The sequence below is a fragment of the Kitasatospora sp. NPDC005856 genome (assembly GCF_040629945.1).
In the GTDB taxonomy this organism is placed as follows: Bacteria; Actinomycetota; Actinomycetes; order Streptomycetales; family Streptomycetaceae; genus Kitasatospora.
Map to the genome: position 1 here is coordinate 1 of NZ_JBEXWT010000067.1, position 51,623 is coordinate 51,623.

Annotated in this window: 39 protein-coding genes; 31 read left to right on the plus strand and 8 right to left on the minus strand. The window is 72.6% G+C overall.

The features are described 5' to 3' along the window. Positions 1-118: 118 nt before the first annotated feature. From ABZ449_RS30640 to ABZ449_RS30655, 4 genes are all read right to left on the minus strand, one after another. Complete coding sequence (locus ABZ449_RS30640) at positions 119-2,548, minus strand: DUF3488 and transglutaminase-like domain-containing protein (protein ID WP_360352681.1); 2,430 nt, start codon at positions 2,546-2,548, stop codon at positions 119-121. Then, positions 2,545-3,867 (minus strand): DUF58 domain-containing protein, encoded by a 1,323-nt coding sequence (locus ABZ449_RS30645; protein ID WP_360352683.1) that lies wholly within the window; start codon positions 3,865-3,867, stop codon positions 2,545-2,547. The genes ABZ449_RS30640 and ABZ449_RS30645 overlap by 4 nt, the downstream gene beginning before the upstream one ends. A 1-nt stretch (position 3,868) precedes the next feature. Next, the gene (locus ABZ449_RS30650) at positions 3,869-4,783 is read right to left on the minus strand and encodes a MoxR family ATPase (protein WP_360352739.1); all 915 of its coding nucleotides are present in this window, start codon (positions 4,781-4,783) and stop codon (positions 3,869-3,871) included. 423 nt (positions 4,784-5,206) lie between these two features. After that, positions 5,207-5,749 (minus strand): carbonic anhydrase, encoded by a 543-nt coding sequence (locus tag ABZ449_RS30655; RefSeq protein ID WP_360352684.1) that lies wholly within the window; start codon positions 5,747-5,749, stop codon positions 5,207-5,209. 549 nt (positions 5,750-6,298) lie between these two features. Here ABZ449_RS30655 and rsmH point away from each other — a divergent pair. The 16 genes from rsmH (at position 6,299) to ABZ449_RS30735 (ending at position 24,906) form a co-directional block, all read left to right on the plus strand. Then, positions 6,299-7,273 (plus strand): 16S rRNA (cytosine(1402)-N(4))-methyltransferase RsmH, encoded by a 975-nt coding sequence (gene rsmH / locus ABZ449_RS30660; protein WP_360352685.1) that lies wholly within the window; start codon positions 6,299-6,301, stop codon positions 7,271-7,273. A 157-nt stretch (positions 7,274-7,430) separates the two neighbouring features. Next, on the plus strand, positions 7,431-7,922 hold the full coding sequence (locus tag ABZ449_RS30665; protein ID WP_360352687.1) for a hypothetical protein: 492 nt from the start codon (positions 7,431-7,433) through the stop codon (positions 7,920-7,922). Between the two features lie 58 nt (positions 7,923-7,980). Beyond that, positions 7,981-10,218, plus strand: a complete 2,238-nt coding sequence (locus ABZ449_RS30670; RefSeq protein ID WP_360352689.1) for a penicillin-binding transpeptidase domain-containing protein — start codon at positions 7,981-7,983, stop codon at positions 10,216-10,218. A gap of 94 nt (positions 10,219-10,312) precedes the next feature. Further along, complete coding sequence (locus tag ABZ449_RS30675) at positions 10,313-11,878, plus strand: UDP-N-acetylmuramoyl-L-alanyl-D-glutamate--2,6-diaminopimelate ligase (protein WP_360352690.1); 1,566 nt, start codon at positions 10,313-10,315, stop codon at positions 11,876-11,878. Continuing rightward, positions 11,875-13,278 (plus strand): UDP-N-acetylmuramoyl-tripeptide--D-alanyl-D-alanine ligase, encoded by a 1,404-nt coding sequence (gene murF, locus ABZ449_RS30680; RefSeq protein WP_360352692.1) that lies wholly within the window; start codon positions 11,875-11,877, stop codon positions 13,276-13,278. Before ABZ449_RS30675 ends, murF begins: the two co-directional genes overlap by 4 nt. Next, positions 13,278-14,339, plus strand: a complete 1,062-nt coding sequence (gene mraY, locus ABZ449_RS30685) for a phospho-N-acetylmuramoyl-pentapeptide-transferase (protein ID WP_359827635.1) — start codon at positions 13,278-13,280, stop codon at positions 14,337-14,339. The genes murF and mraY overlap by 1 nt, the downstream gene beginning before the upstream one ends. Next, a complete protein-coding gene (gene murD / locus ABZ449_RS30690; RefSeq protein ID WP_360352694.1) occupies positions 14,336-15,799 on the plus strand; it encodes a UDP-N-acetylmuramoyl-L-alanine--D-glutamate ligase in 1,464 nt (487 codons plus the stop codon). Before mraY ends, murD begins: the two co-directional genes overlap by 4 nt. Positions 15,800-15,900: 101 nt before the next feature. Then, the gene (ftsW, locus tag ABZ449_RS30695) at positions 15,901-17,214 is read left to right on the plus strand and encodes a putative lipid II flippase FtsW (protein WP_360352741.1); all 1,314 of its coding nucleotides are present in this window, start codon (positions 15,901-15,903) and stop codon (positions 17,212-17,214) included. Between the two features lie 6 nt (positions 17,215-17,220). Further along, entirely contained in the window at positions 17,221-18,327 is a 1,107-nt protein-coding gene (gene murG, locus ABZ449_RS30700) for an undecaprenyldiphospho-muramoylpentapeptide beta-N-acetylglucosaminyltransferase (protein WP_359912813.1), read from the plus strand. Beyond that, on the plus strand, positions 18,320-19,096 hold the full coding sequence (locus ABZ449_RS30705) for an FtsQ-type POTRA domain-containing protein (RefSeq protein ID WP_360352696.1): 777 nt from the start codon (positions 18,320-18,322) through the stop codon (positions 19,094-19,096). Before murG ends, ABZ449_RS30705 begins: the two co-directional genes overlap by 8 nt. 363 nt (positions 19,097-19,459) lie before the next feature. Beyond that, entirely contained in the window at positions 19,460-20,692 is a 1,233-nt protein-coding gene (ftsZ, locus tag ABZ449_RS30710) for a cell division protein FtsZ (RefSeq protein WP_360352698.1), read from the plus strand. Next, positions 20,689-21,420: a peptidoglycan editing factor PgeF gene (gene pgeF, locus ABZ449_RS30715; RefSeq protein ID WP_360352699.1), complete on the plus strand. Its 732-nt coding sequence runs from the start codon at positions 20,689-20,691 to the stop codon at positions 21,418-21,420. The genes ftsZ and pgeF overlap by 4 nt, the downstream gene beginning before the upstream one ends. Continuing rightward, a complete protein-coding gene (locus ABZ449_RS30720) occupies positions 21,420-22,208 on the plus strand; it encodes a YggS family pyridoxal phosphate-dependent enzyme (protein ID WP_360352701.1) in 789 nt (262 codons plus the stop codon). Before pgeF ends, ABZ449_RS30720 begins: the two co-directional genes overlap by 1 nt. A 296-nt stretch (positions 22,209-22,504) precedes the next feature. Next, positions 22,505-23,122 (plus strand): cell division protein SepF, encoded by a 618-nt coding sequence (gene sepF / locus ABZ449_RS30725; RefSeq protein ID WP_224276937.1) that lies wholly within the window; start codon positions 22,505-22,507, stop codon positions 23,120-23,122. A 99-nt stretch (positions 23,123-23,221) separates the two neighbouring features. Next, positions 23,222-23,503 (plus strand): YggT family protein, encoded by a 282-nt coding sequence (locus ABZ449_RS30730; RefSeq protein WP_030060143.1) that lies wholly within the window; start codon positions 23,222-23,224, stop codon positions 23,501-23,503. 59 nt (positions 23,504-23,562) lie between these two features. Beyond that, positions 23,563-24,906 carry a DivIVA domain-containing protein gene (locus tag ABZ449_RS30735; RefSeq protein WP_360352702.1) on the plus strand — a complete coding sequence of 448 codons (1,344 nt, stop codon included), beginning with the start codon at positions 23,563-23,565 and terminating at the stop codon, positions 24,904-24,906. Positions 24,907-25,128: 222 nt separating this feature from the next. Here the strand turns inward: ABZ449_RS30735 and ileS are convergent, their stop codons facing one another. Beyond that, complete coding sequence (ileS, locus tag ABZ449_RS30740; protein WP_360352704.1) at positions 25,129-28,257, minus strand: isoleucine--tRNA ligase; 3,129 nt, start codon at positions 28,255-28,257, stop codon at positions 25,129-25,131. Positions 28,258-28,931: 674 nt separating this feature from the next. On the opposite strand from ileS, the gene ABZ449_RS30745 reads away from it, so the two are divergent. The 4 genes from ABZ449_RS30745 to ABZ449_RS30760 all read left to right on the plus strand — a co-directional run bounded on the left by ABZ449_RS30745 (position 28,932) and on the right by ABZ449_RS30760 (position 31,668). Next, complete coding sequence (locus tag ABZ449_RS30745) at positions 28,932-29,396, plus strand: TraR/DksA family transcriptional regulator (protein WP_360352706.1); 465 nt, start codon at positions 28,932-28,934, stop codon at positions 29,394-29,396. Positions 29,397-29,636: 240 nt separating this feature from the next. Beyond that, entirely contained in the window at positions 29,637-30,212 is a 576-nt protein-coding gene (gene lspA / locus ABZ449_RS30750; RefSeq protein WP_360352708.1) for a signal peptidase II, read from the plus strand. A gap of 52 nt (positions 30,213-30,264) precedes the next feature. Continuing rightward, positions 30,265-31,203, plus strand: a complete 939-nt coding sequence (locus ABZ449_RS30755; protein WP_360352710.1) for an RluA family pseudouridine synthase — start codon at positions 30,265-30,267, stop codon at positions 31,201-31,203. Beyond that, positions 31,204-31,668 (plus strand): GNAT family N-acetyltransferase, encoded by a 465-nt coding sequence (locus tag ABZ449_RS30760; RefSeq protein WP_360352712.1) that lies wholly within the window; start codon positions 31,204-31,206, stop codon positions 31,666-31,668. 82 nt (positions 31,669-31,750) lie between these two features. Here ABZ449_RS30760 and ABZ449_RS30765 read toward each other — a convergent pair whose 3' ends face one another. Further along, positions 31,751-32,770 carry a mechanosensitive ion channel domain-containing protein gene (locus ABZ449_RS30765; protein WP_360352714.1) on the minus strand — a complete coding sequence of 340 codons (1,020 nt, stop codon included), beginning with the start codon at positions 32,768-32,770 and terminating at the stop codon, positions 31,751-31,753. Positions 32,771-32,867: 97 nt separating this feature from the next. Between ABZ449_RS30765 and ABZ449_RS30770 the strand changes: the two genes are divergently transcribed. The 7 genes from ABZ449_RS30770 to ABZ449_RS30800 all read left to right on the plus strand — a co-directional run bounded on the left by ABZ449_RS30770 (position 32,868) and on the right by ABZ449_RS30800 (position 42,292). Continuing rightward, positions 32,868-35,642: an alpha/beta fold hydrolase gene (locus tag ABZ449_RS30770; protein WP_360352716.1), complete on the plus strand. Its 2,775-nt coding sequence runs from the start codon at positions 32,868-32,870 to the stop codon at positions 35,640-35,642. Between the two features lie 47 nt (positions 35,643-35,689). Then, entirely contained in the window at positions 35,690-36,529 is an 840-nt protein-coding gene (locus ABZ449_RS30775; RefSeq protein WP_360352743.1) for an ABC transporter permease, read from the plus strand. Positions 36,530-36,679: 150 nt separating this feature from the next. After that, entirely contained in the window at positions 36,680-37,258 is a 579-nt protein-coding gene (locus tag ABZ449_RS30780) for a dienelactone hydrolase family protein (protein ID WP_360352717.1), read from the plus strand. Between the two features lie 534 nt (positions 37,259-37,792). After that, positions 37,793-39,520, plus strand: coding sequence for a carbamoyltransferase C-terminal domain-containing protein (locus ABZ449_RS30785; protein WP_360352719.1), 1,728 nt, complete (start codon positions 37,793-37,795; stop codon positions 39,518-39,520). Positions 39,521-39,649: 129 nt separating this feature from the next. After that, on the plus strand, positions 39,650-40,372 hold the full coding sequence (locus ABZ449_RS30790) for an HAD family phosphatase (RefSeq protein WP_360352721.1): 723 nt from the start codon (positions 39,650-39,652) through the stop codon (positions 40,370-40,372). Further along, positions 40,365-41,543 carry an MFS transporter gene (locus tag ABZ449_RS30795; RefSeq protein WP_360352723.1) on the plus strand — a complete coding sequence of 393 codons (1,179 nt, stop codon included), beginning with the start codon at positions 40,365-40,367 and terminating at the stop codon, positions 41,541-41,543. Before ABZ449_RS30790 ends, ABZ449_RS30795 begins: the two co-directional genes overlap by 8 nt. A gap of 71 nt (positions 41,544-41,614) precedes the next feature. After that, entirely contained in the window at positions 41,615-42,292 is a 678-nt protein-coding gene (locus ABZ449_RS30800) for a hypothetical protein (protein WP_360352725.1), read from the plus strand. Here ABZ449_RS30800 and ABZ449_RS30805 read toward each other — a convergent pair. Beyond that, the gene (locus ABZ449_RS30805) at positions 42,262-43,590 is read right to left on the minus strand and encodes a DUF2252 domain-containing protein (RefSeq protein WP_360352727.1); all 1,329 of its coding nucleotides are present in this window, start codon (positions 43,588-43,590) and stop codon (positions 42,262-42,264) included. The two genes, ABZ449_RS30800 and ABZ449_RS30805, sit on opposite strands and share 31 nt — an antisense overlap. Before the next feature lie 194 nt (positions 43,591-43,784). Between ABZ449_RS30805 and dnaE the strand changes: the two genes are divergently transcribed. Further along, positions 43,785-47,318, plus strand: coding sequence for a DNA polymerase III subunit alpha (gene dnaE / locus ABZ449_RS30810; RefSeq protein ID WP_360352729.1), 3,534 nt, complete (start codon positions 43,785-43,787; stop codon positions 47,316-47,318). 162 nt (positions 47,319-47,480) lie between these two features. Here dnaE and ABZ449_RS30815 read toward each other — a convergent pair whose 3' ends face one another. Beyond that, positions 47,481-48,368, minus strand: coding sequence for a LysR family transcriptional regulator (locus ABZ449_RS30815; RefSeq protein WP_360352731.1), 888 nt, complete (start codon positions 48,366-48,368; stop codon positions 47,481-47,483). A 63-nt stretch (positions 48,369-48,431) separates the two neighbouring features. On the opposite strand from ABZ449_RS30815, the gene ABZ449_RS30820 reads away from it, so the two are divergent. From ABZ449_RS30820 to ABZ449_RS30830, 3 genes are all read left to right on the plus strand, one after another. Continuing rightward, positions 48,432-49,361, plus strand: a complete 930-nt coding sequence (locus tag ABZ449_RS30820; protein WP_360352733.1) for a dihydrodipicolinate synthase family protein — start codon at positions 48,432-48,434, stop codon at positions 49,359-49,361. Positions 49,362-49,475: 114 nt separating this feature from the next. Then, positions 49,476-50,522 (plus strand): aspartate-semialdehyde dehydrogenase, encoded by a 1,047-nt coding sequence (locus ABZ449_RS30825; protein WP_360352735.1) that lies wholly within the window; start codon positions 49,476-49,478, stop codon positions 50,520-50,522. Positions 50,523-50,870: 348 nt separating this feature from the next. Next, a partial coding sequence (locus tag ABZ449_RS30830; RefSeq protein WP_360352737.1) for an NYN domain-containing protein occupies positions 50,871-51,623 on the plus strand: 753 nt, incomplete at its 3' end.

Below are 51,623 nucleotides of genomic sequence, written 5' to 3' on the forward strand. Positions count from 1 at the left end.
CGCCGCGCGCCTCCCGCCCCCCCCCCCCCCCAACCCCCCCCCCGGGGGGGGGCCCGCCCCCCGCCCCCCCGCCCCGGCTTCGTGTCCGGATCAGGAGGCCGGCGTCACGGTCGCGCCGTCACGACCCCGGCGTGGAGCGCTTGCGCCGGGTGAAGACCCGCCGCACCGGCGCGCGGACCGTCTCGACCGCCCGGCCGACCCGGGTGCCGACCGCCGTCCGGGCCGCCCGCGCCGCGTCGGAGATCCGCCACCACAGCTGGGCCGAGGACGGCGGCAGCAGCAGCGCCCTGGTCCGCCCGGCCCGGCCGGCGCTCGCCCGCAGCCCGCGCCGGACGGTGCGCACGTCGGAGGCCAGCGGCTCCGTGCTGGGCCGTCCGGGCGGGGCGTAGAGCACCCGTTCGGTGGCCAGCGCCAGCCGGCCGGTGGCCGCCGCCGAGTCCGCGTCCAGTTGCGCCTTCTCGGTGATCCGGCGGGCCGCCGAGCGCGGGGTGCGTGACTCGTCCGGGGGAATTCCGAGGTCCCAGGCGGAGTCGACCAGCTCGTCCCAGGCGGCCAGCACCTGGGCGTCGGTCAGCTCCGCCGGCCCGCTCCCGCCGGGCCCGCGCCGGCCGCCGCCGCCCAGCCGGCGGCGGCGCACGGCGGCGCGCCAGAGCATCGGGGCGAGCAGCAGTGCGAGCAGCACGAGCACCCCGGCCAGGGTGCCGAGCACCTGGCCGGAGAGCAGCCAGGACTCCTCGGCGGCCTTGGCGGCGGTCTTCCCCTTGGTGTCGCACTCGCCCAGCTGGCGCTGCTTGGGGGTGCAGTCCGAGCCGGAGGTCGGCACCGGGGCGGCCGGGGCGGTCTGCGGGGCGGCGGTCGCCTGCTGGGTCGGCGCGGTGGACGGGACGCTGGACGCCTCGGTGTAGCGGGCCGCGACGCCACGGCTCGGGGTCGGCTCGAAGCGCAGCCAGCCGTAGCCCGCGAAGTACAGCTCGGGCCAGGCGTGGTACATCCGGCCGGTCACCGAGTAGACGTTGCCGCCCTTGTTGTCGCCGGGGGTGAAGCCCACCGCCACCCGGGCCGGGATCTTCAGCGTCCGGGCCATCGCCGCCATGGTGGAGGCGAAGTGCACGCAGAAGCCCCGGCGGTCGCGCAGGAAGACGGAGATGGCGTTGCTGCCGGTGCCGCCGTTGACCGAGGTGTCGTACGTGAAGTCCGGCCCGGTGAACCAGTTGACCAGCGCCGTCGCCCGGTCGAAGTCGTTCTGCGCGCCCGCGGTGACGGCCTTGGCCTTCTCGGTGACCACCGGCGGCAGGTCGCCCGGGACGGCGGTGTAGTGCTCCCTGACGTCCTGCGGCGCGGTGCCGGCGAGGCGCAGCTCGGAGGCGGTGGGCCGCAGGTCCAGGGCGCTGACGTGGTAGCGCAGGCCGCGGATCGCCTTGTCGTTGGTCGGCAGGACGGTGCGGGTCAGCGGGTCGAGCTTCCAGTCGCCGGGGTCGGGGACCCGGACGGAGGCGGCCGGGTAGGGCATCGGCAGCCAGCTCCCCTCCAGCCGGTCGCTGACCTCGAAGTCGCCCTCGATCCGGGGGAGCTGGGCGTTGCGCAGGCCCTCGGGGGTGGGCAGCGTGGCCGGGAGGTCGTTGACCGTGGTGCTGCCGAGCTTCCAGTTGGTGCCGTCGAACTGGTCGAGCGAGCCGGTCCGCAGGTAGATCTGGTCGGCCAGCGGGCTGTCCATGGTGTACCTGAGCAGCTCCGCGTCGGTCGGCTTGGTGACCGCGGCCTCCAGGCTGACCAGGGGGTCGAGGCTGGTCGACAGGCTTCCGCCGACGCCCTTGCCCTTCGACCCGCCGGAGCCGGAGTCCAGCAGCCCGGAGCTCCAGTGCGGCAGGACCGCCGGCAGCAGCAGCGCCACCGCCAGGGCCAGCACGCCGACCTGCCGGCCGCCCGGGTTGACCCGGCCGGACTCCACCGAGCCCCGCGCGCCGCCGTAGAAGACCCGGCCCCAGCGGGAGACCCGGTCCTGGCCCTCGGCGAACAGCAGCAGCAGGTAGCCGGCCGCGGCGACGGCGAACCAGACCCAGCTGCCGTGCTCCCCGGCCAGGCCGTTGCCGACCGAGTACAGGGCCAGCAGCGGCAGCCCGGCCAGCGCCGAGCGCCGGTAGGTCACCGCGACGGTGTCCACCGCGACGGCGATCAGGCCGACCGCCGAGACCAGGATCAGCCGCAGTCCGGCGGTGGGCGGAGCCGGGATGGCGTACTGCTGTATGTCGTCCAGGCCGGCGGCGAGGACCTGGTCCAGGACCCGCATCGTGGACGGCCCGGGCAGCACCCCGCCGGCGCCCGCGAAGCCGAGCAGCAGCAGCAGGAGCAGCACCAGCAGCTGCCCGACCGGCACCGTCCAGCGGTACAGCGGGGAACGGCGCAGCCCGGCGCCGACCGCGGCGATCACGGCGATCACCAGGACGGCGTGGGTGAACCAGCTGCGGGTGGTGAGCAGCGGCATCATGCACAGCGAGGCGAGGGTGGTGGCCAGCGCCGAGAACACGGTCAGTTTGGCCCGGGTGGTCACGCGCCGGCCTCTTCTCGGTAGGGGGCGGTGGTCCTGCTGCCGTCGGCGGCCCGCCACAGGTCCGGTACGGAGTCCCCGGCACGCACCGGGATCACCGTCCAGCCGGATTCGCGCAGCCGCTGGACCCGGGCCCGGAAGTCGTCGCCGCCGGTGTCCGGGGCGAGCATCCGCAGGCCGGCCCAGGTGCCGGTGTCCAGCAGGAAGGCGATCGCCCCGCCGGCGCGGCCGCGCAGCCGGCCCAGCCGGGTGGCCTGGGCGTCGTCCAGGTCGCCGAGGACGGCGACCAGCAGGCCCTCGCCGCCGGCCCGCAGCGGATCCTCGGCGCGGGAGAGGGTGCCGCCGTCGGACAGGTCGGCGACGGCGAGGGCGTCCAGGATCAGCCCGGAGGTGTCGGCACCGCTGTGGCTGCCGCCCGCCCCCGGCCCGGGCACCGACTGCCCGGTGTCGGTGAGCAGCCGGGTCTGGTAGCCGCGCTCCAGCAGGTGCACGGCGACGGAGGCGGCGCAGGCGACCCCCCACTCGAAGGAGGAGGCGGGGCCGCTGCCCCGGTGGGCGATCTCCCGGGTGTCCAGCAGGACGGTCGCCCGGGCCTGCTGCGGCTGCTCCTCGCGGCGCACCATCAGCTCGCCGTAGCGGGCGGTGGAGCGCCAGTGCACCCGGCGCAGGTCGTCGCCGGGCCGGTACTCGCGCAGGATCACGTCGTCGTCGCCGGCCAGCGCGAGGGTGCGGCTGTGGCTCTCGCCCTGGCCGATCCACTCGCCGCTGAGCCGTACCGCGGGCAGCGCCTGGACCTGGGGGACGACGGTGAGGACGTCGGAGGCGGTGAAGCCGCGGGTCACCTCGCACATCCCGAACGGGTCGGTCAGCCGCAGCTGGAGCGGCCCGAGCGGGTAGCGGCCGCGCAGGTCGGAGCGGACCCGGTAGGAGACCTCGCGGTGGCCGCGCGGCTCGACCCGGTCCAGTACGAAGCGCGGGCGCGGCCCGAGCACGTACGGGACCTTGTCCTCCAGCAGCAGCACGCCGGTGGGCACCCGGGAGACGTTGTCGACCCGCAGGTGGACCCGGGCCTCCTGGCCGGCGACCGCCCGGCGCGGGCTGAGCCGGCGTCCGCTGGCCACCCGGTAGCGGGTGTTGGCGACCACCACCACGGCGACCAGCGGCAGCGCGGCGAGCAGGACGCCGACGCGCAGCAGGGCGTCCTGGTCGAGCAGGTAGGAACAGACCACCGCGGTGACCCCGGCGGCGAGGAAGGACCGCCCCCGGGTGGTGAGACCGCGGAACCCGGCCCGCAGCCCCGAAGCGGAGTCGGACTGGGTCACCTCAGCCCCTCCGGACGGCCGGGCCGCCCTGCGGGCGCGGCAGCGGCAGCCGGGCGACCAGGTCGGCCACGATCTGCTCGGAGGTGCGGCGGCTGAGCTGGGTCTCGGCGGTCGGCATCAGGCGGTGCGCCAGGACCGGGACGGCGAGGCGCTGGATGTCGTCCGGGGTGACGTAGTCGCGTCCGTCCAGCGCGGCGGCGGCGCGGGCGGCCCGGACCAGGTGCAGGGTGGCGCGCGGCGAGGCGCCCAGGCGCAGCTCCGGGCTGGTGCGGGTGGCGCCGACCAGGTCGACGGCGTAGCGGCGGACCGGGTCGGCGATGTGCACGCTGCGGACCAGGTCGATCAGCTTGAGGATGTCGGAGGCGTGCGCGACCGGCTGGAGGTCCTCCAGCGGGCTGGCGCCGGCGTGCACGTCCAGCATCGCGAGCTCGGCCTCGGGGCTGGGGTAGCCGATCGAGATCCGGGCCATGAAGCGGTCGCGCTGGGCCTCCGGCAGCGGGTACGTGCCCTCCATCTCGACCGGGTTCTGGGTGGCCACGACCATGAACGGCGAGGGCAGCTCGTAGCTGGTGCCGTCGATGGTGACCTGGCGCTCCTCCATGGACTCCAGCAGCGCGGACTGGGTCTTGGGCGAGGCGCGGTTGATCTCGTCGCCGACCACGACCTGGGCGAAGATCGCGCCCGGGCGGAACTCGAAGTCGTGCCGCTGCTGGTCGTAGATGTTGGTGCCGGTGACGTCCGAGGGCAGCAGGTCCGGCGTGAACTGGATGCGGCGCACGGTGCAGTCGAGCGAGCGGGCGAGCGCCTTGGCCAGCATGGTCTTGCCGACGCCGGGCACGTCCTCCAGCAGCAGGTGGCCCTCGGCGAGCAGGACGGTCAGGGCGATCCGGACGGCCTCCGGCTTGCCCTCGATCACGCTCTCGACGTTGGCGCGGACGCGGTCGACGACCGCGGCGAGCTCGGGGAGCCCGACCGGCTGGTACCCGTTCGCCCTCTGCTGCTCGCCCCCCGCAGGACTGCCGAGTCCGGCCTGATCGTTGTAGCTCGTCACCCGTTTACGCTCCCTGGCACCCTGTGCCCGCCCCGTCCCGAGGCCGGGCCCCACCCCATGCTTGACGCGGCCGTCCCGGGGGCGGTTCCGAACGAGGATCCGGCGCCGGGAAGGCGGCCTGCGGCCTGGCCGCCCCAGGTGGTTCGGGGTCCGACCGGCAGGCGCATTCTCCCCTGCGGGATGGCCAGAAGTCACCATTCGGCGGCGCCCGGATGGACCGGACGGCGGTGACCTGCCCGCTCGCCTCCGGGCGGCTGTGACCCGCCCGGGGACGAGCGGGCGGAGAACTCAGTCGATCTCGCGCAGCAGGCCGGTGTGGACGTCGAAGACGAAGCCGCGGACGTCGTCGGTGTGCAGCAGGAAGGGAGAGGTGCGGACGCGCTGCATGGACTGGCGGACGTCGCCGTCCAGGTCGACGAAGGCCTCCACCGCCCACTGCGGGCGCTGGCCGACCTCCAGCTCCAGCTCGCGGCGGAAGTCCTCGGTGAGCCCGAGCAGGCCGCAGCCGGTGTGGTGGATCAGCGCGATCGAGCGGGTGCCGAGGGCGCGCTGGCTGATGGTCAGGGACCGGATGGTGTCGTCGGTGACGACGCCTCCGGCGTTGCGGATGACGTGCGCGTCGCCGAGTTCGAGGCCGAGCGCGGCGAACAGGTCGAGGCGGGCGTCCATGCAGGCGACCACGGCGATCTTCTGCACCGGACGGGCGTCCATCCCGCCGTCCTGGAAGGTCACGGCGTAGGTGCGGTTGGCCGTCACGAAGCGGTCGATGACGGTGGGTCTGACGGGGTCGGCAGCGGCGTTCGGCGAGGGCCGGTCGGGTGTCACTGTCATGGTGGCGACGTTAGTGCGGATCGGGCCCGCGCGGTGGGGCGATGAGCTACAGAACCGGGCGCTGTGATCGAGTGCATAGCCACAACGGGAGGGTTTGTCCGGGCTGGTACCGGGCTGGTGCCGAGGTGACCCGCACGCGGGGCGGACAGGGGGCGCGCGCCCGCCGCCGAAGGCCCCCGTTCCCCGCCGCCACCGGTCCACCCCCACGGCCGCGACCTGCGGTGATCCGTACCGCCGCCCGGGTGGTGCGCCGGAGCGGACCATTGACTGGCAAGGCCCGCGCGATAGAGTTTGCGGCGCAGTGGAGCACACCCGCCGGGGCCCGTCAACGGGGCCCTCCCGGCCGGTGCGGCCCGGTCGACGCGGCCCGTGGCCTCCTCCCGCTCCGTGCCCACCTGGCGCACCTTCCCCGGCGCCGGGCGGTCACGACCTTCCCCTCGAGCGGGCGGGGACCACGGGCCGCTTCGTCGTGCCGGGGCGCGGTGGGCGAGAATGGTCGCAGCTCCCGGACGTCGGGCTGCTCCGCACCGAGGAAGGGCGCCACCGCGCATGACCACCAACGAACCGGGCCCGAAGCACGTTCCGGTGATGCTCCAGCGGTGCATGGACGCGCTGGCCCCGGCGATCTCGCGCCCCGGTGCCGTCGTGGTGGACGCCACCCTCGGCCTCGGCGGGCACAGCGAGGCGCTGCTGACCCAGTTCCCGGACGTGCGGCTGATCGCGGTGGACCGCGACCCGGTGGCGCTGAAGCTGTCCGGCGAGCGGCTGGCGCCGTTCGGCGACCGGGCCACCCTGGTGCACGCCGTCTACGACGAGATCCCCGAGGTGCTGGAGCGCCTGGGCATCGACGAGGTGGACGGCGTCCTCTTCGACCTCGGCGTCTCCTCGATGCAGCTGGACGAGGCGGAGCGCGGCTTCGCGTACGCGCAGGACGCGCCGCTGGACATGCGGATGGACCAGACCCGGGGGATCAGCGCGGCGGAGGTGCTGAACACCTACAGCCACGGTGACCTGGCACGGATCCTCAAGGTGTACGGCGAGGAGCGGTTCGCCGGGAAGATCGCCTCGGTGATCCTGCGGGAGCGGGAGAAGGAACCGTTCACCAACAGCGCGCGTCTGGTCGAGTTGGTGCGCAACGCCATCCCGGCGGCGACCCGTCGGACCGGCGGGAACCCGGCCAAGCGGACGTTCCAGGCGCTGCGGATCGAGGTCAACGGCGAGCTGGAGGTCCTGGACCGGGCGATCCCCGGCGCGCTGGACGCCCTCGCGATGGGCGGCCGGATCGTGGTGATGTCCTACCAGTCGCTGGAGGACCGGCTGGTCAAGCAGTACTTCGCCGCCGGCGCCACCAGCACCGCCCCGCCGGGGCTGCCGTTCATCCCGGAGGAGCACCAGCCCTGGCTCAAACTGATCACCCGCGGTGCCGAGCTGGCCACCGAGGAGGAGATCGAGGAGAACCGGCGCGCCGCGCCCGTGCGGCTGCGGGTGGCGGAGAGGATCAGGGACCGAAGCAAGCGGGGCTGACGAACCGGCCCCGGCGGGGTCCGAAGGGCGGAGGAGAGCGGTGGGGCCGGTGGCCGGTGAGGTCCGGGCGGGGCGGGGAGGACTCCCCGGGCAGGGCAGGGCGCGGATCACGGTCCGGCCGGGCAGACGCCCGGTACGGCGGCGCACGCCGTTCGCGGTGCTCATCGTGGTGCTGCTGGCGGCCGGGCTGCTCGGCCTGCTCGCGCTGAACACCGCGCTCAACGAGGGCTCCTTCGAGCTGTCCCGGCTGCAGAAGCAGACCACCGTGGCGACCGACGAGCAGCAGAGCCTCCAGCACGAGATCGACAAGAGCTCGGCCCCGGACGCGCTGGCCAGGCGCGCGGCCGAACTCGGCATGGTCCCGGCCGGCGGCATGGCCTTCCTGGACGTCCCGAACGGCGGCAAGGTGGTCGGCACCCCCGGGCCGGCGCAGGACAGCCCGCCGGTCAAGCGCTCCACGGCCGAGCCGTGGCCGACCAAGGCCCAGCCCGGCGCCGGGCCGTCGCCGGCCGCCCCGCAGCCGGGCGGTGCCCCGTCGCCGGCCGCCCCGCCGCCGACCCCGGCGGCGTCCGCCGGTGACTCGGTGATCCAGCTCAACCCGGTCTCGCCCGCCGCGGGCACGAAGCCGGGCGGGGGTGCCGGTCGGTGAACGAGCGGAACGAGCGGATCGTCAGAAGGCGCGTGAGCGAGCGGAGCGAGGCGGGCGCATGAGTACCCCACGTCAGCCCACCAGCGGCTCCGGCGGCAACGGCCGCCGCCCGGTGCCCCGGAGCGGCGCGCCGCGCGCGCAGTCCGGCTCCGGCCGCAGTCAGCCCGCGAAGGGTCAGCCGGCCAAGGCCCAGCCCGCGCGCAGCCAGCCGCAGAAGGGCCAGCCCACGAAGGGTCAGCCCGCCAAGGCCCAGCCCGCGCGCAGCCAGTCGGCCAAGGCCCAGCCCGCCAAGTCGGCCTCCGTCGGCCGTACCCCCCGGGCGCCGCAGCAGCGCCGCCCCGAGGGGCGCCCGCCGGCCCGCAGCCAGGCGGCGGTGCGACCGAAGAGCCGTCCGTCGCTGCGCCCCAGGGCGCTCAAGCTGGCCGAGCCGAAGCGCCGGCTGCGGGCGATCACCATCGTGCTGTCGCTGGTGTTCTCCGTCTTCGCGGGGCGCCTGGTGCAGCTCCAGCTGGTGGACGCCGACGCGCTGGCCGCGGACGCCAACACCAACCGTTACCTGAACATCCCGATCACCGCCGAACGCGGCTCGATAACGTCCTCCGACGGCGTCGCGCTGGCGGCCACCGTCGACGCGTACGACATCACCGCCGACCCGGCGATGTTCACCCCGGAGGCGACCGGCATCCCGGACGCGCCCGAGCAGGCGGCCGCGCTGCTGTCGCCGATCCTCGGCGTGCCCAAGGAGAAGATCGCCGCCGACCTCCACACCCCCAAGAGCCGTTACAAGCGGCTCGCGGCCCAGCAGACCCCGGCCGCCAAGAAGCAGATCAGCGACCTCAAGTCGGGCCTGGAGAAGCAGGCCGGCTCGCGGGCCTGCCAGGCCCAGAAGAAGCTGCTCGGCAAGCCCGCCGACCAGGGCGGCCGCACCCGGGTGGACAACGAGTGCGCCAACCCGCTGGCCGGGGTGTTCAACCGGGAGACCCAGAAGCGGATCTACCCGGCGGACGGGCTCGCGGCGAACCTGGTCGGCTTCGTCAACGCCGAGGGCGAGGGCGCCGGCGGCCTGGAGCTGCAGTACCAGAAGCTGCTGGCCGGCAAGGACGGCCACAGCAGCTACGCCCAGTCGGGCGGGCGGCTGGTGCCCACCGCCGGTGGTTCGATGGAGCCGGCCGTGCCGGGCAGCGACGTGAAGCTGACCGTCAACCGGGACATCCAGTGGGCCGCCCAGCGGGCGATCACCGACCAGGTGGCCAACTCCGGCGCGGAGAAGGGCTACGTGGTGGTCCAGGACGTGAAGACCGGACAGGTCCTCGCGATGGCCACCGCGCCCGGCTTCAACCCGAACGACCTGAGCCTGTCCAAGCCGGAGCAGCTGGGCAACCCCGCCCTGGTCGACGCGTACGAGCCGGGCAGCACCGCCAAGCTGATGAGCCTGGCCGCCGTCCTGGACAGCGGCAAGGCCACCTGGGACACCAAGGTCACCGTGCCCAACCGGCTGGTCCGGGCCGGGCAGCAGTTCAAGGACGACGTCAACCACGACCCGTGGTACCTGACCCTGGCCGGGGTGCTCGCCAAGTCCTCCAACATCGGCACCATCGAGGCGATCGAGACCCTCGGCGACGGCGACCAGCTGAAGGCCAACCAGGTGCTGGACGGCTACATGCGCAAGTTCGGCGTGGCCCGGCCGACCGGCCTGGGCTTCCCCGGGGAGGCCCAGGGGATGCTCAAGAAGCCGGAGGATCTGGTCGCCTCGGAGAAGTACAACATCTCCTTCGGGCAGGGCCCGCTGCAGATGAACGCGCTCCAGGCCACCTCGGTCTACTCGACCATCGCCAACGGCGGGGTGCGGGTCGCGCCCAGCATCGTCCAGGGCGTCACCGACGCGAACGGCACGTACAAGCCGAGTGCGCCGGGGGAGCAGACCCAGGTGGTCAGCCCGGAGACGGCCAGGACCCTCACCTCGATGCTGGAGTCGGTCGTCGACGACGAGCAGGGCACCGGCGGCAAGGCGGCCATCCCCGGCTACCGGGTCGCCGGCAAGACCGGCACCGCCGACCGGGGCGCCGCCGACGGCAAGGGGTACGACGGCTTCACCGCCTCCTTCATCGGCTTCGCCCCCGCCGACGCCCCCCGGTACACCGTCTCCTGCACCCTCCAGGGCCCGGTCAACGGCCACTTCGGCGGCCAGCTGTGCGGACCGGTGTTCAAGCAGGTGATGGAGTTCACCCTGAAGACCATGCAGGTCCCGCCGAGCGGCAGCCCGGCGCCCAACCTGGCCGTCGAGTGGAAGCCGTGAGCGAGCGATGAGCGACGAGCGGGCCGGGCTGGAGGACGGCGCGGCGAAGGGCCGGTTTGGCCCTGGACACCCTCGGGCGGATAGCCTTCCCGCCGTGCCGAAACCCGATCAAACCACCGTGAGTCCACCCCGCCCGACCGGGACCACCGCCCTGCCGCTCGCCGAGCTGGCCGCCGAACTGGGCCTGCCGCCCGTCGAGGGCGGCGCCGTCAGCGGTGTCACCCACGACTCCCGCGCGGTCCGCCCGGGCGACGTGTACGTGGCCTTCCCGGGCGCCAACCACCACGGCGCGGCCTTCGCGGCCAAGGCCGCGGCGTCCGGCGCGGTGGCGGTGCTCACCGACCCGGCCGGCGCCGAGCTCGCGGCCCCCACCGGCCTGCCGCTGCTGGTCGTCGACCGGCCGCGGGCCGTCATGGGCGAGCTGGCCGCGATCGTCTACGGCCGCCCGTCCCGGCGGCTGCTGATGATCGGGCTGACCGGCACCAACGGCAAGACCACCACCTCGTACCTGGTCGAGGGCGGCCTGCGCGGCGCCGGGCGCAGCCCGGGCGTGATCGGCACCGTCGAGATGCGGGTCGGCGAGGAGCGGATCAAGAGCGAGCGCACCACCCCCGAGGCCACCGACCTGCACGCGATCCTCGGCGTGATGGCCGAGCGCGGCGCCGACGCGGTGACCATGGAGGTCTCCAGCCACGCCCTGGTCTTCGGCCGCACCGACGGCGTCGCGTACGACGTGGCGCTGTTCAACAACCTGACCCCCGAGCACCTCGACTTCCACCCGGACATGGAGGACTACTTCCAGGCGAAGGCCCGGCTCTTCCAGCCCGGCAAGTCCCGCCACGGCGTGGTCAACGTGGACGACGAGTACGGCCGCCGGCTCGCCGCCGAGGCCAAGATCCCGGTGACCACCTTCTCGGCCACCGGCGCCGCCGGGGCGGACTGGCGGGCCGTGGACGTCCACCTCGGGCCGGTCGGCTCCACCTTCCGGGTCGTCGGCCCGGACGGCGCAGAGGCCGAGGCCGCCGTCCCGCTGCCCGGCCCGTTCAACGTCGCCAACGCGCTCGCCGCGATCACCCTGCTGGTCGCCGCCGGGCTGCCGCTGGAGCGCGCCGTGGCCGGCGTCGCCGCCGTCCCGGGCGTGCCCGGCCGGTTGGAGCGGGTGGACGCCGGACAGCCGTTCGTCGCCGTCGTGGACTACGCGCACAAGCCGGACGCCCTCCAGGCCGTCCTCGCCTCGCTGCGCGAGGTCACCGAGGGCCGGCTGCACGTCGTGGTCGGCTGCGGCGGCGACCGCGACCCGCACAAGCGCGGCCCGATGGGCGCCATCGCCGCCCGCCTGGCCGACACCGCCCTGCTGACCAGCGACAACCCGCGCAGCGAGGACCCGCTGGCGATCCTCGCCACCATGCTGACCGGCGCCGCCGCGGTGCCCGAGGCCGAGCGCGGGGCCGTCCTGGTCGTCCCCGACCGGGCCGAGGCGATCGAGCTCGCCGTCGCCCGTGCCCGGGCGGGGGACACCGTGCTGGTGGCCGGCAAGGGCCACGAGCTCGGCCAGTACGTACGAGACGAGATCCGCCCCTTCGACGACCGGGAGGTGCTGCGCGAATCCATCGCGCAGACCACGGCCGCACGGGGCGACCGAGGAGTAGAGCAGCAGTGATCGCACTGACCCTCGCCGAGGTGGCCGCCGCCGTCGGAGGCACGCTGGACGGCGCCGACCCGGACGCCCTGGTCACCGGCCCGGTCGAGGTCGACTCGCGGAAGGTGAGCCCCGGCGGCCTGTTCGCGGCCTTCGTCGGCGAGCACGTGGACGGCCACGACTACGCGGCCAAGGCGGTCGAGGACGGCGCCGTCGCGGTGCTGGCCTCCCGCCCGGTCGGCGTGCCCGCCGTCCTGGTCGACAGTGTGGTGGAGGCGCTCGGCCGGCTGGCCCGCACGGTGGTCGCCCGCGCCGAGGGCACCGCCGTGGTCGCGCTGACCGGCTCGGCCGGCAAGACCAGCACCAAGGACCTGATCGCCCAGCTGCTCCAGCGCCACGGCGAGACCGTCTACCCGCCCGGCTCGCTCAACAACGAGATCGGCCACCCGATGACCGCGCTGCGGGTCGAGGCCGGTACCCGGCACCTGGTCATGGAGATGGGCGCCCGGCACAAGGGCGACATCGAGTACCTGACCTCGATCACCCCGCCCCGGATCGGCCTGGTCCTCAACGTCGGCACCGCCCACGTCGGCGAGTTCGGCTCCCAGGAGGCGATCGCCGAGGCCAAGGGCGAACTGGTCGAGTCGCTGCCCGCCGACGGCGCCGCGATCCTCAACGCCGACGACCGGCTGGTGCGCGCGATGGCCTCCCGCACCAGGGCCAAGGTGGTCCTGTTCGGGGAATCCCCGGACGCCCACGTGCGGGCCACCGACGTTCGCCTGGACGCCACCGGCCGGCCATCGTTCACGCTCACCACCCCGGCCGGTTCCGCGCCCGTGCAGCTGCGCCTGTACGGTGAGCACCACGTCTCGAACGCCCTCGCCGCCGCCGCGGTGGCGGTGGAGCTCGGGATGTCCGTCGACGACACCGCGGCAGCCCTGGGCGAAGCGGGTGCGCTGTCCCGCTGGCGCATGGAGGTCGTCGACCGGGCCGATGGTGTCACCGTCGTGAACGACGCCTACAACGCGAACCCCGACTCGATGCGGGCCGCGCTGCGGGCGCTCGTCTCGATGGGGGGCCGGGGCCCGGAGCGCCGCCGCACCTGGGCGGTGCTCGGCGAGATGCGGGAGCTCGGCGAGGAGAGCCTGGCCGAGCACGACGCCATCGGGCGGCTCGCCGTCCGGCTCGACGTCACCAAGCTGGTGGCGGTGGGCGGACGCGAGGCGGCCTGCATGGAACTCGGCGCGAGGAACGAAGGTTCGTGGGGTGAGGAGTCGGTGCTGGTGTCCGACGCGGACGCGGCGGTCGAGCTGCTGCGCAGTCAGCTTCGGCCGGGGGATGTGGTCCTGGTGAAGGCTTCCCGTTCGGTGGGGCTGGAGAAGGTGGCTGAGGCCCTCCTGGCGGACGGTGTGGCCGAATAATGAAGCAGATCCTTTTCTCCGGGATGATCGGTCTCATCCTGTCGCTGCTCGGCACCCCGGCCCTGATCAAGGTGCTCGCGAAGCACGGCTACGGCCAGTACATCCGTGACGACGGCCCCAAGGCGCACCACAGCAAGAAGGGCACGCCCACCATGGGCGGCATCGCCTTCATCCTGGCGACCCTGATCGCGTACTTCGCCACGAAGGCGATAACGGGCGAGAGCCCGACCGCCTCCGGGCTGCTGGTGCTCTTCCTGACCGCGGGCCTGGGTCTGGTCGGCTTCCTGGACGACTACATCAAGGTGGTCAAGCGCCGCTCGCTGGGCCTGCGGGCCAAGGCGAAGCTGGCGGGCCAGTCGATCGTCGGCCTCGGGTTCGCCGTCCTGGCGATGCAGTTCCCGGACGACCGCGGGCTCAACCCGGCGTCCCAGAGCCTGTCCTTCGTCCGGGACTTCAAGTGGGCGATCGGCCCCGTCCTGTTCGTCATCTTCGCGTACTTCATGATCGCGGCGATGTCGAACGGCGTGAACCTGACGGACGGTCTGGACGGTCTCGCCACCGGTGCCTCGGTGATGGTCTTCGGCGCCTACACCTTCATCGGCATCTGGGAGCACACCCAGAGCTGCGCCTACGCCATCACCGCGACCGCCAACTGCTACGACATCCGCGACCCCCTGGACCTCGCCGTCGTGGCCTCCGCCCTGATGGGCTCCTGCTTCGGCTTCCTGTGGTGGAACACCTCGCCCGCCAAGATCTTCATGGGTGACACCGGCTCGCTCGCCCTCGGCGGCGCCCTGGCCGGCCTGGCGATCTGCTCCCGCACCGAGCTGCTGCTCGCCCTGCTCGGCGGCCTCTACGTGATCATCACCCTCTCGGTGATCATCCAGGTCGGCTCCTTCCGGATGACCGGCAAGCGCGTCTTCAAGATGGCGCCACTGCAGCACCACTTCGAACTCAAGGGCTGGACCGAGGTCCTGATCGTGGTCAGGTTCTGGATCATCCAGGGCCTGTGCGTCGCCGTCGGGCTCGGCCTGTTCTACGCGGGATGGGTGACCGGATGACCGACTCCGACCTGACCGGCCCGGCCGCGGCCACCCCGGACTTCGGCGGCCTGCCGGTCGCCGTCGCCGGGCTCGGCGTCTCGGGCATCAGCGCCGCGCGCGTCCTGCACGGCCTCGGCGCCCGGGTCACCGTGGTGGACGGCGGCAGCGGGCCCGGTCTGGTCGCCCGGGCCGCCGAACTGGAGGCGCTGGGCGTCACCGTGCGGCTCGGCGACGGCGCGAGCCTGCCCGAGGGCACCGAGCTGATCGTCACCTCGCCCGGCTGGGCGCCGGACAGCCCGCTGTTCGCCGCCGCCGAGGCGGCCGGGGTGCCGGTCTGGGGCGACGTCGAGCTGGCCTGGCGGCTGCGCAAGCCGCTGCCCGGCACCGGTGAGCCCGCCCCCTGGCTGGCCGTCACCGGCACCAACGGCAAGACCACCACCGTCCAGATGCTCGCCTCGATCCTCGCCGCCGCCGGCAAGCGCACCGCCGCGGTCGGCAACGTCGGGGTCTCGGTGCTGGACGCGGTGCTCGCCGAGGAGCCGTACGACGTGCTCGCCGTCGAGCTCTCCAGCTACCAGCTGCACTGGGCGCCCTCGCTGCGCCCGTACTCGGCGGCGGTGCTCAACCTGGCACCCGACCACCTCGACTGGCACGGCTCGATGGAGGCGTACGCCGCCGACAAGGGCCGGATCTACGAGGGCAACGTCGTCGCCTGCGTCTACAACCTGGCCGACCCGGCCACCGAGGCGCTGGTCCGCGAGGCCGACGTCGAGGAGGGCTGCCGGGCGATCGGCTTCGGCCTCGGCGCGCCCGGTCCGTCGAACTTCGGCGTGGTGGACGGGCTGCTGGTGGACCGGGCCTTCGTCGAGGACCGGGCCAAGAACGCGGCCGAGCTGGGCGCCGTGGCGGACGTCAACCCGCCGGCCCCGCACAACATCGCCAACGCGCTCGCCGCGGCGGCGCTGGCCCGGGCGTACGGCGTCGAGCCGAAGGCCGTCCGGGAGGGCCTGCGGGCCTTCCGCCCGGACGCCCACCGGATCGCCGAGGTCGGCGTGGTCCGCGAGGTCACGTACATCGACGACTCCAAGGCCACCAACACCCACGCGGCGGCCGCCTCGCTGGCCGCCTACCGGCCGATCGTCTGGATCGCCGGGGGCCTGGCCAAGGGCGCGACCTTCGACGACCTGGTGCAGGGCGCGGCCGAGCGGCTGCGCGCGGTGGTGCTGATCGGCGAGGACCGCGCGCTGATCCGGGAGGCACTGGAGCGACACGCTCCGGATGTGCCGGTGATCGAGGCGGCCGGGGGCCAGACTGGCGCGGTGGCGATGGCCGAGGTCGTTCGAACGGCCGCGTCGCTCGCCCGATCGGGTGACACGGTGCTGCTGGCACCGGCCTGCGCCTCGATGGACATGTTCACCAACTACGGCGAGCGCGGCGACCTCTTCGCGGCGTCCGTCCGGGAGCTGGCGGGCGAGTAGGCGGTCCGGCGCGGGCGTCGGACGGAGAGAGTGAGCGGGGAGCGGTGGCGGGGCAGGGCAGAGCGGATTCCGGTGTTGTGCAGCAGGACGCCGCCGAGCCGATGAGAGTGATCTCCGCCACCACGACCAAGTACAAGTCGGCCGGTCCACTGGCCCGGGTCCAGGCCTTCCGGGCCCGGGTCCGGTACTGGCTGGACCGGCCGCTCACCCCGTACCTGCTGGTCCTCGGCAGCACCCTGCTGCTGGTCGTGCTCGGTCTGATGATGGTCTTCTCGGCCTCGCAGATCCTCGCCCTGAACCAGCACCACACGGCGCAGTACTACTTCCTCAAGCAGCTGATCGCGGCCATCCTCGGCCTGGTCCTGCTGATCGGCTTCGCCTCCGTCCCGGTGGCGGTGCTGCGGGTGATCGTCTACCCGGTGATGATCGGGGTGATCGGCGCCCTCACCCTGGTCGCCGTCCCCGGCATCGGGGTGCGGATCAACGGCAACCAGAACTGGCTGGATTTCGGCTTCTTCCAGTTCCAGCCCTCGGAGTTCGCCAAGCTCGCCCTGGTGCTCTGGGGCGCCGACCTGCTGGCCCGCAAGCAGAAGGCCGGCACCCTCAACTCGTGGAAGCACCTGCTGGTGCCGCTGGTGCCGGGAGCCCTGCTGCTGCTCGCGCTGATCATGTTCGGCGGCGACATGGGCACCTCGATGATCCTGGTGGCCATGGTGTTCGCGCTGCTCTGGATGGTCGGCGCACCGCTGCGGCTGTTCGTGGCCACCCTCGGGGTGGCGGTGGTGGTCTGCACCGCCCTGGTGGTCACCGTGCCGCACCGGGCGGAGCGGCTGAGCTGCATCGGCGTCACCAAGATCGACCCGGAGGGCGCCTGCTTCCAGGCCCTGCACGGCGTCTTCGCGTTCGCCAACGGCGGCGGCTTCGGCACCGGCCTCGGCGCCGGCGTGGAGAAATGGGGCCAGCTGCCCGAGGCGCACACCGACTTCATCTTCGCCGCGACCGGCGAGGAACTCGGTCTGGTGGGGACGCTGTCGGTCCTCGGTCTCTTCGCGGCACTAGGCTACGCGGGTATCCGTGTGGCCATCGGTACGAAGGACCCCTTCGTCAGGTACGCCGCGGGAGCCGCCACCACCTGGATCATGGCGCAGGCCATGATCAACCTGGGGTCGGCGCTGGGACTGCTGCCCATCGCGGGCGTCCCGCTCCCGCTGTTCTCCTACGGCGGTTCCGCCATGCTGTCGGCCCTGTCCGCGATCGGAGTGCTGCTGTGCCTGGCGCGCAGCTCCTCGGGCGCGAAGGCGGCCCTGGCCGCCCGGAGCAAGAACTCCCGGATCAGGAGACAACTGGCCCGGGTGCTGCCACGACGACGAACCACAGCGCGCCCGGCCCCGGGGCCGGCACGCAGGGAGCGGTGAATTTCGGTGCATGTCGTACTCGCCGGCGGGGGGACCGCCGGTCACATCGAGCCGGCCATGGCCCTCGCGGATGCCCTCCGCAGGCACGACCCGTCCGTCGGGATCACCGCCCTGGGCACCGAGCGCGGACTGGAGACCCGGCTGGTCCCCGAGCGCGGCTACCAGCTGGAGCTCATCCCGGCCGTCCCGCTGCCCCGCAAGCCCACCCCGGAGCTGATCACCGTCCCCGGCCGGCTGCGCGGCACCGTCCGGGCCGCCCAGGAGATCATCGAGCGGGTCAACGCGGACGCCGTGGTCGGCTTCGGCGGCTACGTCGCGATGCCCGCCTACCTGGCCGCCAAGCGGGCCGGCGTGCCGATCGTGGTGCACGAGGCGAACGCCCGCCCGGGCCTGGCCAACAAGATCGGCGCCCGCTACAGCGACTTCGTGGCGGTCTCCACGCCGGACAGCAAGCTGCGCGACTCCCGGTACATCGGCATCCCGCTGCGCCGGACCATCGCCACCCTGGACCGCGCCGCGGCCCGCCCCGAGGCCCGCCACTACTTCGGCCTGGACCAGCGGCTGCCCACCCTGCTGGTCTCCGGCGGCTCCCAGGGCGCGCGCCGGCTCAACGAGACGATCACCGCGATCGCCCCGCGGCTCCAGCAGTACGGCGTGCAGATCCTGCACGCGGTCGGCCCGAAGAACGAGCTGCCGCAGGTGGCGGACGTCCCCGGGATGCCGCCGTACCGCCCGGTGCCGTACCTGGACCGGATGGACCTCGCCTACGCGGCGGCCGACATGATGCTCTGCCGGGCCGGCGCCATGACGGTGGCCGAGCTGGCGGCCGTCGGCCTGCCCGCCGCCTTCGTCCCGCTGCCGATCGGCAACGGCGAGCAGCGGCTGAACGCCCAGCCGATGGTCAAGGCCGGCGGCGGCCTGCTGGTGGACGACGCCGAGCTGACCCCGGACTGGGTGCTCCAGAACGTGCTGCCGGTGCTCACCGACCCGCAGCGGCTGTGGGACATGAGCCGGTCGGCCGCGGAGTTCGGCCGGCGGGACGCCGACGACCTGCTGGTCGGCATGGTCTACGAGGCGATCCAGGCCCACCGCGGCGGCCGCCGCCGTGGCTGACGGCCGGCTCGCCGACCCGTTGGAGGAGGAGCTGGAGGTGGAGGAGTCCGCTCCCCGCCTCCGGCTCTCCCGGCGGGGCATCGTGGTGCTGGGCGTGCTCGGCGCGACGGTGCTCGGCGTGCTGGCCTGGCTGGTGTTCCTCTCCTCGGTCCTGGACGTGCGCAGCGTCGCGGTCCAGGGGATGAGAGACGACAAGTTGACGGCGGACCAGGTCCGCGAGGCGGTCGGCGGGCTGGCCGACGGCCCGCTGGCGCGCGTGGACCTGGACGACGTCCGGCGCCGGGTGGAGGGGATCCCCCGGGTGGCCGGGGCCGAGGTGTGGCGGGGCTGGCCGCACACCCTGCGGGTGAAGGTCGTCGAGCGCCGGGCGGTGGCCGCCGTCAAGGGCGAAGACGGCCAGTTCACCCAGGTGGATGCCGGGGGCGTGAGCTTCGCCACCGAGCCGGCCCCGCCGGAGGGCGTTCCGGTGGTCGAGCTGCGGCTCAGTCAGCAGGCGAACGACGTGGACGGGGTGATCTCCCGTTCGCAGTTGGTGCAGGGCGCGGTGGCGGTGGCCGCCGGGCTGCCGCCGGAGGTCGCCAAGCGGGCCGGCTCGGTGCTGGTGCACTCGTACGACGACATCGAGTTGCAGCTCAGCGGGGGTGCGACGGTCCGTTGGGGGAGTCCGGAGCAGATCGACCGGAAGGCCCGGGTGCTGGTCGCGCTGATGAACCAGAAGGGCACGAACTTCGACGTGACGGCGCCGGAGGCGCCGGCGGTGTCGGGATGATCCGGTAGGTTCTCTGCCTGAGGGAGGGGTTGACGCCTTGAAGTGTCGGCCCGACTCTTGGTGGTCACCCCCGGTTTCCTAAGCCGGCCGATGATCACATAGGCTCAAAAGAAAAAGGGAAGCTCGGCGTGTTCGTTGAAACGCGTGCCTGGAGCCACCTAGTGTCCTGTGTCACCAGACTGTGTTTCCTGGTGATGTGACGGAGACACAGAACTAACCCTAAAGGTCAAGTTTAGGGTTGGGGTCGGCGGTCGGCATTTCGGACATTCAGTCAGAAACCAGGCTCCCTACCCATCGACATCCGTCGGTACGGCCCCGCCCCGGGTCGGCCGACCCGGAAATTCGAGGCGAGAGGCCTTCGACGTGGCAGCACCGCAGAACTACCTCGCAGTCATCAAGGTCGTCGGAATCGGCGGCGGTGGTGTCAACGCCATCAACCGGATGATCGAGGTCGGTCTCAAGGGCGTCGAGTTCATCGCGATCAACACCGATGCGCAGGCCCTCCTGATGAGCGACGCCGACGTCAAGCTCGATGTGGGCCGTGAACTCACCCGGGGCCTCGGCGCCGGCGCCAACCCCGAGGTCGGCCGCAAGGCCGCCGAGGACCACCGCGAGGAGATCGAGGAGGTCCTCAAGGGGGCCGACATGGTCTTCGTGACCGCCGGCGAGGGCGGTGGCACGGGCACGGGCGGCGCGCCCGTCGTCGCCAACATCGCGCGCTCGCTGGGCGCCCTGACCATCGGCGTGGTCACCCGTCCGTTCACCTTCGAGGGCCGCCGCCGGGCCAACCAGGCCGAGGACGGCATCGCCGCCCTGCGCGAAGAGGTCGACACCCTCATCGTGATCCCCAACGACCGGCTGCTGTCCATTTCGGACCGCCAGGTCAGCGTTCTCGACGCCTTCCGCTCGGCCGACCAGGTCCTGCTCTCCGGTGTCCAGGGCATCACCGACCTGATCACCACCCCGGGTCTGATCAACCTCGACTTCGCCGACGTCAAGTCCGTCATGTCGGAGGCCGGTTCGGCGCTCATGGGCATCGGCTCGGCCCGCGGTGAGGACCGCGCCAAGGCCGCCGCCGTGATGGCGATCTCCTCGCCGCTGCTGGAGGCCTCGATCGACGGCGCCCGCGGCGTTCTGCTGTCCATCTCGGGCGGCTCCGACCTCGGCCTGTTCGAGATCAACGAGTCGGCCCAGCTGGTCAGCGAGGCCGCCCACCCCGAGGCGAACATCATCTTCGGCGCGGTCATCGACGACGCGCTCGGCGACGAGGTCCGGGTCACCGTCATCGCGGCCGGCTTCGACGGCGGGCAGCCGCCGGCGATCGTCCGCGACCCGGTGGTCAAGTCCACCACCCCGGAGCGCCCGGCCACCCCGCCGGCCGCCCCGGAGCGCCCGGCCGGCCGCCCGTCCTACGGGAGCATCGGCTCGGTGACGTCCCGTTCGGAGGGCGAGTCCTCGGCCGCCCCGTCGAGCCGGACCGCCGAGACCCCGGCCACCACGACCGCCGCCCCGGTGCCGCCGCAGGTGCAGCCGGTCCGGCAGCCGTTCGTGGAGAGCCCGGCCGAGGAGCTCGACGTCCCGGACTTCCTTAAGTGATCGATCACTCGATCCGCGCGGGTGCTCACTTCGCCTTCACCTCCCGGTGGGGCGGGGTGAGCACTTCGCCGTACGGGGAGCTCAACCTCGGCGGCGCGGTGGGGGACGACCCGCGGGCCGTGCGGGAGAACCGGGCGCTGGCCGCCCGGCAGCTGGGGCTCGACCCGGCCGACGTGGTCTGGATGAACCAGGTGCACGGCGCCGAGGTCGCCGTGGTGACCGAGCGCCAGCCGCTCGGTGAGGCCCCGACGGTGGACGCGGTGGTCTCCGACCGGCCGCTCGCCCTGGCGGTGCTGACCGCCGACTGCACCCCGGTGCTGCTGGCCGATCCGGTGGCGGGCGTGGTGGGCGCGGCCCACGCGGGCCGGCCCGGGCTGGCGGCCGGGGTGGTGCCCGCGGCCGTCCGGGCGATGGTCGAACTGGGCGCGGAGCCCTCGCGGATCACCGCCGCCACCGGGCCCGCGGTCTGCGGCCGCTGCTACGAGGTGCCGGCCCAGCTGCGCGCCGAGGTCGCCGCGGTGGTGCCGGAGGCCTTCGCCGAGACCTCCTGGGGGACTCCGGCGCTGGACGTGGCGGAGGGAGTCGCGGCCCAGCTGGCCGCGGCGGGGGTCAAGGACCTGGTGCGATCACCGGTCTGCACCCTTGAATCCGCCGATCACTACTCCTATCGCCGCGAGCAGCGCACCGGTCGGCTCGCGAGCTACGTCTGGTTGGGCTCTGATCAGTGATGACGAACGACATCTACGGACCGTTCCCGGGGAGCGCCGGGTTCTCGGCGGCGCTGACGGAGGGGCAGCGGGCCCGGTACGAGGAACTCGGCACCAACCTCGACGTGGTCGAGCGCCGGATCGCGGACGCGTGCGCGGCCGCCGGGCGCGACCGGGACGAGGTCACCCTGGTCGTCGTCACCAAGACCTACCCCGCCGAGGACACCGCGCTGCTGGCCGGACTCGGGGTGACGGACGTCGCGGAGAACCGCGACCAGGACGCCGCTCCCAAGGCAGAGCAGTGCAGAAACCTTCCTCTTGACTGGCACTTCGTCGGCCAGTTGCAGACCAACAAGGTCCGCTCGGTCGTCCGCTACGCGAACCACGTGCACTCGGTGGACCGGCTCCGGCTGGTCGAGTCGCTCTCCGCGGCGGTGCTCAAGGCGGAGCGCCCGGAGCTGGGCTGCCTGGTGCAGGTGGCGCTGGACAAGGCGCACGGGGAGGGCGAGCACCGGGCGGGGGTCGCGCCGGAGGACGTCGCGCAACTGGCCGACGCGATCGCCGACACGCCCGGGCTGCGACTGGACGGTGTGATGACCGTCGCTCCGCTGGCCGGCCCGCTGGCCGGAGATCCGGCCCGCGCCTTCGATCGGCTGGCGGAAATCGCAACCGCCGTACGGGCGGCCCATCCGACTGCCACCATGGTCTCCGCAGGGATGAGCGGCGACCTTGAGCAGGCGATTGCCGCCGGAGCGACACATGTGCGCGTCGGAACGGCGGTACTCGGAGTGAGGTCACCCCTCAGGTAACGTCACCGGGTAAGTAGATCAGACAGCAGGACAAAATAGGACAGAATCTAGCAGCTCTTCGGAGCGCTAGCGAACCGTGGATCGCAGCTCCGCGGTCCCCGCTCCACGAATCCGACCGGCCGTCGGGCTGACACGCCGTCGTGGAAGGACCGCGGAATCCGCAGGCGGGGCCGTACGGCCCGGGCCGGAGCCGGTCCGTACGGAACGAGCGAAGCGAGCGGCCGTCAGAAGGCGCGCGCATCGCGAAGCCGCCACCGAGCGCGAGCGAAGTGGCTATGAGCGGAGGAGACAGGAGCATGGCCGGCGCAATGCGCAAGATGGCGGTCTACCTCGGCCTCGTGGAGGACGAGACGTACGACGGCCAGGGGTACGACCCCGACGACGACTACGACGCGGACCCCGAACCGATCCGGACGGGCCAGCGGACCGAGGACATCCCCCGGCCGGCCCCGGCGCCCGCGGCCGCCGCGCCCGCCCCGGTCTCCTCGATCACCCCGCAGCCGGTGCCCGCGGCGGTGCCGATCCGGCAGGAGACTCCGAGGATGGCCCCCGTGTCGTCCATCACACCCGAACGTCGCCACAACCTGGAGAAGAGCGCACCGGTGATCATGCCCAAGGTCGTGAACGAACGAGAGCCCTACCGCATCACCACGCTGCACCCCCGGACCTACAACGAGGCCCGTACCATCGGGGAACAGTTCCGCGGCGGGACCCCCGTGATCATGAATCTGACCGAGATGGACGACACCGACGCGAAGCGCCTCGTAGACTTCGCCGCTGGACTCGTCTTCGGTCTGCACGGCAGTATCGAGCGCGTGACACAGAAGGTGTTCCTGCTGTCGCCTGCTAACGTCGATGTCACGGCGGAGGACAAGGCTCGGATCGCCGAGGGTGGGTTCTTCAACCAGAGCTGACCCGGCCACGACTTTACGTGTGGATCTGATCAACAGTGGGTTAGCGACAGGTGACGAGCGGCAGGCCCGAGGGATCGGGACCGGGGAGAGGGAAACGCGATGGACATCGTGTGGGCGGTGCTCTACTACGCCCTGACCGTCTTTCTGGTGTTCCTGCTCGTACGACTGGTCATGGACTGGGTCTTCCAGTTCGCGCGTTCGTGGCGGCCCGGCAAGGCCATGGTCCTGGTCCTGGAGGCCACGTACACTGTCACGGATCCGCCGCTCAAGCTTCTTCGGCGGCTCATTCCGCCGTTGCGTTTCGGGGGCGTGGCGCTCGACCTGTCCTTCTTCGTACTGATGATCATTGTGTATGTCCTGATCTCGCTTGTGCACCCCTAGTCGTAGGTGAGCGATGCGACAGGATGCCGGTGTGCCGACGATCACGTTGAGGTGAAGAGATGCCATTGACCCCCGAGGACGTTCGGAACAAGCAGTTCACGACCGTCCGCCTGCGTGAAGGCTATGACGAGGACGAGGTCGATGCCTTCCTCGACGAGGTCGAGGCGGAGTTGACCCGCCTCCTCCGGGAGAACGAGGACCTGCGCGCCAAGCTGGCCGCCGCGACTCGTGCCGCCGCGCAGAACCAGGCCAACCTGCGCAAGGAGCCGCAGCAGGACGCGCCCCGACAGGGCGGCGCTCCGGTGCCGGCCGCCATATCCGGTCCGCCGCTCCCCGGTCAGCAGGGTCCGGGCGGTCCGCAGCAGATGGGCCCCGGCGGCCCGCAGCAGATGGGTCCGGGTGGTCCCCAGCAGATGGGCCCCGGCGGCCCGCAGCAGCAGATGGGCAACCAGCCCCTCGGCCTGCCCGCCGGCTCCCCGCCGCAGCTTCCCGCTGCCGGCGGCCCGCAGCAGATGAACCAGACCATGGGCGGCCAGCAGCAGCTGGTCCAGCCGATGGGCGGTCAGATGCTCCAGCCCATGGGCGGCCCCGGTGGCCCGCAGCAGATGGGCAACCCGATGGGCCAGGGCATGGGCCAGCAGCAGATGCAGCCGATGGGTGGCCCCATGGGCGGCCCGCAGCAGATGGGCGGCCCCATGGGCGGCCCGATGCAGCAGCAGGGTCCCGGTGGCGACAGCGCCGCCCGGGTGCTGGCGCTCGCCCAGCAGACCGCCGACCAGGCGATCTCCGAGGCCCGTTCCGAGGCCAACAAGATCGTCGGCGAGGCGCGCAGCCGGGCCGAGGGTCTGGAGCGCGACGCCCGTGCCAAGGCCGACGCGCTGGAGCGGGACGCGCAGGAGAAGCACCGCGTCGCGATGGGGTCGCTGGAGTCGGCGCGGGCCACGCTGGAGCGCAAGGTCGAGGACCTGCGGGCGTTCGAGCGTGAGTACCGCACGCGGCTGAAGTCGTACCTGGAGACCCAGCTGCGTCAGCTGGAGTCGCAGGCCGACGACTCGCTCGCCCCGCCGCGGATCCCCGCCACCGCGTCGCTGCCGCCGGCGGCCTCGTCGATGGCTCCGGCCGGTGCCGGCGCGATGAGCGGTGGCGCACCGAGCTTCGGTGGCAACCAGCCGTCCTTCGGGGGCAACTCGCCGTCCTTCGGCGGGAACAGCTCCTTCGGCGGCAACTCCTCGGCGCCGAGCTTCGGCGGGCAGTCGACCGGTGGCAACAGCGGTGCGCCGCAGATGCAGCCGGCCGGGATGACCCAGCCGATGGCGGCGGTCCGTCCGCAGCCGCCGCAGCCGATGCAGCAGGCTCCGGCGCCGATGCGGGGCTTCCTGATCGACGAGGACGGCGACAACTGAGGTTGTAGCAGGGTTCTTTGAGGGCGTCCCCTTTCCGACCTCCGGGTCGGGGAGGGGGCGCTCTTGTTTGTGTTCGGGGGTTTGGGCTCTCGGGAGGGTGGGTGGGGGAGGTGGGGGCGTTCCCCGCGCTGGGGCGGGTGGGGTGTTCGTCGCGGGAGGGGGTGGGTGGGTACGGCGAAGCCGCCGTCACCTCGGGGTGACGGCGGCTTCGTCGGTGGGGCGTCAGGCCTTGCGGAGCTGGAAGGCCAGGCCGAGGGAGTCGTCGGCGAAGGTCTCGGAGTCCCAGTCGGCCGCGCCGGCGGCGAAGTCGGTGGCGAGGACCTCCTCGGCGACGAGGGGGCCGTGTTCGGCGATGGCCTCGGCGGTCTCCTCGGAGGTGGCGCGCCAGCGGAGGACGATGCGGTCGGCGACGTCCAGGCCGGAGTTCTTGCGGGCCTCCTGGATCTGGCGGATGGCGTCGCGGGCGATGCCGAGGCGCTTGAGTTCCGGGGTGATGGCCAGGTCGAGGGCGACGGTGGCGCCGGACTCGTTGGCGACGGCCCAGCCCTCGCGCGGGGTCTCGGTGATGATCACCTCGTCGGGGGAGAGGGTGATCGTTTCGCCGTCGAGTTCGACGCTGGTCTCGCCGGTGGCGCGGAGGTCGGCGGCGAGGCGGGCGGCGTCGGTGGCGGCGACCACCTTGGCGACGTCCTGGACGCCCTTGCCGAAACGCTTGCCCAGGGCACGGAAGTTGGCCTTGGCACTGGTGTCGACGAGCGAGCCGCCGACCTCGGCGAGCGATTCGAGGGTGGCGACGTTGAGCTCCTCGGCGATCTGCGCGCGCAGGTCGGCGGGCAGCTCCTCCCAGCCCTGGGCGGCGACCAGTGCGCGGGAGAGCGGCTGGCGGGTCTTCACGCCGGACTCGGCGCGGGTGGCCCGGCCGAGCTCGACCAGGCGGCGGACCAGGGCCATGTGCCGGGAGAGCTCGGTGTCGATCAGCGACTCGTCGGCCTCCGGCCAGGTGGCCAGGTGCACCGAGGCCGGGGCCTCCGGGGAGACCGGGACGACCAGGTCCTGCCAGACCCGCTCGGTGATGAACGGGGTGAGCGGGGCCATCAGGCGGGTGACCGTCTCCAGGGCCTCGTGCAGGGTGGCGAGCGCGGCGGCGTCGCCCTGCCAGAAGCGGCGGCGGCCGCGGCGGACGTACCAGTTGGACAGGTCGTCGACGAAGCCGGAGAGCAGCTTGCCGGCGCGCTGGGTGTCGTACGCCTCGTAGGCGGCGTCGACCTCGCGGACCAGGGTGTTCAGCTCGGAGAGCACCCAGCGGTCCAGCTGCGGGCGGTCGGCCGGGGCCGGGTCGTTCGCGGAGGGCGCCCAGTCCGAGGTGCGGGCGTACAGGGCCTGGAAGGCGACGGTGTTCCAGTAGGTGAGGAGGGTCTTGCGGACCACCTCCTGGATGGTGCCGTGGCCGACCCGGCGGGCCGACCAGGGCGAGCCGCCGGCCGCCATGAACCAGCGGACGGCGTCGGCGCCGTGCTGGTCCATCAGCGGGATCGGCTGGAGGATGTTGCCCAGGTGCTTGGACATCTTGCGGCCGTCCTCGGCCAGGATGTGGCCCAGGCAGACGACGTTCTCGTAGCTGTTCTTGTCGAACACCAGGGTGCCGACGGCCATCAGCGTGTAGAACCAGCCGCGGGTCTGGTCGATCGCCTCGGAGATGAACTGCGCCGGGTAGCGCTTCTCGAACAGCTCCTTGTTCTGGTACGGGTAGCCGTACTGGGCGAAGGGCATCGAGCCCGAGTCGTACCAGGCGTCGATGACCTCGGGCACGCGGGTGGCGGTGCCGCCGCAGTCGCGGCAGGCGAAGGTCACCGCGTCGATGTACGGGCGGTGCGGGTCGAGGTCGCTCTGGTCGGTGCCGGTGAGCTCGGACAGCTCGGCCAGCGAGCCGACGCAGGTGAGGTGGCCCTCCTCGCAGCGCCAGATCGGCAGCGGGGTGCCCCAGTAGCGGTTGCGGCTGAGCGCCCAGTCGATGTTGTTGTTCAGCCAGTCGCCGAAGCGGCCGTGCTTGACCGTCTCCGGGAACCAGTTGGTGGCCTCGTTCTCGCGGATCATCGCGTCCTTGACGGCGGTGGTCCGGATGTACCAGGACGGCTGCGCGTAGTAGAGCAGCGCGGTGTGGCAGCGCCAGCAGTGCGGGTAGCTGTGCTCGTACGGCAGGTGGCGGAAGAGCAGGCCGCGCTCCTTGAGGTCCGCGACCAGGGCCTCGTCGGCCTTCTTGAAGAACTGGCCGCCGACCAGCGGGACCTCGGGGGCGAAGGTGCCGTCGCCGAGCACCGGGTTGACCACCGGCAGGCCGTACTTGCGGCAGGTCGCGAGGTCGTCCGCGCCGAAGGCCGGGGACTGGTGGACGATGCCGGTGCCGTCCTCGGTGGTGACGTAGTCGGCGTTGAGGACGTAGTGCGCGTTCTCGATCTCGACCAGGTCGAAGGGGCGGCGGTAGGCCCAGCGTTCCATCTCGGCGCCGGTGAAGGACTCGCCGGTGGTCTCCCAGCCCTCGCCGAGCGCCTTGGCGACCAGCGGCTCGGCGACGACCAGCTTCTCGTTCCCGTCGGTGGCCACCACGTAGGTGACCTCCGGGTGGACGGCGGCGGCGGTGTTGGAGACCAGGGTCCACGGGGTGGTGGTCCACACCAGCATGGCGGCCTGGCCGGCCAGCGGGCCGCTGGTCAGCGGGAAGCGGACGAAGACCGAGGGGTCGACGACGGTCTCGTAGCCCTGGGCCAGCTCGTGGTCCGACAGGCCGGTGCCGCAGCGCGGGCACCAGGGGGCGACCCGGTGGTCCTGGACCAGCAGGCCCTTGTCGAAGATCTGCTGGAGCGACCACCAGACGGACTGGACGTACGACGGGTCCATCGTGCGGTAGGCCTCGTCGAGGTCGACCCAGTACCCCATGCGGGTGGTCAGCTCGGCGAAGGCGTCGGTGTGGCGGGTCACCGACTCGCGGCACTTGTCGTTGAACTCGGCGATGCCGTACGCCTCGATGTCCTGCTTGCCGGAGAAGCCCAGCTCCTTCTCGACGGCGAGCTCGACCGGCAGGCCGTGGCAGTCCCAGCCGGCCTTGCGGGCGACGTGGTAGCCCTTCATGGTCCGGAAGCGCGGGAAGACGTCCTTGAAGACGCGGGCCTCGATGTGGTGGGCGCCCGGCATGCCGTTGGCGGTCGGCGGGCCCTCGTAGAACACCCACTCGGGGCGACCCTCGGACTGCTCCAGACTGCGCTGGAAGATCTTGTTGTCCTGCCAGAAGGACAGGATCTGGTGCTCCAGGGCGGGCAGGTCCACCTGCGCGGGAACGGGGTTGTAGGAGTTCATCGCGGGCGTCTACCTCCGGCGGATGCTGGGACTGGATCCTCCGGAGGGACGAGACGGCCAGGCCGCCCCGCGGTACCACCCTCCTTGGCCGCGGTGCTGCGTTCGCGGCCCTCTTGTTTGGGCTTGCTGCCGGGTCTAGTGGGCCACCGCGGTGTCGCGGCGGCCGTTCTTCCGGCGGCTCCGGGGTGATCTTCCCGCCGTGCACACCCCCGGGCTCGCACCGTCCCCGGGTCGCTGGTGGCTGCGTACGTCGGTACTCGTCCCATCTGCGCCTTGCACGGCCAGTGTATCGGCCGGGTGCGCCGGTTTGTCCAAACCGTTTTCCGGCGGGCGGGCGGGGGTGTTCCGGGGGCGCTCCGGGAGCGTTCCGCGAGCGCCCCCGGGGGCGCTCGCCGACGGCGGTTAGCCGGAGTCGATGTGGGCACAAATCTCTGAGCGCACGGGGCGTGACGGTTGGGGCGCCTGCCTGGGTGGGAACGTTATGAGGCGTCGGTATGTCATGTTGTGACCGGTTTTGATCGGGATTATCGTTCCGGCACTGGAAGCCGCCGGGAACCGGCGGCTCGGTTCGTTCGTAGATGGGGTCGAAAGCCATGGCTGAGAAGGGAACCGGCGCGGGTACCGCCACCAAGCGGGCACGCAAGGCCGTGGCGGTCGACCCAGGGGAGGGGACCGTGACCACTACCGCACCGAAGAGCGGCACCGACACCGTCACCGCGCCGCGCGGCGCCGAGTCCGTGGACCCGGCCACGCTGCCGGTCCGGCCCGGCGAGGACCCGTGGACCACCGAGGAGGTCCACGAGCTGCACGACGAGCTGATCAGCGACCTCGAACGGCTCCGGAACGAGATCGACGCCGCCGAGGCGGCCATCTCCGGTCTGATGCGCGACTCCAACGACGGAGCCGGCGATGACCAGGTGGACGCCGGTACGAAGAACATCTCGCGGGAGAGCGAGCTGGCGCTGGCCAACAACGCGCGGGACAGCCTGGCCCAGACCGAGCGCGCGCTGGAGCGGCTGGAGGGCGTCGGCTTCGGCACCTGCGAGTCCTGCGGACAGGCCATCGGCAAGGCCCGGATGCAGGCCTTCCCCAGGGCGACGCTCTGCGTGCAGTGCAAGGCCAAGCAGGAACGCCGCTGAACCGGTCGACCGGAGCGACGTGGGGGGTCGGGCTTGCCGTACGCTCGACCCCGTAACGTCGCCTGAACAACGTCGCCTGACGCGTTCGTGAACGCGGGCAGGCCATCACCGTCCCACCACCCTCCCCCTCCTGCGGACCGGGGAGCTCCACCGGCAGCGGAGCGGATCATCAGTACGCAAGGTTCCCCCCAGACCCGGGACGACGCCGTCCCGTCCCCCGCCGATGCCGTGGAGGTGCCCGTGGCCGAGCCGACCGGGGCGTCCGTGGACGACGCGGCGGCCGAGAAGCCCAAGGGCCCGCGCCGGGTCGGCGTGCTGCTGGTCGTCGCGCTGCTCGCCTTCCTGATCGACCTGGGCAGCAAGCTGCTGGTGGTCGCCCGGCTGGAGAACCACGCGGCGATCAAGGTGATCGGGGACGTGGTCACCTTCCAGGTGATCCGCAACTCGGGCGCGGCCTTCGGGATGGGGCAGGCGCTGACCGTCGTCTTCACGATGATCGCCTCCGCCGTCATCGTGGTGATCTGGCGGATCGCCCGCCGCCTGTACAGCCTGCCCTGGGCGATCGCGCTCGGGCTGCTGCTCGGCGGGGCGCTGGGCAACCTCACCGACCGGCTGTTCCGCGCGCCCGGCGTGTTCCGCGGGCACGTGGTGGACTTCATCTCCGTCCAGCACTTCGCGGTCTTCAACCTCGCGGACTCGGCGATCGTCTGCGGCGGGATCCTGGTCGTGCTGCTCTCCTTCCGGGGCAGCAACCCGGACGGGACCGTCCACCAGCAGGCCGACAAGGCCGAGACGACGGAGCGGCCCGGGAAGTAGCCCCGGGCACCGGCGGACGGGGGAGGGTCGCGGTTCCGGCATACTCGTACGGGTGAGTACCGCAGCGCAGATCCGCAGCCTCCCCGTACCCGACGGCCTGGAGGGCGAGCGCCTCGACGCCGCCCTGGCCCGGATGTTCGGCTTCTCCCGGACCAAGGCCGCCGAGCTGGCCGCCGACGGCAAGGTGACGCTCGACGGCACCATGGCCGGCAAGTCGGACCGGGTGACCGCCGGCTCCTGGCTGGAGGTCGAGATCCCGGCCCCGGCCGCGCCGGTGCGGATCGTCGCCGAGGCCGTCGAGGGCATGCGCATCGTCCACGACGACGAGGACATCGTGCTGGTCGACAAGCCGGTCGGCGTCGCCGCGCACCCCAGCCCGGGCTGGACCGGCCCCACCGTGATCGGCGGGCTGGCCGCGGCCGGGTACCGGATCTCCACCTCGGGCGCCGCCGAGCGTCAGGGCATCGTGCACCGGCTGGACGTCGGCACCTCCGGGCTGATGGTGGTCGCCAAGTCCGAGCGCGCCTACACCGACCTCAAGCGGCAGTTCCACGACCGGATCACCGACAAGCGGTACCACACCCTGGTGCAGGGCCACCCGGACCCGATGAGCGGGACGGTGGACGCGCCGATCGGGCGGCACCCCAGCTCGGACTGGAAGTGGGCCGTCACCCAGGACGGCAAGCCGTCCGTCACCCACTACGACCTGATCGAGGCGTACCGGGCCGCGTCGCTGCTGGCGATCAAGCTGGAGACCGGGCGCACCCACCAGATCCGCGTCCACATGTCCGCGCTGCGCCACCCCTGCGTGGGCGACCTGACGTACGGCGCCGACCCGACGCTGGCCAAGCGGCTGGGCCTGACCCGGCAGTGGCTGCACGCGGTGTCGCTCGGCTTCGAGCACCCGGCGGACGGGCAGTGGGTCGAGTTCTCCAGCGAGTACCCGGCGGACCTGGCGAAGGCGCTGGACATCATCACCGCGGAGAGCTGAGTGACGGCCGCGACCATCCGGATCGCCGAGGCGGACGCCGACCTGGAGCTGGTGCGGGCCGTCCGGCGCGAGGTGTTCGTCGTCGAGCAGAACGTGCCGGAGGAGCTGGAGTACGACGAGTACGACGCGACCTCCGTGCACCTGCTGGCCGTCGGGGCCGACGGGGCCGCGTTGGGCACCGGTCGGCTGATCTTCGGTGAGCAGGCGCGGAAGCTGACCGGCGGCGTCGAGGGGCGCGTGCTGCTCGGGCGGCTCGCGGTCGTGGCGGCGGCCCGGGGGACGGGACTGGGCGCGGAGCTCGTGCGGGCGATCGAGGCCGCGGGCGCCGAGCGCGGGGGCGCCGAGGTCGAGCTGCACGCGCAGGTGCGGGCGCTCGGGTTCTACGAGCGGCTGGGGTACGTGGCCGAGGGGCCGGTGTACGACGACGCGGGGATCGCGCACCGGACGATGACCCGGGTGCTGTAGGTCCTGTCCGGCGGATGGCCGGTCGCACGGTTCCCCGTGCCCCTCCGGGGGTGCGGGGAACCGCTGTTCCCGCGGGCGCGGCTCAGGTGTCGGTGGTGCGCAGGCGAGGGAGGGCGTGGGGGTGCTCGTCGCGCAGGTGGGCGACGAGCTGTTCGCGGATGTCGAAGCGGAGCTGGGCGGCGTCGTCCGGGGTGCGGGCGGTCATGGTGGCGCGGACGACGATGGTGCTGGGCGTGGTGTCGGTGACCTGGAGGGCCCACTCCTCGCCGTCCCAGAGCGGGTGCCGGTCCAGGCGGGCGCGCAGGACGGCGCGCAGCTCGTCCACCCGGGTGGTGTGGTCGAGGTGGAGCAGCACGGCGGCGAGCAGGCCGGGGTCGCGGCGGGTCCAGTTCTCGAAGGGCTTGTTGACGAAGTACGAGACCGGGACGACCAGTCGGCGGTAGTCCCAGAGCCGGACCACCAGGTAGGTGAGGGTGATCTCCTCGACGATGCCCTGCTGGCCGTCCACCACCACGGTGTCGCCGATCCGGACGGTGTCGCTGAAGGCGATCTGGAGGCCGGCGAAGAAGTTGCCCAGGGTGCTCTGGGCGGCGATGCCGGCCACGATGCCGATGATGCCCGCCGAGGCGAGCAGGCTGGCGCCGATGGTGCGCATGGCGGAGAAGGTCAGCAGCATCACGGCCACCGTGACCACGACGATCAGCGCGCTGACCACCCGGCGGAGCATGCCGACCTGGGTGCGCGCCCGCTGGACCCGGGCCGGGTCGTCGACGCGGGTCTCGTAGCGGCTGAGCACGGCCCCCAGGAGGGCGGCCACCACGCGGACGGTGAGCCAGCCGAGCGATGCGACCAGGAGCAGCTGGAGCAGGTGCTGGGCGCCGGCGTCGCCCTTCAGGTGGAAGACCCGTTCGAGCGGTCTGGCGGCGAGCAGCAGGGCCGACACCACGGAGAGCTGGAGCGGGATCCGGCAGCGGCGGAGCAGCGGCCAGACCGGTGCCGAGGGGTTGCGGGCGGCGATCCGCTGGAGGGCCTGGTCGACGATCCAGCCGATCGCCAGGGTGGCGGCGACGGTGGCGAGCAGCGAGATCAGCGGCCAGGGCATGGGCCGTACGATACTCGGGCGCAGTGGGGCGAACCGGGCGAAAGGGTGCGGTGGCCTTATCGGGCGCCTACCCGGACGGCGGATACGATCAGCGCCCATGGAGTTCGGTGGGGCATGGCGTCGCTGGCGCGCCCGGGGAACAACGGTCGGACGCAGGCTGCTGGCCGGGGCGGTGGCCCTGGTGGTGGTGGCCGCGGCCGGCACCGCGACGGTGGCGTCCGGCGGTGAGCGGACGGTCCATCAGGAGGACCGTTTCCTCGGCATGCCCGAGACGCCCGGCAGCGCCCAGCAGATCCAGTTGGACACCTCCTTCTTCACCACCGGCGGCGGTCCGCGCCCGGCGGTGCTGCTGGCGCACGGCTTCGGCGGCTCCAAGGAGGGCGAGCGCGATCGCGCCGAGCAGCTGGCCCGGCAGGGGTACGCGGTGCTGACCTGGTCGGCACGCGGCTTCGGACACTCGGGCGGGAAGATCGGGCTGAACGCGCCGGACCGCGAGGTCGAGGACGTCAGGCACCTGGTGGACTGGCTGGCCCAGCGCCCCGAGGTGCAGCTGGACGCCGCCGGCGACCCGAAGGTCGGCATCACCGGCGCCTCGTACGGCGGTGCGGTCTCGCTGCTGGCCTCCGCGTACGACCACCGGATCGACGCCGTCGCCACCCAGATCACCTGGTGGAACCTGGCCGACGCGCTGTTCCCGCAGGGCGTCCGGGGCTCCGGCGCGGCGGACGGCGTGTTCAAGAAGCTGTGGGCCGGGATCTTCTTCACCACCGGCTCGGCCGGGGACCTCGGGCCCTCGGGCGAGGCGCCGCGGGAGAGCGGCGGCCCCAAGCCGGCCGCGGACGGGCCGGTCGGCTGCGGGCGGTTCCTGGAGTCGCTCTGCCGGATGTACGAGCGGGTCGCCACCGCCGGGCACGCCGATCCGGAGGCCGTCGCGCTGCTGGAGCGCTCCAGCCCGTCCTCGGTGGCGGCCCGGCTCAAGGCGCCCACGCTGGTGGTGCAGGGGCAGCAGGACTCGCTGTTCCCGCTGGACCAGGGCGACCGCATCGCCGAGGCGGTGGCCGCCAACGGCGCGCCGGTCGCGGTGGACTGGTTCGCCGGCGGGCACGACGGCGGGACCGACACCAGCGCGCGGGTCGACGACCGGGTGACGGCCTGGTTCGACCACCACCTGAAGGGTCGGGACGTCGACACCGGCGCCGCGTTCCGGGTCACCCGCACCGGCGGAGTCGACTCGACCGGCTTCCAGGCCGTGCTGCGCGGAGCCGGCGCCGACCGCTACCCGGGGCTGGGCGGAACCGGCTCGCGCAGCGTCGAGCTGGCGGGCGGCGAGCAGACCCTCGCCAACCCGCCCGGCGGCGCGCCGCCCGGGATCTCGACCCTGCCGGGCGTCGGAGCGCTCAGCCAGGCGGCCTCGCTGGGCGCCGGGCTCTCCCTGGACTTCCCCGGGCAGAACGCCGCCTTCGACTCGGCGCCGCTGGACACGCCGCTCCACCTGACCGGGCAGCCGACCGTGCCGCTGCGGGTGACGGCGGACCGGCCGGACGCCGTGCTGTTCGCGAAGCTGTACGACGTCGGGCCGGACGGCAAGGCGGTGCTGCCGCAGCAGCTCGCCGCCCCGCTGCGGGTCACCGGCGCGGACGCCGGGCAGACCGTCACGGTGGCGCTGCCGACCGTCGACCACACCTTCCCGGCCGGGCACCGGGTGCGGCTGGTGCTGGCGAGCACCGACCTCGCCTACGCCTCCCCGGTCGAGCCGGCCACCTACCGGGTGGCGCCGGCCGGGGCGCTCACCGTGCCGACCGTCGAGGAACTGGTCACCGAGGCGGCGCCGCTGCCCTCGCGCACCTGGCTGCTGCCGGTGATCGCCGTCCTGGTGGCCGCGGCCCTGCTGCTGGCACCGAGGCTGCGCCGCCGCCGGGCCGCCGCCGGGCCCGGCTTCGACCCGGAGCTGGCCGCGGTGCCGCTGCGGATCAGCGGGCTTAGCAAGCGCTACAAGGGCGCCCAGGACCGGTACGCCGTACGGGAGTTGGACTTCCGGGTGGAGCAGGGGCAGGTGCTCGGACTGCTCGGGCCGAACGGCGCGGGCAAGACCACCACGCTGCGGATGCTGATGGGACTCATCCGGCCGGACGCCGGGGAGATCCGGATCTTCGGGCACCTGGTGCGGCCCGGTGCGCCGGTGCTGTCGCGGGTCGGGGCGTTCGTGGAGGGCGCGGGCTTCCTGCCGCACCTCACCGGGCGGGCCAACCTGCGGCTGTACTGGCAGGCGACCGGACGGCCGGAGGCCGACGCCCGCTTCGACGAGGCGCTGGCCATCGCCGGGCTCGGCGAGGCGCTGGACCGCGCGGTGCGGACGTACTCGCAGGGCATGCGGCAGCGGCTGGCGATCGCGCAGGCGATGCTCGGGATGCCGGACCTGCTGATCCTGGACGAGCCGACCAACGGGCTGGACCCGCCGCAGATCCGCGAGATGCGCGAGGTGATGATCCGGTACGCGGCCGGCGGGCGGACCGTGATCGTGTCGAGCCACCTGCTGTCCGAGGTCGAGCAGAGCTGCACGGACCTGGTGGTGATGGACCGCGGGCAGCTGGTCACGGCCGGCCCGGTCGGGGACATCGTGGGCGCCGGGGAGCTGCTGATGATCGGCGTCGCCGGCCCGTACGACCCGGCGCCGGTGGTCGAGAAGCTGGCCGCGCTGGCCGGGGTCGGCTCGGCGGAGGCCGTCGACGGCGGCCTGTTGGTGCGCCTGGACGGACTGGCGGCGAGCGCGCTGCTGGCCGAACTGGTGCGGATGGAGGTGCCGGTGGAGAGCGTCGGGCCGCAGCAGCGGCTGGAGGACGCGTTCCTGTCGTTGATCGGAGGTGGAGCGTGAGCGTCGTCCCGGTGGAGCACGCCGAGTCGAAGGACCGCGCCGTGTCGATGGACCACGCCGAGGGGTACCGGGCGAGCCGGACGCTGCCGCTGCGGGTGGAGGCGATGCGGCAGCTGCGCCGGCGCCGCACGCTGGTGATCGGCGCGGTGCTGGCCGCCATGCCGTTCGTCATCCTGGCCGCGTTCCAGATCGGCGGCACCCCGGGCCGTCCGGGCCGGACCACCTTCATCGAGCTGGCCACCGCCTCGGGGGCCAACTTCGCGGTCACCATGCTGTTCGTCGGCACCGGCTTCATGCTGGTCATCCCCGTCGCGCTGTTCTGCGGGGACACCGTCGCCTCCGAGGCCAGCTGGTCCTCGCTGCGCTACCTCCTGGCCGCACCGGTGCCCCGGGCCCGGCTGCTGGCCCGCAAGTTCGCCGTCGGGCTGGTGTTCTCGGCGGCGGCGGTGGTGATGCTGCCCGCGATCGGGCTGGTCGTCGGCACGGCCGCGTACGGTTGGGGGGACCTCAAGCTGCCCGCCGGGGTCAGCCTGCCGGCCGGGCAGGCGTTGCCCCGGATCGCGATCGCGGTGGCCTTCGTCTTCCTCAGCGAGCTCGTGATCGCGGCGCTCGCCTTCTGGCTCTCCACCGCGACGGACGCGCCGCTGGGCGCGGTCGGCGGCGCGGTGTTCGCCTCGATCATCACCGGGGTGCTGGACGCCGTCACCGCGCTGGGCGACCTGCGGGAGTGGCTGCCGGCGCACTGGCAGTACTCCTGGGCGGACGCGCTGCAGCCGCAGCTGGAATGGGGCGGCATGGTGCAGGGCGTCTCGCTGTCGATCTCGTACGCGGTGGTGCTGCTGGCGCTGGCGTTCCGGGGGTTCGCGCGCACGGACGTGGTGTCCTAGACGCGGTGGCGCGGACGCGGACGCGGACGCGGACGTGGGTGCGGTGGGCGCGGTGGCGTGGGCGGGGTGTCGTCGGCGTGCGGTGGGGCACCGGCGCGGCATGCGGGATCATGGGTGGGTAGCTGACCTCGCTGGTGAAGGACCCGAACCGTGGCCCAGATCGTCCTCTTCCACTCCGCCTACGGACTGCGCCCCGCCGTGCGCGCCGCCGCCGAGCGGCTGCGCGCCGCCGGGCACGCCGTGCACACGCCCGACCTGTTCGACGGGCGGACCTTCGAGTCCGTCGAGGAGGCGCAGGAGTTCCAGGAGGAGCTCGGCGGCCGTGACGAGCTGCTCCGGCGGGCGGTGACGGCGTCCGCGCCGATCTCCGAGGGCGGGCTGGTGTACGCCGGCTTCTCGCTCGGCGGCGCGGTGGCGCAGAACCTGGCGCTGGCCGACGAGAAGGCCCGCGGACTGCTGCTCCTGCACGGCACCTCCGACCTGCGGGAGGACGCGGCCACCGAGATCCCGGTGCAGCTGCACATCGCGGAGCCGGACCCGTTCGAGCCGGAGGACTGGCTGAACGCCTGGTACCTGCGGATGCGGCGGGCCGGGGCCGAGGTGGAGGTGCACCGCTACCGGGGCGCCGGGCACCTGTTCACCGACCCGGAGCTGCCGGACTACGACGAGGAGGCCGCCGAGCGGGCCTGGGCGGCGTCGCTGGACTTCCTCGCGGAGCTGGACGACTGAGAGGCGGTCGGGAGCGCCGTCCGGTCCGGGGATCGGACGGACGCGGAGGCCGTGAAGGCCGTGAAGGCCGGGTCGAGGCGGGTGCCTCGGCCCGGCCTTCGGCGTTGCCGGGGGGTGTTTCGCCTGGTCACCGAGGGTCTGGTGGGGCTCGTGGTACCGGTGTGAACGGGTGTGACGAAGCCTCCGGGGGACGCCCGGGAGGCGGCGGAAGTGCCGGTTGCGTGCCGGAAGGACTGTTTCCGGACAGCTACGCTGGGTGATCAACACGGCGGTGGTCCAGACCTCTTGTCGGGCATGTGCCACCCTGCCAGCACCGATGATCGAGCTGCGAACTGTTGTTCACCGAACGGCCGCCCCCGCGTCACCGCCCGACGGCCGGTCAGGATGACCGGAATTTCCATGGCGTCGTTGATCTCCCGAGAAATCTCTCCATAGCATCACGGTGCACTCCAGCCTTCCCGGCTTCCCGGTCTCCCGAATCCGCGGAAATCCTGTCGAGTCATTTCCCGTGTGACATAAGCATCGGAGCGGCACATGCTTGTTCTCGGAATCACCAACAACGACCTGGCGGGCGCCTGCCTCGTCCAGGACGGAACCGTCGTCGCGGCCGTCAGCGAGGAGCGGTTCACCCGGATCAAGGACCACAAGGCCTGGCCGGAACAGTCGATCGACTACGTCCTGAAGGAGGCCGGGGTCACCCTTTCCGACGTCGACCGGGTCGCCTACGGATGGCAGGCGGGATTCAGCGCCGAAAAGCACCTGCTGCTCTACGTGGACCGCATTTCGGAGGAGGCCCGGCTGCGTCCCGAGGCGATTCCGCACCTGCGCAAGCGGATATCCGACGAAATCGTGAACGACCGCGAGAAGCGCGGCGAGTTCGATGCCTTCATCGAGGAGAACGGCCTGCGCGGCAAGGTGGTTCACGTCGACCACCACGAGTCGCACGGCCTGGGCGCCTTCCTCTGCTCCCCGTTCGACGAGGCCCTCGTGGTCACCTGTGACGGCCGCGGGGACTTCCAGTCCCTCACCGTCACGCACTACTTCCCCGGCGGCGAGGAGGTGCTCCAGCGCGAGACCTCGATCGACAGCCTCGGCTACTTCTACGGCCGGATCACCAAGCTGCTCGGCTTCCGGCCCAACCGGCACGAGGGCAAGATCACCGGTCTGGCCGCCAACGGCGACCCGGAGAAGCTCCTCCCGCTGATGCGCCGGATGATCGACGTCGAGGAGAACGGCGCGATCCGCGCCCGCTGCGGGGACTGGTACCAGCCCTCCTACGAGGGCTACTCCGAGGAACTGCTGCGCGAGATCGCCACCCACGAGCCGGCCGACGTCGCGGCGGCGGCCCAGCGGCACGTGGAGAACCTGCTGACCGCCGTGGTGGCGCGGCACATCGGCAAGGTGCCCGGCGGCAACGTCTGCCTGTCCGGCGGGGTGTTCGCCAACGTGAAGCTCAACCAGCGGATCTTCGAGACCGAGGGCGTGCGGAACGTCTACGTGCTGCCGCCGATGGGCGACGGCGGGCTGCCGCTGCAGGCCGCCGTGATCGTGGCGCACCGGGAGACCGGGGAGCGCCCGCGGGTGCCCTCGATGGCGCTCGGGCCGGACGCGGCCATCGCCGAGGGGCGGCTGGAGGAGATCCTGCGCGACTACCCCGAGCTGCGCTACCGCCGCATCGGCGAGGGCATGCGGGACGTCCTGCTCGCCGCGCTGGAGGCGGACCAGGTCATCGGCACGTACCGCGGCCGGATGGAGTTCGGCCCGCGCGCGCTCGGCCGGCGCAGCGTGATCTACGGCACCGCCGACGTGACGATGAACGACTGGCTCAACAAGCGCCTGAACCGCACCGAGTTCATGCCCTTCGCACCGATCACCGCCGAGGACCTGGCGGCCGACTGCTACGTGGGCTGGGAGCCGGAGCAGCCGTCGGCGCTGTTCATGACGATCACGTACGACTGCCACGAGACGTTCGCCAAGGCCTGCCCGGCCGTGGTGCACGTGGACAACACCGCCCGTCCGCAGATCGTCCGGGCCCAGGACGACCCGTTCCTGCACGGGCTGCTGATGGCCTGGTACGAGCGCAGCGGCCAGGCGGCGCTGGTGAACACCTCGTTCAACAAGCACGAGGAGCCGATCGTGGGGTCGCACCGCGATGCGCTCGACCCGGTGGCCGACGACGTGGTGGACCTGCTCCTGGTCGACGACGTCTACCTGGTCTGGAAGGACTCGGCGGACGGGTTCATGGCGGGCCGGTCGGTCTAGGGCGATCGGGCCGGGCCGTCCGGGGCCATCGGGCCGGGCCGACGGATGAGGTCTAGTCCAGTTGACCATTCGGCTCAATAGTTGAACTATCGTCAGATCGTATGCCGTAAGCGCCGAGTGAGGAGACCGATGCAGCCGCAGGCAGCCGGAACGCGGTACGAGGTCGAGGCCGTCGTCTTCGACATGGACGGGGTCCTGATCGACTCGCGGCCCGTGATCGAGGAGGCGTGGCGGACGGTCGCCCGGCGTCACGGCCGGGTGCTGGCCGACCCGGAGATCGAGGAGTACGTCCACGGGCGGACCGGCGACCAGACCGTGCGGCTGATCTTCCCGCACCACTCGGACGCCGACCGGAAGGCGATCTGGGCCGAGGTGGACACCGTCGAGGAGGAGGCCCCGTACCGGGCCGTCCCCGGCGCCGACGGGCTCGCCACCCGGCTCCGGCAGGCCGGCGTGCCCGTCGGGCTGGCCACCAGCAGCTGGACCCGGAAGATCGACAACGCCCTGGGCGGGCTCGGCCTGCTCGACGTCTTCCGGGTGCGGGTCACCCGGGACGACGTCGAGCGGGGCAAGCCGCACCCCGACCCGTACCTGTCCGCCTGCCGCGGGCTCGGGATCCGGCCGCAGCGCACGCTGGTCTTCGAGGACTCCGTCAGCGGCGTCCGCTCGGCGGTCACGGCGGGCGCGGTGTGCGTCGGGATCGGCGGGCGGGCCCTGGTGGAGGCCGGTGCGGTCGTCGCCGTGCCGGACTTCACGGCGCTGGCGGTGGACGGGGTCGCGGGGACGATCACACTGACCGACCCGGACGGGCTGGTCACCGTGGCGCTCACGGTCGGCCCCGACGGTGGCTGAGGCGGTGCCGGTCGCGGCGGGGGCGGAGGCGGCGGCGGGGCCGACCGCGCCGGTGATGGCCAGGTCGGCGGCGGTCTCGGCGTTCGGCGTGTTCCTGGTCCTCGGCGTGCTCACCGCCTCGCTCGGTGCCTCGCTCCCCTTCCTGCGGGAGCGGTTCGGCGCCGAGCACGAGGTCGGGCGGGTGGTCTCCGCGTACAACCTCGGCGCGCTCGCGGCGACCGTCTGCATCGGGCTGCTCGGGCGGCGGCTGAACGTCCGGGCGGCGCCGCCCGTCCTGCTCGCCGTCTTCGCGGCGGGCGCGGCCGGGATGGCGGCGAGCCCCGGCTGGGCCGCCTACCTCGGCTGCGCGGCGGTCACCGGCATCGGTTACGGCGGATTGGCGCTCACCCTCAACACGGCGTTCGCGCGCGGGTTCGCGGGCAACAGCGTGGTGATGGTCAACCGGCTCAACGCCGTCTTCGGGATCGGCGCGATGCTGGGCCCGCTGGCCGCCGGGGCCGTCGGGCACGCGGACATCCGCCTGTTGGCGCTGGCGGCGGCGGTGTGCGCGCTGCCGTGCTTCCTGGTCGGACGGGCGGGGGCGGTGCTCGACGTCCCCGAGGCCGGGTCGGGGCCGCAGGGCGGTCCAGGCGTGCGGGTCGGGCTGGGGCTGCTGCCGTTCCTGCTGGTGGGCCTGGTGTACGCGGGCATGGAGACCAGCATCGGCACCTGGCAGTCGACCCAGCTGGTGCGCGACGGCTGGAGCACCGAGGCGGCGACCGCGGCGGCCTCGGGGTTCTGGGCCGGGATGGCGCTCGGGCGCCTGGTCGTCCCGCAGCTGACCAGGCGCCTGCCGGGCCGCACCACCCTGCCGGCGTACCTGGCGGCAGCCCTCGCGGCGTTGCTGCTGGCCGCCGTGCCGCACCTCGCCGTGGTGGCCTACCCGCTGGCCGGGCTGGCGATGGCGCCGGTGCTGCCGACCCTGATCGCGTGGGTCTCCGGAGTCGCGGAGGTCCCGCAGCAGGCGACCTCCGTGCTGACGCTCTGCTGCATGCTGGGCAACGCCGTGGTGCCGGCCGTGGTGGGGGCGCTCGGCGGGTCGGGCGGGGCGGTGGTGATCCCGCTGGTGCTGGCCGCGGCCTGCCTGCTCTGCCTCGGGCTCGCGGTGTGGCTGCGGGCCGTCCGGCGGTAGGGGCGGTTGCGCGCGGAGAGGACACCCCCGCCCGACGAGGACGCCTGACGGGTTGCGGCACGATTGATCCCGTGACGCAGAGGAGATACGAGTACGCCCCGGCCGGAAGCCTGCCCGGCTTGTTGCAGCGCGGCCGAGGCCTGGGCGCGCGGATGGCGGCGGAGGATCCGTCCTCGGCCACCGGCCTCGTCCTCGGATGCATCCGCTGGGACTGGCGCTGGGACGCACAGGTCGACCACCGGCACCTGTATCTGACGCGCCTGGTCAGAGACCTTGATCTTGAGGGAACGATCCTTCCCCGGGACGGCGAACGTGCCTGTGACAACGACGTGACGACGGCCACTCGCCCGCTGCCCGACCTGCTGGATGCTCTGGAGCAGCACTGGGTGGACCAGGCCTGGTGCGGACCGGCCGCCCTCGCCCGGCAGCTGGCCGAGTACGGCCCCGAGGCAGCCGCCGCCGCCTCCCTGTTGCGCCGGTTCTGGCTCCACACCCCGCACTCGTACGAGCGGGCCGCGTACCTGGAGGCGCTGGCGGAGGTGGCGCCGACGGGCCTGGGCGAGATCCACGTCGAGTGCCTGTGGGACTGCGAGCCGAACTCACGCCTGCTCGGCATCGAGCACGCCCCGGACCGTCCGGAGGTGAGGCAGCGCCTCGCCTACCTCCGGGACGATCCGATGGAGGAGCCGGCGGTCAGGGCCGCCGCCCGTGAGCGGGGTCAGAGGCCCGGGATGCGGCCGTTGCGGTAGAGGTCCACGAAGAGCTGGTGGTCCGCGCGGGCCTGGGCGCCGTACGCGTGGGCGAACTCGACGAGCATCGCGGTGAACCCGGCCGAGTCCCGGCTGATGGCCTCGTGGATCGCGTGCTCGGTCGAGAACGGCACCAGCGTGTGCCCGCTGGACGACTCGTCCGCGGCCGCGTGCATGGTCGCCGTCGCCCGGCCCAGGTACTCCGTCACGGCCAGCAGGTCGGAGGGCTCGTTGAGGTCCGTCCAGTCCAGGTCCGTCGCGTACGGCGACACCTCGGCGACCAGTTGTCCCCGCCCGCGCAGTTCCGTGTACCCCAGCCACGGGTCGCTGTGCGCCTGGAGCGCCCGCTGGGAGATCACCGTGCGGTGCCCCTCGTGCTCGAAGTAGCCGGCGATCGCCGGATCGGTGACGTGCCGCGCCACCGCAGGCGTCTGCCCCTGCTTCATGTAGATGATCACGTCGTTCTCCAGGGCGTCCGTGTGCCCCTCCAGCAGCAGGTTGTACGAGGGCAGCCCCGCGGAGCCGATGCCGATGCCCCGCCGCCCGACGACGTCCTTGACCTTCAGCGATTCCGGCCGCGTCCGGGAGGCCGGCGGCAGGGTGTCCAGGTACGCCTCGAACGCGGTCAGCACCTCGGCCTTGGTCGGCTCGTCGAGCTCGATCGCGCCGCCGCCCAGGCGGAAGCGGCGGTCGTAGCCCTCGACCACGGTGTCCCCGTCGAGGAGCCCGACCCGGGTCTGCAGGCGGGCCTGCCGCAGCGTCTCCAGCACCGGACCGCTCGCCGTCTCCAGGGTGTACGGCGCGGTGTCGGCGGAGTCCACGTGCGCCACGATCCGCTGCCGGTAGGCCTCGGCGAAGGCCGTGACCAGCTGGGTGATCGTCTCGTCGGACAGCGCCTTGGCGTAGCCGATCAGTGCCAGCGAGGCGGCCAGGCGCTGGACGTCCCAGGTGAAGGCCCCGACGTAGGCCTCGTCGAAGTCGTTGACGTTGAAGACCAGCCGCCCCTCGGCGTTCAGGTACGTGCCGAAGTTCTCCGCGTGCAGGTCGCCGTGGATCCACACCCGGCTGGTGCGCTCGTCCAGGAACGGCGCGCCGAAGGCGGCGTACGGGCCCGACACCAGGTCGGCGTAGTAGAGCGCGGCGGTGCCCCGGTAGAAGGCGAAGGCGGAGGCGGCCATCTTCCGGAACTTCACCCGGAAGGCCGCCGGGTCCTGGGCGAGGAGGTCGCCGAAGGCCGTCTCGAAGACGCCGAGCACGGCCTCGGCACGGTCGGGTGCGGCGGGCTGCGGGTGTGACATGAGCGTTCCTTCGAAGGCGGGGCGGGTGAACGGAGAGCGGTGGCTCCGGAGGCTAGAGTAGGAGCGTGAACGTGTGAGTGGTGGTCCGGGCCCCGAGAGGTGCTCCGGGCCACATCCATTTCCAGGGGCATCCCCTGTGACCTGCACGTTCGCCGGCCCACCAGACCAGCACCAGAGCCTCCGGAGGCCCCGCCTTGAGCGACCAGCCGTTCGCGCATCTGCACGTCCACACCGAGTACTCGATGCTGGACGGTGCCGCCCGGCTGAAGCAGATGTTCAAGGAGGTCGAGCGCCTCGGCCAGACCCACGTGGCCATGACCGACCACGGCAACATGTACGGCGCCGCCGAGTTCCACCGGCAGGCCACCGACGCCGGGATCACCCCCGTGATCGGCATCGAGGCGTACGTCGCCCCGGAGTCCCGCTCCAACACCAAGCGCATCCTGTGGGGCCAGCCGCACCAGAAGCGGGACGACGTCTCCGCGTCCGGCGCGTACACCCACAAGACCATCTGGGCCCGCAACAAGGAGGGCCTGCACAACCTCTTCAAGCTGACCTCGCGCTCCTACGCCGAGGGCTGGCTGGTGAAGTGGCCCCGGATGGACAAGGAGCTGATCTCCGAGCTGTCCGGCGGCCTGATGGCCACCACCGGCTGCCCCTCCGGCGAGCTGCAGACCCGGCTGCGCCTCGGCCAGTTCGACGAGGCCCTGAGGTCCGCCGCCGAGTACCAGGAGATCTTCGGCAAGGAGAACTACTTCCTGGAGCTGATGGACCACGGCCTCGACATCGAGAAGCGGGTCCGCGACGGGCTGATCGAGATCGGGAAGAAGCTCGGCATCCCCCCGGTCGTCACCAACGACTCGCACTACACCACCGAGGCCGACGCCGGCGCCCACGACCTGCTGCTCTGCGTGCAGACCGGCAAGAACCTCTCCGACCCGGACCGCTTCCGCTTCGACGGCACCGGCTACTACATCAAGTCGGCCGCCGAGATGTACGCGCTGGACCAGTCGGACGCCTGGCAGGAGGGCTGCCGCAACAGCCAGCTGCTGGTGGCCGAGCGGGTCGACACCGAGGGCATGTTCAAGTTCAAGAACCTGATGCCCCGCTTCCCCATCCCGGAGGGCTTCGAGTCCGAGGCGGACTTCTTCAAGTCCAAGGTCTGGGAGGGCATGGACTGGCGCTTCCCGGGCGGGTACGACGAGGAGCACAAGAAGCTCGCCGAGTACGAGATGGACACCATCATCCAGATGGGGTTCCCGGCGTACTTCCTCGTGGTCGCGGACTTCATCATGTGGGCCAAGAGCCAGGGCATCGCGGTGGGCCCCGGCCGTGGTTCGGCGGCCGGCTCGCTGGTCGCGTACGCGATGGGCATCACCGACCTCGACCCCATCCCGCACGGCCTGATCTTCGAGCGCTTCCTCAACCCCGAGCGCATCTCCATGCCCGATGTCGACATCGACTTCGACGAGCGCCGGCGCGGTGACGTGATCCGCTACGTGACCGAGAAGTGGGGATCCGACAAGGTCGCCATGATCGTCACGTACGGCACCATCAAGGCGAAGGCCGCCATCAAGGACTCCTCGCGCGTCCTCGGCTACCCGTACGCGATGGGCGACCGGATCACCAAGGCGATGCCGCCGGACGTCATGGGCAAGGGCATCCCGCTCTCCGGCATCACCGACTCCTCGCACCCGCGCTACAGCGAGGCCGGCGAGATCCGCGGGCTGTACGAGACCGACCCGGACGTCCGGAAGGTCATCGACACCGCGCGCGGCATCGAGGGCCTGATCCGCCAGCCCGGTGTGCACGCCGCCGGCGTCATCATGTCCGCCGAGCCGCTGACCGACCACATCCCGGTCTGGACCCGGCACACCGACGGCGTCACCATCACGCAGTTCGACTACCCGACTTGTGAGGGCCTCGGCCTCCTCAAGATGGACTTCCTCGGCCTGCGCAACCTGACGATCATGGACGACGCCGTCAAGGCGATCGAGAAGAACAAGGGCATCAAGATCAACCTGCTTGATCTGCCCCTGGACGACAAGCCGACCTACGAACTCCTCGCCCGCGGTGACACGCTCGGCGTCTTCCAGCTCGACGGCGGGCCGATGCGCTCGCTGCTGCGCCTGATGAAGCCCGACAACTTCGAGGACATCTCCGCCGTCCTGGCGCTGTACCGCCCGGGCCCGATGGGCGTCAACTCCCACACCAACTACGCGCTGCGCAAGAACGGCCAGCAGGAGATCACCCCGATCCACCCGGAGCTGGAGAAGCCCCTGGAGGAGGTGCTCCGGCCGACGTACGGCCTGATCGTCTACCAGGAGCAGGTGCAGAAGGCCGCGCAGATCCTGGCCGGCTACTCGCTCGGTCAGGCGGACCTGCTGCGCCGTGCGATGGGCAAGAAGAAGAAGGAGATCCTGGAGGCGGAGTTCGTCCCCTTCCAGAAGGGCTGCCGCGAGCGCGGCTACTCCGACGCGGCCATCCAGGCCGTGTGGGACGTCCTCGTCCCCTTCTCCGGCTACGCGTTCAACAAGGCGCACACCGCCGGGTACGGGCTGGTCTCGTACTGGACGGCCTACCTCAAGGCCAACTTCCCGGCCGAGTACATGTCCGGCCTGCTCACCTCCGTCAAGGACGACAAGGACAAGTCCGCGGTCTACCTCAACGAGTGCCGCAAGATGGGCATCCAGGTGCTGCCGCCGGACGTCAACGAGTCGGACTCGGACTTCACCCCGCACGGTGACACCCTGGTCCGCTTCGGCCTGACCGCCATCCGCAACGTCGGCGGGCCGGTGGTCGACTCGATGATCCGGACCCGGAAGGCGAAGGGGAAGTTCGCGTCCTTCCCCGACTTCCTGGACAAGGTGGAGTCGGTGGTCTGCAACAAGCGGACCGTCGAATCGCTGATCAAGGCCGGTGCCTTCGACTCGCTCGGCCACACCCGCAAGGGCCTGAGCGCGCAGTTCGAGCCGATGATCGACAACGTCGTCGGCGTGAAGCGCAAGGAGGCCGAGGGACAGTTCGACCTGTTCGGCGGCGACGCCACCACGGACGAGCCGAGCTTCGGCCTGGACGTCGTCTTCTCCGAGGAGGAGTGGGAGAAGTCCTTCCTGCTCACCCAGGAGCGGGAGATGCTCGGCCTGTACGTGTCCTCGCACCCGCTGCACGGCATCGAGCACGTGCTCGCCGACAAGGCGGACTGCGCGGTCGCGGACCTCGCGGAGCGGCCGGACGGGACGATCGTCACCATCGGCGGCATCATCTCGGGCCTCCAGCGGAAGATGACCAAGCAGGGCAACGCCTGGGCCATCGCGACCGTCGAGGACCTGGCGGGCTCGATCGACTGCATGTTCTTCCCGGCCAGCTACCAGCTGGTGTCCTCGCAACTGGTCGAGGACGCCGTCGTCTTCGTGCGCGGCAAGCTGGACAAGCGGGAGGACGTGCCGCGGCTGATGGGGATGGAGCTGTCCGTCCCCGACCTGTCGAACGCGCACGCCGAGGCGCCGATCGTCATCAACATCCCGAGCGGGAAGGTCACTCCGCCGCTGGTCGCCCGGCTCGGCGAGGTGCTGGGCAGCCACCGCGGCACCACCGAGGTGCGGGTGCGGCTGGAGAGCCGCAACAAGACCACGGTGCTGCGGCTGGACCGGCACCGGGTGAAGTCGGACCCGGCGTTGTTCGGGGACCTGAAGCAGCTGCTCGGGCCGAGCTGCCTGGCGGGATAGGGCGCGGTTCGAGGGCGCGCGGGGGACCGCGGGCCGGCGGGTGAGAGGTGCCCGGCTGGTCGCGCGGTTCCCCGCGCGCCCGTCGGGACGCGGGGCGAGGAGACGCGGGGGAAGCCATGAGCCTCAGGTGCCGGTGCCCGGGCCCGGGGGAAGCCATGAGCCTCAGGTGCCGGTGCCCAGGCCCGGGGGGACGGCCGTGTGCAGGGCGGAGACGAAGGCGGAGATGGCCGGGTGGGAGCCGGCGCCGGCGCGGAAGGCGGCGCGGGTGCGGCGGTACATCGGCAGGCGGGTGAGGACGACGCCGGGCGGGCACCCGGTCGTGCCCAGCTGGGGGACCAGGGCGACGCCCTGACCGGCCGCCACCAGGGCCAGCACGGTGGTGAAGTCGTCGATCTGGTGCCGGATGCGGGGCGCGAAGCCCGCCGCCTCGCAGGCGCGGACGGCCATGGTGTGGCAGAGCGTGTCGGGCGGGGACATGATCCACGGCGCGCCGCGCTGTTCGGCGACGGTGCCAGGGGTGCGGGCGGCCAGGTACATGGGCTCGGTGAAGACCGGGCGGGTCACCGCGAGGCCGGGCTCCGGGTCGGTCGGGACGAGGTCGTACTCGTGCACCAGCGCCACGTCCAGCTCGCCCGCCCGCAGTGCCGCGCCGACGGCCGCCGGGTCCACCTCGGTGACCATCGGCTCCAGCCCCGGGTGCCAGCCGGCCAGCTCGGCGAGCACCCCCGGGATGATCGCCCGGGCCGCCGACGGGTAGGTGCCGATCCGCAGCGGTCCGGCCAACCCCCGCTTGGTGTGGGCGAGTTCGGCCCCGGCCTGCTCCAGCAGGGCGAGCACCGCCTCGGCGTGCCGGACGAGGTTCCGCCCGGCCGGGGTGAGGGTGACCCGCCGCCCGGTGCGCTCCAGCAGCGGGACGCCCGCCTCCTTCTCCAGGACGGACAGCTGCTGGGACACCGCCGAAGGGCTGAAGGAGAGCGCCTCGGCGACGGCCGCGATGGTGCCGAGGTGGGCGAGTTCGCGCAGCAGGCGCAGGCGTCGGACGTCCAGCATCGGTCCAGAGTAGGGCCTGTTGGGGCCGGAGCATCGGCTCAGCTTACGAGAAGCGTCGGAAATGTGAACTGGACCTGGGCGATCGGCGGCCGCAGGATCGTGGACATGGAACTCAAGGGCATCCACGTCCCCCTGATCACCCCCTTCGCCGCCGACGGCTCCGTCGCCCTCGACGCGTTGGAGAAGCTCGCGCACGAGGTCCTGGACGCCGGGGCGGCCGGACTGGTCGCGCTCGGGACCACCGGCGAGCCGGCCGCGCTGACCGCCGGGGAGCGGGACGCGGTGGTGGACGTCGCCGCGGCCGCCTGCGCCGCGCGCGGGGCGCAGCTGACCGTCGGCGCCTCCGGCGGCGACACCCGGACCGTCGGCGAGGCGCTGGCCGCGCTCGGCGCGCGGGTGCCGCAGGCGGCGGCCCTGGTCACCACGCCGTCCTTCGTCCGGGCCGGCGAGGCCGGGACGGTCGCGCACTTCCGGGCGCTGGCCGCGAGCAGCCCGCTGCCGCTGGTCGTCTACCACATCCCGTACCGCACCGGGCAGCAGCTCTCCACCGCCGCGCTGCGCGAACTCGCCGCGATCGAGGGCGTGGTGGGCGTCAAGTACGCGACCGGAGGGCTGGACCAGACGGCGGCCGAGCTGCTCGCCGACACCCCCGGGGGCTTCGCCTTCCTCACCGGCGAGGACGCGTACCTCTCGCCGATGCTGGCGCTGGGTGCGGCCGGCGGCATCCTCGCCTCCGCGCACCTGGCGACCGCCCGGTTCGTCGAGCTGGCCGAGGCCTGGCAGGCCGGGGACGTGACGTGGGCGCGGGCGCTCGGGCACCGGCTGACCGGGCTGGCGCTGTCCGCCTTCACGGCGCCGAACCCGTCGGTGACCAAGGGCGTGCTGCACGCCCAGGGCCGCATCCCGACCCCGGACGTGCGACTGCCGCTGCTGCCGGCCGGGGAGGCGGAGGTCCGGGCCGCACTGGCCCTCGCCAGTGGTCTGGACCAGTAGGGGCCGTCCGGTCGGCCTCTCACACCGTGGAACACCAGGCCGCCCCACCCGCGTGACAAGGCATGATGGGCAGAGTGCGGTTGTGAAAAGCACCATGCAGAGGAGTAGTCGGAGATGAAGATCGGCATTGTCGGTGCCACCGGCCAGGTCGGCGGCGTGGTCCGCGAGATCCTGGCGGAGCGCGCCGGACTTCCCGGTGGAATCGGCCCGGTGGAGCAGCTGCGGCTGTTCGCCTCGGCCCGTTCGGCCGGGCGCACGCTGCCCTGGCAGGGCACCGAGGTCACCGTCGAGGACGCGGCCACGGCCGACTACACCGGCCTGGACATCGTGATCTTCTCGGCCGGCGGCTCGACCTCCAAGGCCCTGGCCCCCAAGGTCGCCGCGGCCGGTGCCGTCGTGATCGACAACTCCTCCGCCTGGCGCCGCGACCCCGAGGTCCCGTTGGTCGTCTCCGAGGTCAACCCGGAGGCCGTCGCGGACCGCCCCAAGGGCATCATCGCCAACCCGAACTGCACCACCATGGCCGCCATGCCCGTGCTGCGCCCGCTGCACGAGGAGGCCGGCCTGGCCGCGCTCGTCGTCTCCACCTACCAGGCCGTCTCCGGCAGCGGTGTGGCCGGCGTCGCCGAGCTCCAGGACCAGGCCGCCAAGGTCGTGGACGGCGCCGCCGCGCTCGCCCACGACGGCCGGGCCGTCGAGTTCCCGGAGCCCAAGGTCTACCAGCGGCCGATCGCCTTCAACGTGGTGCCGCTGGCCGGCTCCGTCGTGGACGACGGCTCCAACGAGACCGACGAGGAGCAGAAGCTCCGCCACGAGAGCCGCAAGATCCTCGGCATCCCGGAGCTGAAGGTCTCCGGCACCTGCGTGCGCGTCCCGGTCTTCTCCGGCCACTCGCTGCAGATCAACGCCCGCTTCGAGCGCCCGATCAGCCCCGAGCGCGCCGTCGAGCTGCTCGGCGGCGCCCCCGGCGTCGAGCTGTCCGACATCCCCACCCCGCTCCAGGCCGCCGGCCGGGACCCGAGCTACGTCGGCCGCATCCGGGTGGACGAGACGGTGGACAACGGCCTGTCGCTGTTCGTCTCGAACGACAACCTGCGCAAGGGCGCCGCGCTGAACGCCGTCCAGCTGGCCGAGCTGGTCGCCGCCGAGCTCAAGGGCTGACCCTTTCCGGTCGCGCGCCTTCGGCCGTGCTCAAGGGGCGAACCCCCGGGCCGGACCGTCGGGCCGGACCGTCGGCGTCCACCGGTCGGACCACCGCCGCGTGACCTCGGGCGGGCCTCGTCGTTGTACGGGGCCCGCCTTCGCTTTCGCTCGCTCCGTGCTGGGCAGGCTGTTGCGGTACCGGGACAACCGGCGAGGTTCGGCAGGCGAACCGCGGGTAAAAGGTGACCCAACGATCGGGCGACGACGGGGGCCCCTCACCTCGGCACGCCCGGACGGCGGGAGGACCGCCCATTCCCGAATCGACCCACCCGACTGATTCCGAGGGCGAGCGAGAAGAGGTGCGCGATGGACCGCTGTGTCGTCCTGGTGGACGCCGGATATCTGCTGGGCGCCGCCGCCAGCCTGCTCGCGGGGGATCCGTCCCGGTCCAAGGTCACGGTGGACCACACGGCCCTGATCGCCGCGCTGCGCGAGCTCGCCGAGGCCGAGACCGGCCTGCCGCTGCTGCGGATCTACTGGTTCGACGCCGCGCCCGACCGGCGCCCGATGCCCGAGCACCGGCGGCTGCGGGTGCTGCCCCGGGTCACCGTGCGGCTCGGCGCGCTCACCCGGGCCGAGGGGCGCTGGGTGCAGAAGGGCGTGGACGCCGCGATGCACGCCGAACTCTCCGAACTCGCCCGCAACCGGGCCTGCGCCGACGTCGTGCTGATCACCGGCGACGGGGACCTGCTGCCCGGCATGATGACCGCCAAGGAACACGGGGTGGCCGTCCACCTGTGGGCCCTGCAGGCCGCCGACGGCGACTTCAACCAGTCCGAGGACCTGGTCGGCGAGGCGGACGAGCGGAGGGTGCTGGACCGCGAGTGGATCGAGGGGTCCTTCTCGCTGCGGGAGCACTCCAGCATGTTCCCGGCCCCGGGGGCCCGGCAGGAGATCGCCAAGATCCTCGCCGCCCCGCCGGCCGCACCGCCCGCCGTACTGCCCACCGTGGTGCCGCCGGTGGCCGAGCACTTCGAGGTCGTCCCGTCGGGCGGCATCGAGGGCGTCGCGGTGACCGTGAACGTGGTCGAGGAGCTCGGCTCGGACGGCTTCGTCTAC

What these genes read in the sequence shown, in the direction of transcription:
- sepF (WP_224276937.1), top strand. Translation starts at nt 22,505, where the DNA reads ATGGCCGGCGCAATGCGCAAGATGGCGGTCTACCTCGGCCTCGTGGAG.
- rsmH (WP_360352685.1), top strand. Translation starts at nt 6,299, where the DNA reads ATGACCACCAACGAACCGGGCCCGAAGCACGTTCCGGTGATGCTCCAG.
- ABZ449_RS30815 (WP_360352731.1), bottom strand. Translation starts at nt 48,368, where the DNA reads ATGCTGGACGTCCGACGCCTGCGCCTGCTGCGCGAACTCGCCCACCTC.
- ftsW (WP_360352741.1), top strand. Translation starts at nt 15,901, where the DNA reads ATGAGAGTGATCTCCGCCACCACGACCAAGTACAAGTCGGCCGGTCCA.
- ABZ449_RS30730 (WP_030060143.1), top strand. Translation starts at nt 23,222, where the DNA reads ATGGACATCGTGTGGGCGGTGCTCTACTACGCCCTGACCGTCTTTCTG.
- murD (WP_360352694.1), top strand. Translation starts at nt 14,336, where the DNA reads ATGACCGACTCCGACCTGACCGGCCCGGCCGCGGCCACCCCGGACTTC.
- ABZ449_RS30655 (WP_360352684.1), bottom strand. Translation starts at nt 5,749, where the DNA reads ATGACAGTGACACCCGACCGGCCCTCGCCGAACGCCGCTGCCGACCCC.
- ileS (WP_360352704.1), bottom strand. Translation starts at nt 28,257, where the DNA reads ATGAACTCCTACAACCCCGTTCCCGCGCAGGTGGACCTGCCCGCCCTG.
- ABZ449_RS30765 (WP_360352714.1), bottom strand. Translation starts at nt 32,770, where the DNA reads ATGCCCTGGCCGCTGATCTCGCTGCTCGCCACCGTCGCCGCCACCCTG.
- ABZ449_RS30720 (WP_360352701.1), top strand. Translation starts at nt 21,420, where the DNA reads ATGACGAACGACATCTACGGACCGTTCCCGGGGAGCGCCGGGTTCTCG.
- ABZ449_RS30775 (WP_360352743.1), top strand. Translation starts at nt 35,690, where the DNA reads ATGGACCACGCCGAGGGGTACCGGGCGAGCCGGACGCTGCCGCTGCGG.
- ABZ449_RS30790 (WP_360352721.1), top strand. Translation starts at nt 39,650, where the DNA reads ATGCAGCCGCAGGCAGCCGGAACGCGGTACGAGGTCGAGGCCGTCGTC.
- ABZ449_RS30825 (WP_360352735.1), top strand. Translation starts at nt 49,476, where the DNA reads ATGAAGATCGGCATTGTCGGTGCCACCGGCCAGGTCGGCGGCGTGGTC.
- ABZ449_RS30670 (WP_360352689.1), top strand. Translation starts at nt 7,981, where the DNA reads ATGAGTACCCCACGTCAGCCCACCAGCGGCTCCGGCGGCAACGGCCGC.
- ABZ449_RS30735 (WP_360352702.1), top strand. Translation starts at nt 23,563, where the DNA reads ATGCCATTGACCCCCGAGGACGTTCGGAACAAGCAGTTCACGACCGTC.
- mraY (WP_359827635.1), top strand. Translation starts at nt 13,278, where the DNA reads ATGAAGCAGATCCTTTTCTCCGGGATGATCGGTCTCATCCTGTCGCTG.
- ABZ449_RS30805 (WP_360352727.1), bottom strand. Translation starts at nt 43,590, where the DNA reads ATGTCACACCCGCAGCCCGCCGCACCCGACCGTGCCGAGGCCGTGCTC.
- ABZ449_RS30785 (WP_360352719.1), top strand. Translation starts at nt 37,793, where the DNA reads ATGCTTGTTCTCGGAATCACCAACAACGACCTGGCGGGCGCCTGCCTC.
- ABZ449_RS30770 (WP_360352716.1), top strand. Translation starts at nt 32,868, where the DNA reads ATGGAGTTCGGTGGGGCATGGCGTCGCTGGCGCGCCCGGGGAACAACG.